The sequence below is a fragment of the Amycolatopsis sp. MJM2582 genome, assembly GCF_000754115.1.
In the GTDB taxonomy this organism is placed as follows: domain Bacteria; phylum Actinomycetota; class Actinomycetes; order Mycobacteriales; family Pseudonocardiaceae; genus Amycolatopsis; species Amycolatopsis japonica.
Map to the genome: position 1 here is coordinate 224464 of NZ_JPLW01000006.1, position 49558 is coordinate 274021.

52 protein-coding genes and 1 tRNA gene (1 of these 53 cut by a window edge) are annotated in these 49558 nt (G+C 68.0%); 28 read left to right on the plus strand and 25 right to left on the minus strand.

Features of this window, described 5'->3' with window-relative positions; translation table 11 throughout:
* The 3 genes from ED92_RS32300 to ED92_RS32310 form a co-directional block, all read right to left on the minus strand.
* A protein-coding gene (locus ED92_RS32300; protein WP_235213411.1) for a polyprenyl synthetase family protein crosses the window boundary here: on the minus strand, nt 1-832 show its 5' portion. It extends 197 nt beyond the left edge of the window; 832 of the gene's 1029 nt are visible here — the first part of the coding sequence; its start codon is at nt 830-832; the stop codon falls past the left edge of the window.
* A gap of 84 nt (nt 833-916) precedes the next feature.
* Complete coding sequence (locus tag ED92_RS32305) at nt 917-1360, minus strand: single-stranded DNA-binding protein (RefSeq protein WP_037344974.1); 444 nt, start codon at nt 1358-1360, stop codon at nt 917-919.
* A gap of 155 nt (nt 1361-1515) precedes the next feature.
* A complete protein-coding gene (locus ED92_RS32310; RefSeq protein ID WP_037344976.1) occupies nt 1516-2937 on the minus strand; it encodes a PLP-dependent aminotransferase family protein in 1422 nt (473 codons plus the stop codon).
* Between the two features lie 80 nt (nt 2938-3017).
* On the opposite strand from ED92_RS32310, the gene ED92_RS32315 reads away from it, so the two are divergent.
* Nucleotides 3018-4223 carry an MFS transporter gene (locus ED92_RS32315; protein WP_037344978.1) on the plus strand — a complete coding sequence of 402 codons (1206 nt, stop codon included), beginning with the start codon at nt 3018-3020 and terminating at the stop codon, nt 4221-4223.
* On the opposite strand, the gene ED92_RS32320 is transcribed toward ED92_RS32315, so the two are convergent.
* The gene (locus tag ED92_RS32320) at nt 4201-4593 is read right to left on the minus strand and encodes an NUDIX hydrolase (protein ID WP_037344980.1); all 393 of its coding nucleotides are present in this window, start codon (nt 4591-4593) and stop codon (nt 4201-4203) included. The genes ED92_RS32315 and ED92_RS32320 overlap by 23 nt on opposite strands.
* Nucleotides 4594-4671: 78 nt before the next feature.
* Between ED92_RS32320 and ED92_RS32325 the strand changes: the two genes are divergently transcribed.
* Entirely contained in the window at nt 4672-5829 is a 1158-nt protein-coding gene (locus ED92_RS32325; protein WP_037344981.1) for an epoxide hydrolase family protein, read from the plus strand.
* Here ED92_RS32325 and ED92_RS32330 read toward each other — a convergent pair.
* Nucleotides 5822-6868, minus strand: coding sequence for a winged helix DNA-binding domain-containing protein (locus ED92_RS32330; protein ID WP_037344982.1), 1047 nt, complete (start codon nt 6866-6868; stop codon nt 5822-5824). The two genes, ED92_RS32325 and ED92_RS32330, sit on opposite strands and share 8 nt — an antisense overlap.
* Nucleotides 6865-7851, minus strand: coding sequence for a cation diffusion facilitator family transporter (locus tag ED92_RS32335; protein ID WP_037344984.1), 987 nt, complete (start codon nt 7849-7851; stop codon nt 6865-6867). The genes ED92_RS32330 and ED92_RS32335 overlap by 4 nt, the downstream gene beginning before the upstream one ends.
* Before the next feature lie 75 nt (nt 7852-7926).
* Here ED92_RS32335 and ED92_RS32340 point away from each other — a divergent pair, with 75 nt between their 5' ends.
* From ED92_RS32340 to ED92_RS32355, 4 genes are all read left to right on the plus strand, one after another.
* On the plus strand, nt 7927-8298 hold the full coding sequence (locus ED92_RS32340) for a metalloregulator ArsR/SmtB family transcription factor (protein WP_037344985.1): 372 nt from the start codon (nt 7927-7929) through the stop codon (nt 8296-8298).
* A 19-nt stretch (nt 8299-8317) separates the two neighbouring features.
* Nucleotides 8318-8689, plus strand: a complete 372-nt coding sequence (locus ED92_RS32345; protein ID WP_037344987.1) for a DUF6153 family protein — start codon at nt 8318-8320, stop codon at nt 8687-8689.
* Between the two features lie 47 nt (nt 8690-8736).
* Nucleotides 8737-9324, plus strand: coding sequence for a DUF305 domain-containing protein (locus ED92_RS32350; protein WP_037344989.1), 588 nt, complete (start codon nt 8737-8739; stop codon nt 9322-9324).
* A 164-nt stretch (nt 9325-9488) separates the two neighbouring features.
* Nucleotides 9489-10724, plus strand: coding sequence for an HNH endonuclease signature motif containing protein (locus ED92_RS32355; protein ID WP_235213412.1), 1236 nt, complete (start codon nt 9489-9491; stop codon nt 10722-10724).
* Between the two features lie 363 nt (nt 10725-11087).
* Here the strand turns inward: ED92_RS32355 and ED92_RS32360 are convergent, their stop codons facing one another.
* From ED92_RS32360 to ED92_RS32365, 3 genes are all read right to left on the minus strand, one after another.
* Nucleotides 11088-12161 carry a SagB/ThcOx family dehydrogenase gene (locus ED92_RS32360; RefSeq protein ID WP_037344990.1) on the minus strand — a complete coding sequence of 358 codons (1074 nt, stop codon included), beginning with the start codon at nt 12159-12161 and terminating at the stop codon, nt 11088-11090.
* Nucleotides 12162-12215: 54 nt separating this feature from the next.
* On the minus strand, nt 12216-12338 hold the full coding sequence (locus ED92_RS43695; RefSeq protein ID WP_005155025.1) for a hypothetical protein: 123 nt from the start codon (nt 12336-12338) through the stop codon (nt 12216-12218).
* An 81-nt stretch (nt 12339-12419) separates the two neighbouring features.
* Nucleotides 12420-15332 (minus strand): BTAD domain-containing putative transcriptional regulator, encoded by a 2913-nt coding sequence (locus ED92_RS32365; protein WP_037344991.1) that lies wholly within the window; start codon nt 15330-15332, stop codon nt 12420-12422.
* Between the two features lie 440 nt (nt 15333-15772).
* Here ED92_RS32365 and ED92_RS32370 point away from each other — a divergent pair, with 440 nt between their 5' ends.
* Nucleotides 15773-16702, plus strand: coding sequence for a Ku protein (locus ED92_RS32370; RefSeq protein WP_037344992.1), 930 nt, complete (start codon nt 15773-15775; stop codon nt 16700-16702).
* On the opposite strand, the gene ED92_RS32375 is transcribed toward ED92_RS32370, so the two are convergent.
* Nucleotides 16689-17336, minus strand: a complete 648-nt coding sequence (locus tag ED92_RS32375) for a B3/4 domain-containing protein (protein WP_037344994.1) — start codon at nt 17334-17336, stop codon at nt 16689-16691. The two genes, ED92_RS32370 and ED92_RS32375, sit on opposite strands and share 14 nt — an antisense overlap.
* 11 nt (nt 17337-17347) lie before the next feature.
* Nucleotides 17348-17959, minus strand: coding sequence for a LysE family translocator (locus tag ED92_RS32380; protein WP_037344995.1), 612 nt, complete (start codon nt 17957-17959; stop codon nt 17348-17350).
* Between the two features lie 138 nt (nt 17960-18097).
* On the opposite strand from ED92_RS32380, the gene ED92_RS32385 reads away from it, so the two are divergent.
* The 4 genes from ED92_RS32385 (at nt 18098) to ED92_RS32400 (ending at nt 20229) form a co-directional block, all read left to right on the plus strand.
* Nucleotides 18098-18598, plus strand: coding sequence for a hypothetical protein (locus ED92_RS32385; protein ID WP_037344996.1), 501 nt, complete (start codon nt 18098-18100; stop codon nt 18596-18598).
* The gene (locus ED92_RS32390) at nt 18598-19479 is read left to right on the plus strand and encodes an alpha/beta fold hydrolase (RefSeq protein ID WP_037344997.1); all 882 of its coding nucleotides are present in this window, start codon (nt 18598-18600) and stop codon (nt 19477-19479) included. The genes ED92_RS32385 and ED92_RS32390 overlap by 1 nt, the downstream gene beginning before the upstream one ends.
* Nucleotides 19480-19507: 28 nt before the next feature.
* Complete coding sequence (locus ED92_RS32395; protein ID WP_037344999.1) at nt 19508-19924, plus strand: VOC family protein; 417 nt, start codon at nt 19508-19510, stop codon at nt 19922-19924.
* Between the two features lie 98 nt (nt 19925-20022).
* Entirely contained in the window at nt 20023-20229 is a 207-nt protein-coding gene (locus ED92_RS32400; protein WP_037345000.1) for a CsbD family protein, read from the plus strand.
* A 45-nt stretch (nt 20230-20274) separates the two neighbouring features.
* On the opposite strand, the gene ED92_RS32405 is transcribed toward ED92_RS32400, so the two are convergent.
* A complete protein-coding gene (locus ED92_RS32405) occupies nt 20275-21381 on the minus strand; it encodes a cytochrome P450 (protein ID WP_037345003.1) in 1107 nt (368 codons plus the stop codon).
* A gap of 86 nt (nt 21382-21467) precedes the next feature.
* On the opposite strand from ED92_RS32405, the gene ED92_RS32410 reads away from it, so the two are divergent.
* From ED92_RS32410 to ED92_RS32420, 3 genes are all read left to right on the plus strand, one after another.
* A complete protein-coding gene (locus tag ED92_RS32410) occupies nt 21468-21935 on the plus strand; it encodes a MarR family winged helix-turn-helix transcriptional regulator (RefSeq protein ID WP_037345005.1) in 468 nt (155 codons plus the stop codon).
* Nucleotides 21936-22030: 95 nt separating this feature from the next.
* Complete coding sequence (gene sigK / locus ED92_RS32415) at nt 22031-22627, plus strand: ECF RNA polymerase sigma factor SigK (RefSeq protein WP_016335855.1); 597 nt, start codon at nt 22031-22033, stop codon at nt 22625-22627.
* Nucleotides 22624-23331: an anti-sigma factor domain-containing protein gene (locus ED92_RS32420; RefSeq protein WP_037345008.1), complete on the plus strand. Its 708-nt coding sequence runs from the start codon at nt 22624-22626 to the stop codon at nt 23329-23331. Before sigK ends, ED92_RS32420 begins: the two co-directional genes overlap by 4 nt.
* On the opposite strand, the gene ED92_RS32425 is transcribed toward ED92_RS32420, so the two are convergent.
* From ED92_RS32425 to ED92_RS32450, 6 genes are read right to left on the minus strand one after another with little or no spacing between them, the layout of a single operon-like run.
* Nucleotides 23318-24262 (minus strand): SDR family NAD(P)-dependent oxidoreductase, encoded by a 945-nt coding sequence (locus ED92_RS32425; RefSeq protein ID WP_037345009.1) that lies wholly within the window; start codon nt 24260-24262, stop codon nt 23318-23320. The genes ED92_RS32420 and ED92_RS32425 overlap by 14 nt on opposite strands.
* Before the next feature lie 60 nt (nt 24263-24322).
* Nucleotides 24323-24889: a hypothetical protein gene (locus tag ED92_RS32430; protein ID WP_037345011.1), complete on the minus strand. Its 567-nt coding sequence runs from the start codon at nt 24887-24889 to the stop codon at nt 24323-24325.
* Nucleotides 24886-25413 carry a DUF6286 domain-containing protein gene (locus ED92_RS32435; RefSeq protein WP_037345012.1) on the minus strand — a complete coding sequence of 176 codons (528 nt, stop codon included), beginning with the start codon at nt 25411-25413 and terminating at the stop codon, nt 24886-24888. Before ED92_RS32435 ends, ED92_RS32430 begins: the two co-directional genes overlap by 4 nt.
* Nucleotides 25410-25796: an Asp23/Gls24 family envelope stress response protein gene (locus ED92_RS32440; RefSeq protein WP_016335850.1), complete on the minus strand. Its 387-nt coding sequence runs from the start codon at nt 25794-25796 to the stop codon at nt 25410-25412. The genes ED92_RS32435 and ED92_RS32440 overlap by 4 nt, the downstream gene beginning before the upstream one ends.
* 5 nt (nt 25797-25801) lie before the next feature.
* Nucleotides 25802-25978 carry a hypothetical protein gene (locus tag ED92_RS43070; protein ID WP_016335849.1) on the minus strand — a complete coding sequence of 59 codons (177 nt, stop codon included), beginning with the start codon at nt 25976-25978 and terminating at the stop codon, nt 25802-25804.
* Nucleotides 25979-26019: 41 nt separating this feature from the next.
* Entirely contained in the window at nt 26020-26484 is a 465-nt protein-coding gene (locus ED92_RS32450) for an Asp23/Gls24 family envelope stress response protein (protein ID WP_037345013.1), read from the minus strand.
* Between the two features lie 245 nt (nt 26485-26729).
* Between ED92_RS32450 and ED92_RS32455 the strand changes: the two genes are divergently transcribed.
* Genes ED92_RS32455 through ED92_RS32470 form a run of 4 tightly spaced genes read left to right on the plus strand, consistent with a single transcriptional unit; the run spans nt 26730 to nt 31624 of the window.
* Nucleotides 26730-28175, plus strand: a complete 1446-nt coding sequence (locus ED92_RS32455; protein WP_037345014.1) for an alpha/beta hydrolase — start codon at nt 26730-26732, stop codon at nt 28173-28175.
* Nucleotides 28176-28191: 16 nt separating this feature from the next.
* Nucleotides 28192-29706, plus strand: a complete 1515-nt coding sequence (locus ED92_RS32460; protein ID WP_063777639.1) for a sensor histidine kinase — start codon at nt 28192-28194, stop codon at nt 29704-29706.
* Nucleotides 29703-30356 carry a response regulator transcription factor gene (locus ED92_RS32465; RefSeq protein ID WP_037345015.1) on the plus strand — a complete coding sequence of 218 codons (654 nt, stop codon included), beginning with the start codon at nt 29703-29705 and terminating at the stop codon, nt 30354-30356. Before ED92_RS32460 ends, ED92_RS32465 begins: the two co-directional genes overlap by 4 nt.
* A gap of 50 nt (nt 30357-30406) precedes the next feature.
* Nucleotides 30407-31624: an alkaline phosphatase gene (locus ED92_RS32470; protein WP_037345725.1), complete on the plus strand. Its 1218-nt coding sequence runs from the start codon at nt 30407-30409 to the stop codon at nt 31622-31624.
* Between the two features lie 51 nt (nt 31625-31675).
* On the opposite strand, the gene ED92_RS32475 is transcribed toward ED92_RS32470, so the two are convergent.
* Nucleotides 31676-32287: an ANTAR domain-containing response regulator gene (locus ED92_RS32475; protein WP_005157321.1), complete on the minus strand. Its 612-nt coding sequence runs from the start codon at nt 32285-32287 to the stop codon at nt 31676-31678.
* A 173-nt stretch (nt 32288-32460) separates the two neighbouring features.
* Between ED92_RS32475 and ED92_RS32480 the strand changes: the two genes are divergently transcribed.
* A tRNA-Leu gene (locus ED92_RS32480) sits at nt 32461-32534 on the plus strand.
* A 209-nt stretch (nt 32535-32743) separates the two neighbouring features.
* Nucleotides 32744-33271, plus strand: a complete 528-nt coding sequence (locus ED92_RS32485) for a hypothetical protein (RefSeq protein WP_037345016.1) — start codon at nt 32744-32746, stop codon at nt 33269-33271.
* Nucleotides 33272-33751: 480 nt separating this feature from the next.
* On the opposite strand, the gene ED92_RS32490 is transcribed toward ED92_RS32485, so the two are convergent.
* The gene (locus tag ED92_RS32490; protein WP_063777633.1) at nt 33752-34993 is read right to left on the minus strand and encodes an MFS transporter; all 1242 of its coding nucleotides are present in this window, start codon (nt 34991-34993) and stop codon (nt 33752-33754) included.
* 262 nt (nt 34994-35255) lie between these two features.
* Between ED92_RS32490 and ED92_RS42130 the strand changes: the two genes are divergently transcribed.
* From ED92_RS42130 to ED92_RS32510, 4 genes are all read left to right on the plus strand, one after another.
* Nucleotides 35256-36524 carry a cytochrome P450 gene (locus ED92_RS42130; RefSeq protein ID WP_235213441.1) on the plus strand — a complete coding sequence of 423 codons (1269 nt, stop codon included), beginning with the start codon at nt 35256-35258 and terminating at the stop codon, nt 36522-36524.
* Between the two features lie 51 nt (nt 36525-36575).
* A complete protein-coding gene (locus tag ED92_RS32500) occupies nt 36576-37793 on the plus strand; it encodes an ATP-grasp domain-containing protein (RefSeq protein WP_081975971.1) in 1218 nt (405 codons plus the stop codon).
* 139 nt (nt 37794-37932) lie between these two features.
* Entirely contained in the window at nt 37933-39366 is a 1434-nt protein-coding gene (locus ED92_RS32505) for an FAD-binding oxidoreductase (RefSeq protein WP_037345730.1), read from the plus strand.
* A 2-nt stretch (nt 39367-39368) separates the two neighbouring features.
* Entirely contained in the window at nt 39369-40700 is a 1332-nt protein-coding gene (locus ED92_RS32510) for a hypothetical protein (RefSeq protein WP_152611072.1), read from the plus strand.
* A gap of 352 nt (nt 40701-41052) precedes the next feature.
* Here the strand turns inward: ED92_RS32510 and ED92_RS42590 are convergent, their stop codons facing one another.
* Complete coding sequence (locus ED92_RS42590; RefSeq protein WP_152611073.1) at nt 41053-41244, minus strand: hypothetical protein; 192 nt, start codon at nt 41242-41244, stop codon at nt 41053-41055.
* A gap of 175 nt (nt 41245-41419) precedes the next feature.
* Between ED92_RS42590 and ED92_RS32515 the strand changes: the two genes are divergently transcribed.
* Genes ED92_RS32515 through ED92_RS32525 form a run of 3 tightly spaced genes read left to right on the plus strand, consistent with a single transcriptional unit; the run spans nt 41420 to nt 45042 of the window.
* Nucleotides 41420-42610, plus strand: a complete 1191-nt coding sequence (locus tag ED92_RS32515) for an NAD(P)/FAD-dependent oxidoreductase (protein ID WP_037345733.1) — start codon at nt 41420-41422, stop codon at nt 42608-42610.
* Entirely contained in the window at nt 42607-43503 is an 897-nt protein-coding gene (gene sigJ, locus ED92_RS32520; protein ID WP_037345024.1) for an RNA polymerase sigma factor SigJ, read from the plus strand. Before ED92_RS32515 ends, sigJ begins: the two co-directional genes overlap by 4 nt.
* Nucleotides 43504-43524: 21 nt before the next feature.
* Nucleotides 43525-45042, plus strand: a complete 1518-nt coding sequence (locus ED92_RS32525; RefSeq protein WP_235213413.1) for an FAD-dependent monooxygenase — start codon at nt 43525-43527, stop codon at nt 45040-45042.
* 57 nt (nt 45043-45099) lie between these two features.
* On the opposite strand, the gene ED92_RS32530 is transcribed toward ED92_RS32525, so the two are convergent.
* A complete protein-coding gene (locus tag ED92_RS32530) occupies nt 45100-45867 on the minus strand; it encodes an SDR family NAD(P)-dependent oxidoreductase (RefSeq protein ID WP_037345026.1) in 768 nt (255 codons plus the stop codon).
* A 60-nt stretch (nt 45868-45927) separates the two neighbouring features.
* Here ED92_RS32530 and ED92_RS32535 point away from each other — a divergent pair, with 60 nt between their 5' ends.
* On the plus strand, nt 45928-46875 hold the full coding sequence (locus ED92_RS32535) for a LysR family transcriptional regulator (RefSeq protein ID WP_063777635.1): 948 nt from the start codon (nt 45928-45930) through the stop codon (nt 46873-46875).
* Between the two features lie 67 nt (nt 46876-46942).
* Here ED92_RS32535 and ED92_RS32540 read toward each other — a convergent pair whose 3' ends face one another.
* The 3 genes from ED92_RS32540 to ED92_RS32550 all read right to left on the minus strand — a co-directional run bounded on the left by ED92_RS32540 (nt 46943) and on the right by ED92_RS32550 (nt 49258).
* Nucleotides 46943-47653: a type 1 glutamine amidotransferase domain-containing protein gene (locus tag ED92_RS32540; RefSeq protein WP_037345027.1), complete on the minus strand. Its 711-nt coding sequence runs from the start codon at nt 47651-47653 to the stop codon at nt 46943-46945.
* Between the two features lie 60 nt (nt 47654-47713).
* On the minus strand, nt 47714-48643 hold the full coding sequence (locus ED92_RS32545; protein ID WP_037345029.1) for an acetoacetate decarboxylase family protein: 930 nt from the start codon (nt 48641-48643) through the stop codon (nt 47714-47716).
* Between the two features lie 105 nt (nt 48644-48748).
* Nucleotides 48749-49258, minus strand: a complete 510-nt coding sequence (locus ED92_RS32550) for a TetR/AcrR family transcriptional regulator (RefSeq protein ID WP_233629775.1) — start codon at nt 49256-49258, stop codon at nt 48749-48751.
* Nucleotides 49259-49558: the final 300 nt, after the last annotated feature.

Genomic DNA, 49558 nt, shown 5'->3' on the forward strand with positions numbered 1-49558 from the left:
GCCCGATGATCTCGCGCAGACGAGCCGCACCGGGCCCGTCGTCGTCGAGCGCGTGGAGCATCGGCAAGGTGACGATGCCTTCGCGGAGATCCGTGCCCGCGGACTTCCCGAGGTCGTTGGTGGACGCCGAGATGTCGAGGACGTCGTCGGAGATCTGGAACGCCACACCGATCAGTTCGCCGTACTGGCCCAACGTTTCGATGGTCCGCTCATCCGCGCCCGACACCTGCGCGCCGAGCCTGCCCGCCATCGCGATCAGCGACGCGGACTTGTCGGCCATCACCTGGATGTGGTGTTCGTACGGCGCGTGACGGCCGCAGTCTTCGAACGGCCCCGTCGTCTCCAGGAACTGGCCGCGCACGAGCCTGCCGAACGTCTCCGCCTGCGAGCGCAACGCGTAGTCACCGAGCCCGGCCCCGACCCGCGCCGCGCAGGCGAGCACGTAGTCTCCGAGCAAGACGGCCTTCTTGTTGCCCCACAAGGAGTTCGCGCTGGTGACCCCGTGCCGCATCGGCGCTTCGTCCATGACGTCGTCGTGGTAAAGCGTCGCCACGTGGACGAGCTCGACGAGTACGGCCGCCGAGATCGCTTCGTCCCGGCTGTCGCCGAACGCGGCTCCGGCCAACGCCATCAACGGGCGCAACCGCTTCCCGCCCGCGCGGACGAGATGAGTGGCGGCTTCGGTGAGTTCCGGATGACCTGGGCTGCGCAACACCTCCTGAAGTCTTTCCTCGACCAGGGCGAGCCCGGTGCGGAGTTCGGCGGCGAACCGCATATGCCGCTCGAGGGCCGGGTCCAGCCCGAGTTCCGTGACGATCGTGGTCGTGTTCACGCCCTCCAGCATCCGAGCCGGAGGCGCGCGACCGCCTGACGCGCGGGAGGGAGATCGCTCCCTCCCGAGAGGGAAACCGCCCGGTCAGAAGGGCGGCTCCGGATTTCCGGCGGCCACCGGCGTTCGCTCCCAGGCGCCGTCCGAGGGCGTGCCCGCCGAACTCCGGCCCGCCTTGTTGACCTTCGCCGTGGCATACCGCAGCGACGGGCCGATCTCGTCGACGTCGAGCTCCACCACCGTGCGTTTCTCGCCGTCCTTGGTTTCGAACGATCGCTGTTTCAGCCTGCCCTGCACGATCACCCTGGTCCCCCTGGTGAGCGATTCGGCCAGGTTCTCCGCTGCCTGCTTCCAGAGCGCGCAGCGCAGGAACAGCGGGTCTCCGTCACGCCATTCCCCGCTCGCGCGGTCCAGGACGCGTGGCGTCGACGCGACCGTGAAGTTCGCTACCGCGGCTCCCGACGGGGTGAACTTCAGCTCCGGGTCGGTCGTCAGGTTGCCGATCACCGTGAGCACCGTTTCTCCGGCCATGGGACTTTCCTCCTCCGCTTCGGCGCGCGGCCCCGGACGGGCCCGCTGTCGCCTGGGAACAGGAGACCACCGGGGTACGACAGTTTTCGGCGTCCCGTGGCGAACGGATGTCAGGAAAGGGCCGTTCAAGACGGAAAGTGTCCTGAACGGCCCTTTCATGACATCCTGGCGGCCGAAACGCACTCGCCGAGCCGGGCGAGCCCTTCGTCGATACGGTCGGAACCGACCAGGCCGTAACCGATCACCAGACCGCCGCGCGTTCCTCCGTATGTGGACAGGCTTTCGACGGACACCCCGGCCCGAGCCGCTTCGGCGACCGCACTGTCCACAGTGACCGTCGCTTGTGGAGAGACCGGCGCGCACAGATGGAGTCCGGCGCTGGACGGGACGATGTCCAGCACGTCACGTAATTCGTCGCGCACGAAGGCCAGGATCCGGTCCCGTCGCACCGAATACTCCCGGGTGGCCTTGCGTACGTGGCGAGCGAGCAGGCCCTCGTCGATGAAACTCGCCAACGCCGATTGCGTGACGAGGTCGCCGTGCCAGTCCATGAGCTGCTTCGCCTGCCGCAGCGCCGGTCGCAGCGAGGCCGGCGCGACGAGGAAACCCAATCGCAGCAAGGGAAGCAGTGTCTTCGAGAAGGATCCGACGTAGAGCACCCTGCCGTCGTGGTCCAGGCTTTGGAGCGGTTCGAGCGGCCGATCCGAGAAGCGGTACTCGCTGTCGTAGTCGTCCTCGATGATCACCGCGTCGTTCCGTTCCGCCCACGCCAGCAACGCGGTCCGCCTGGCGAGTGACATCGGCGTGCCGAGCGGGAACTGGTGCGAGGGCGTCGTATAGATCAACCGAGTGCCCTTCGCGAGCGCGGTGACGTCGAGGCCCTCGGCATCCACCGGCACCCTCACGATCCGGGCGCCGTGGGCGGTGAAAAGCCGTTCGGCCGGGGGATAGCCGGGATCTTCGACGGCGACCCGCGTACCGGGTTCGATCAGGACCCGGCCGATCAGGTCGAGGGCCTGTTGCGCGCCCTGGGTGACCAGGACGTCCTCGACGCCGGCTCGCACGGATCGGGCGGCGCCGATATGCCGGGCGATCGCCACTCGCAGTGCTTCGAGCCCGGCGGGATCGGCGTACCCCGTTGGCGGCAGCAGCGACGGCCGGAGCGCCTGGCTGACCAGCCGTCGCCAGGTCCGCAACGGGAACAGGGCCGGATCCGGGGTGCCGACCCGGAAGTCGAACGCGGGCCGGTCGTCGCCGGGAGGGTCCGGCAGCGAACTCCACCGCGCGACGGGCCGCACCCCGGTGCCCGCGGGCGCGGCGCGCTTCGAACGCGCCACGAAGCCGGGGCTGACGAAGGTCCCGCGTCCGACGTGGCTGTCGAGGAAGCCTTCGGCGGTGAGCTGTTCGTAGGCGACCGCGACGGTATTGCGCGAGACGTCGAGCTCGCGGGCCAGTTCCCTGGTCGGGGGCAGGCGCTCCCCAGCGCGGAGGCGTCCGTCGAGGATGCCGTCACGGAGCTGACGGTAAATACGGGCGGCCAGGTCGGTGTGGCCGTCGAGGCTGATGTGGAACGGCACGTCCCGAGGCTATATTGGCCCAACCGGAATGACGGATATTGGAACTGGGATGTGGCCAATCCGGTGCTTAGTTTGAGCATATGAAGCGACTGACCTCGGCCCAGCTGATCAGCTCTGTCGGCGACGGCGCCTACTACGTCACCTCGGCCCTGTACTTCACGCTGATCGTCGGGCTTTCGCCCGCGCAGGTGGGGCTCGGCCTCACCGTGGGCTGGGCGGTCGGCTCGGTGGCCGGGGTCGCGCTGGGGCAGCTGGCCGACCGTCGCGGACCGAAGGGCACGGCCGTCCTGCTGGCATTGGGCACCGCCGCGTCGGTCACGGCGTTCCTCTTCGTGGACTCGGTCTTCGCGTTCGTGATCGCGGCCTGCGTCTACGCCTGTTTCCAATGCGGTCTCGGCGCGGCACGGCAGGCGCTGCTCGCCGGCCTGATCGACCCCGCCGGGCGCACGACGTTCCGCGCCCGGCTGCAGGCGATGTCCAACGCGGGGATCGCGATCGGCGCGGCGCTCGGCGGGATCGCGCTGGCGATCGGGACGCGGGAAGCGTTCCTGACGGTGTTCGCCGTCGACGCGCTGGCCTTCGTCGCCGCGGCGCTCGTGCTCCGCAAGGTGCCTTCGGTGGCTCCGGTGCCGATGCGGGCGGGTGAGCCGTCCGTGGCCGTCCTCCGCGACCGCCCGTACGCCCTTCTGGCGCTGCTCAACATGATCATGCTGCTCTACATGCCGCTGTTCAGCCTGGTCCTCCCGCTGTGGATCTCGACCCGGACCGCGGCGCCGAGCTGGCTGGTCTCGGCGATGCTGGTGCTCAACACGGCGAGCGTGGTGGTGTTCCAGGTGCGGGTGGCGCGCGGTGTGACCGGCCTGCGTGGCGCCTCCCGCTACGTCCGGCACGCGGGGCTGCTGCTTTTCGTCTCCTGCCTGATCTTCTCGTTCTCCGCCATGGGCGATTCCGCGTGGGCGGCGGCACTGGTGCTGCTCGCCGGGGCCGCGTTGCAGGTGGTCGGGGAGATGGCGCAGGCGGCGGGCTCCTGGGAGATCGGCTTCGGTCTCGCGCCCGACGGCAAACAGGGGCAGTACCAAGGACTCTTCGGTGCGGGGACGGCCATCGCCCGGATGCTCGGCCCGGTACTGCTGACCGGTCTGATCCTGGTCGGCGGGACGGCCGGCTGGATCGTGCTGGGCGGCTTGTTCCTGCTGGCGGGGACGCTCACCGCGCCCGCCGTCCGCTGGGCGGAGCGGACCAGGCCGGAGACCGCCCTCGAAGTCAGTCCTCCAGTGCCCGCCTGAAGTGCACCGCGAGATCGAGCCCCGCGGCTTCCTCCGGGCCGCACCAGACGAAGGCGTCGTGTTCCTCGGGATCGAGCACGACTTCGCCCGGGACCTCCTCGGCGAGCGCGTACACCGCGGCGTGGATCCGCATCGGCCTGCCCGCGACGTCGTCCCAGCTGTGGGTGCCGCGTTCGCCGGTGACGTGGACGGTCAGCCCGGTCTCCTCGGCGAACTCGCGGACCACGGTCTCGGCCGGTCGCTCGCCGGGCTCGACGGTCCCGCCCGGCAGTTCCCAGCGGCCGCCCAGGAACGACGACGGCTGCCGCCGGATGAACAGGATCTTCCCGTCGCGGATGAGCCTGCCGTATGCCAAGTACTTGTCCGTCACGAGCGAATCTTCCCGTACTCGGAATACCTTCCCGATCGAGGACCGAACCTGTCCGCAATGGCTCGTAACGTGGGCTTTATGGAAAACACCGAGCTCCGCCCCTTCCGCCTCGACGTCCCTCAGGAACAGCTGGACGAGCTGCACGCGAAGCTCGACGGCACGCGCTGGCCCGCGCCGCTCCCCGGCGACGGCTGGGACACCGGAGTGCCGGTGGCCTGGCTGCGCGGACTCGCCGAATACTGGCGCGACGGCTACGACTGGCGCGCCGCCGAACGCGAGATCAACCGTCATCCGCAGTTCACCACGGTCATCGACGGGCAGCGGATCCACTTCCTGCACGTCCGCTCGCCCGAAGCCGGCGCGACGCCGCTGATCCTCACGCACGGCTGGCCGGGTTCGGTGGTGGAGTTCCTCGACGTCATCGGTCCGCTCACGGACCCGAAAGCGTACGGCGGCGACCCGGCGGACGCGTTCCACCTCGTGATCCCGTCGCTTCCGGGCTTCGGTTTTTCGGGCCCCGTCTCGGATTCCGGGTGGACGATGCCGCGGATCGGCCGGGCATGGGCGGAACTGATGCGCCGGCTCGGCTACGAACGCTACGGCGTGCAGGGCGGCGACCTCGGCGCCTCGGTGTCGCCGGAGGTGGCGAGGTTCGCGCCGGACAAGGTGATCGGCGTGCACGTCAACGGCGGGCTGACCCCAATGCCCCCGATGTCGCTGTCGGACGAGGAACTCGCTTCGCTGACCGACATCGAACGCGATCGCATCGAGCGGATCAGGGCATTCATGCGGGAGGAGTTCGGGTACATCGCGATCCAGTCGACGCGGCCGCAGACCCTCGGCTACGGGCTCATCGACTCCCCGGTCGCGCAGTTGGCCTGGATCATGGACAAATTCCGCGAGTGGACGCATCCGCGCCCCACGCTGCCGGAGGAGATCATCGGCAGGGACCGGCTGCTGACCAACGTCATGTTCACCTGGTTGACCGGAACGGCGGCTTCGTCCGCGTACGTCGGCTACGCGCAGGCTGAAACCTGGGGAGCCGTCGAAAAGAACTCCGGCGTGCCGACGGCGGCGCTGATCTTCGCGCACGACGTCGGGATCCGGCGGTACTCCGAGCACGCCCACACGATCGTGCGGTGGACCGACGTCGATCGCGGCGGGCATTTCGCGGCGTTGGAAGAGCCCGAGATCCTGGTCTCGGACGTTCGCGAGTTCTTCCGGTCCCTCAAATGACGAGGACGGCCGTCTCGCCGAGGAAGCGGCCGTAATCGTCCACTTCGGACTCCAGGCCGGTGATGGCGGATCGCGATAGCACGCCGAAGGGCTCCACGACGACCTTCGTCTGCTTCGCGGTCCGCTTGGTGTGCCAGGTTCCGGCGATGCTGCCGTCGACCAGTACGGTCGGCGCGATCATCCCGCCGCCGGCGTTGACGCGTTTCGACTCGGCCGGTTCGAGGAGCAGAGCGCGGTCGCGGTAGCCCAGGAGGTACGTGTCGAAGGCGCCGAGCAGACGCGGAGGGCATGGGGGAGCGGACAACTCGGTCTGCGACAGGGCGAAGCCGCCGCCGGTGGGCACGAGGTCCAGTGCGGCGAAAGCCTTGCGGCAGAGGCCGAGTGGGAGCCCGGACCAAGCGACGAAGTCTTCGACGGTCGCGATGCCGTACGCGGTCAGGTACCGGTGGGCGAGTTCCGTATGCGGTTCCGCCGGATCGTGGCCTTCTGGGGCCCATTCGTCGAGGAGCACGTACGTCGGCTCCGTTCCGGCGTCGTGCCCTCGGCACAGCAGCCCGCGATTGGCCGCGTACGCCAGAAGATGGGCCGGGGCCTGGGACTTCGCATCGAGCGCGATGCCGTCGGCGGCCAAGCCGTCGAGGATCTCTTGCCGGGTGAGTGCCTTGCCGGGCAAGAGATCCTGGAGCTTCGTGAGCGCGCGTTCGCAGAGTTCGTCGGTGAGACCCAGCTGACGGCGGCGTCCCTGCCCCGCCTGGACGTTACGCGGACCGAACAACCGGTTCAGCCACCGGAGATCCGCTGTCGGCACCAAGTGGAGCGTCTTGCGCATCAGCCAGGTGCGCGTGACCTCGCGGGACGTGTCGATGTCCTTGGCGGTCAGGCCCCGGCTACGGGCCCGGAACGCGAGCCGCGCGGCGGGCGTCGACTGCGCCTGGACGGCGGTGATGGATCGGGCGACGGCGAGCACGTCCGTCGCCGGAACGGTCAGCAGTTGCGCGTGGGCACGGACGGCGCGGATGTCGTTGTCGGACGGCGTCACCCGTTGACGATCTCATGGGCGTTCACCGGTTCGGTGTGCACGACCGCTTCCGCGAGCCGCGGGAGGACCTCGCGCAGCCTTGCCTCGACACGATGGGCGAGGCGGTGCGCCTCGGTGACGGTGAGCCCGGCCTCGACCGACACCGCGAGTTCCGCGCGCAGGCTGTGCCCGATCCAGCGCATCCGCAGGTCCCGCGTGCCGAGCACGCCGGGGACCTCGGCGGCCGCGCGTTCGGCGCGATCGACGTCGGCCGGGTCGACGGCGTCCATCAGGCGGCGGAAGACCTCCGTGGCCGCGTCGCGCAGGACGAACAGGATCGCGACGGTGATGGCGAGACCGACGATCGGGTCGGCCATCGGGAAGCCGAACGCGACACCGGCGGCGCCGAGCACGACCGCGAGCGACGTGAATCCATCGGTGCGGGCATGCAGGCCGTCCGCGACCAGTGCGGCCGACCCGATCTCGCGGCCGACGGTGATCCGGTACCTGGCCACGAGTTCGTTGCCCGCGAAGCCGATGACACCTGCCGCCGCGACCACCCACAGATGCTGGACCGGACGCGGATCGAGCAGCCGCTGGACGGATTCGTACCCGGCGAGGAAGGCCGATGCGGCGATGAGCAGGACGACGAGCACGCCGGCCAGGTCTTCGGCGCGGCCGAGCCCGTAGGTGTAGCGGCGGGTGGCGGCGCGGCGGCCGAGCACGAAGGCGATGCCGAGGGGGAGCGCGGTGAGCGCGTCGGCGAAGTTGTGGATCGTGTCGCCGAGCAGGGCCACGGAGCCGGTGATCAGCACGAGCACGAGCTGGGCGACGGCGGTGACGAACAGGGCGGCGAACGACCAGATCAGCGTCCGGACGCCGCGTTTGCTGGTCTCCAGCGCGCTGTCGACACGGTCGGCGCTGTCGTGGCTGTGGGGAGTCAGGAGGTGCCGGAGACGGCTCTTCGCCGTCCGGTGGCCATGACTGTGTCCATGCCCTGGCATCTTTCACCTCACTGTCATGCTACCTGCGCAGTCATGCAGGTACGCAGGCAGAAGGATAGCGGCTATCCTCCTGGCATGCACGAGTCGGTTCCGGATTTCGAGATGCCCACCGAGGAGCAGGTCCACCTGGCCGCGGAGACGTTCCGGCTGCTCGCGGATCCGACGAGGGTGAAGGTCCTCTGGGCGCTCCTGCAGGGCGAGTCTTCGGTCGCCTGCCTCGCAGAGCTGGCGGGCGCGGCGCCGACGGCGGTCAGTCAGCACCTCGCGAAACTGCGGCTCGCGGGCCTGGTGAAGGGGCGGCGTGAGGGGACGTTCGTCTATTACTCGGCGGCCAACGATCACGTCCGCGGTCTGCTCGCGCAGGCGCTGTTCCACGCCGACCACATCGATCGCGACATCCCGGCACTGCATTCGGCGGCGAAACCCCACCGTCCGGCGGCGCACTGAATCCGGCTACGGTGGAGCCGTGACCCAGTCCTCGTGCCCGGCGGCCCTGCGGTGGCTGCTGCTGTGCGTGGTGGCGCTGGGGCTGGTCGGCATGCACCACGTCGTCGCCGAGTTCGGCCACGGCACGGGGCACTCCGCCGTCGCGATGGCGGATCCGTGTTGCGCGGACACACCTTCCCATGACGACGGTGGACACAGTGGACTGCACCTGTGTCTCGCGGTGCTCGCCGCGGGAGTGCTGCTGATCGTGACCTGGCTGCTCGTCCGCAATGGACGGACGGTGGCGACGTGGAAGTCGCGGCGGGCAGGCGGTTCGGCCGCGGGCCGTGATCCGCCGCGCTGGAGACCGGTACCGGAGAAGTTGTCCTTCCTTTGCGTGTTGCGGGTGTGACAGGCGGGTTCGTCCCGCCCTACCCGAAACCGATTTGAGGAAGAACCATGACCAGCAGGAAACTGGTCGGAGCGGCGCTCGCCGCTCTGGCCTCCTTCGCCGTGCTCACCGGATGCGCCAGTTCCGACACCGCTTCCACCGGGCACGACATGTCCACGGTGAAGGCGCCGGACCCTCAGCAGGCCGGCCACAACCAGGCCGACGTCACGTTCGCGCAAGGGATGATCCCGCACCACGAACAGGCGCTCGCGATGGCGAAACTCGTCGACGGCCGCACTCGCAACGCGAAGGTCGTCGACCTCGCCGCCCGGATTCAGAAGGCGCAGGATCCGGAGATCCAGCAGCTGAACGGATTGTTGAAGGGCTGGGGAGTGGCGCCGTCGGGTGAGCACTCCGGGCACGGTCCGGCGGCCGGCATGATGACCGAGGACGACCTCGCGAAACTCGGCAAGGCCAAGGACGCCGCCTTCGACAAGCAGTGGCTGGAGATGATGGTCAAACATCACGAAGGCGCGCTTGAGATGGCGAAGACCGCGCTGCAGCAGGGGAGTAACGCCGAGGTGAAGGCCTTGGCGCAGAAGGTGGTCGACGGTCAGCAGGCCGAGATCACCGAGATGCGCGCACTGCTCGGCTGAGTTGGGTGGTGGCACGGGTTCGGATCGGCCCGTGCCACCTCCTTCGCGCGCAGGATGATCGCGATCCGGTAGAAGTTGTTTTTGTGTCGCAGTTTCTGATTTCAGGGGCGGTTTGATCGTCTCGTGTTTCGGAAACTGTCGGTGGTCGGTTGTACGTTCTGCGTGTGGACACTCTCAACGCCACTGTGGCGCGTTTGAAGGAAATCACGTCGTCGGAAGTTTTGCGGGAGGTTAATACTTCGCTGGATACGTTGGGGGATCAGGATGCCGTGGATGCCGCCGTCGCTGCGTCGGAGGGCATCGCTCGACTGGAGGCAATTCGGTTCCGTGCTTTGGGGCGGTTGAGCCGTCATCGCGATGGAGCTTCCAGCGTGGTGCAGGAAGTCGCGTTCGCTCTGTCCGTTGTGGACGGACATGCTGCCGGGCTGGTCTCGACGGCTGAGGCGTTGACGACTCGGCTGCCGCGCACGTTGGGGTTGCTCGATCAGGGGAAGGTAGGTGGCTATGGGGCGATGAAAGTCGCGACGGCCACCGCTTGGCTCTCGGACGAGGACGCCTGCGCGGTGGACGCGGTCCTGGAGGGTCGGATCCCGGACCGCAACTCCGATCAGATCCGGAAAGCGGCGAATCATGCGGCGATGATGGCCGACCGTGACGGCGCCTCCCGCCGTGCCGAACGCAACCGCGGCGGACGTCGCTTGACGGTGCGACAGGGCGACACCGGGGTGGCGTCCATTGAAGTCGAAGACGGGCCGGTGGAGAAGGTGGCCGCCGCCTACACGCGGATCGATCGTGAGGCCCGCGCCCTGCGAGCCGGTGGGGAGACCCGCACTCTGGACCAGTTGCGTGCTGATGTCGCCCTTGATCTTCTGTTGGGTGGTCAGGGTGGGAAGAGTGAACGGTCTGAGGTGTTCCTCTATATGGACCTTCAGACGTATTTGGGGTCGAACGATGATCCCGCGGAGATGGCCGGGCATGGGCATATCCCCGCCTCGCTGGCCCGGGAGATCGCGTCCGGTCCGAACACGGTGCTGCGGCGGATCATCACCGACCCACTCTCAGGACAAGTTCTCGACCTCGGCCGGAACCGCTACCGACCCACCGCCGGGCTCGACGAGTTCGTCCGAGTCCGGGACCGTGAGTGCCGAAGACCCGGCTGCCACCGTGTGGCCCAAGCCTGCGACCTCGACCATTCGCTGCCGTGGCAACACGGCGGCCATACGTCGGATACCGAGCTGATCGACCTGTGCCGCCGCGACCATCGGTTGAAGGACGAGCCTGGGTGGAACTACCGGCTGGGTTCCGACGGGACTCTCACGATCACCACACCCACCGGGCAGCGCTACGACAGCACTTCACCCCCACTGCACGAACCCCGCGACGAAGCACCACCGTTCTGAGCCCTCGCCGGAAAACGGCAACGGCGCCTGACATCAGGCCTCACCGTGACTGGTCGTCAGAAAATGGCCACGGCTCGCGAGCGTGAGCCACCCGAGGCCCCGATTGCGTGGCTAGACCCGACCAGGCGGGACTGCCTTGGGAACCACTTCTGGCTTCGTCGCCGAAATCCGGCCACGGCTTGAGTGAAGATCACCAGCAGGCCTTCGGCGCCGTGCCTGGCGGTGCCGCAGATCCGCTACGTCGCCGGGAATCGGCGATCGCTCAACGATGCTCGCGCGGGGACCTCGTCACGCGTCCCCGGCCGGCTGGCTGCCGCAGTGAAGCCGTCGCCGAAATCCGGCCACACCCCATCACCGAAGCCATCACAGGCGATTGCCCACCACCGACATACCGAGCACCAGCTCGTTCGCCGGATCACACCCGAGGAGGTCTTCGACCAGTTCGTCGCGGAGCGCGGCGGTGAACGTGACGTTCAGGCCCAGCGCGGTCGCCAGCAGGTACACGGTTTGGCTGAGGTGGCCGACGTCCATCAGCAGCACGCGATACGTGCGGCTCACCGGGTACTTCCACTGGTTCCGCTCGATGACGCTCGTGTAGATCAGCAGCGCGCCGGCGTTCCCGGTCCACTGCTGGTCGCCGGCGAGCGCGATCAGCTGGTCGTCGTCGATCTTGCCGTCCAGCGGCGTGAGGCCGTGGCGGAAGCCGTCGTAGTGGTAGACACCCCGGGGCAGATCCTCGACGTTCCTCGCGTAGACGTACACCTCTGTCGGATGCCGCGCCCCGCCCGATGGGCTCGTCTTGAAGATGTTCCCGGTGGTGGGGATGTCGGGATGAGTTTCCGGCCTCGTCGGCCTGGCCGCGGTGAGAAGCGCGCTCAAATCGCGCAGCCGCAAGGGTTCTTCGCCGAACTCGCGGACGCTTCTGCGCCGGTTCAGCGCCTCGCCGAGTCCGATCGTGTTCAGTGGCTCCGGTGACGGTTCGGGCAACGCGATCGTGTCGTGCTCACCCGTCGGCCTCACCGGAGAAGGCGGAGGGCTGACCTTCGCCTTCTCCAGCAAGGTTTTCGCCGTCGTTTCGCTGGTGGTGAACTCGGTCTCGCGCAACGAACGCGTGCCGAAGTGAAACGCCCGCGCGGACGTTCCCCAAGGGCCCCAATCCCGAAGGATCTCTTCTTCGCGTTGTTGCCGGTGAGAACCTTTGACCACCAGTACTTCGTGCCGGATCATCGCTCGCGCGATACGGACGAGCCTTTCCCCGATCTCGGGATTCTCATCCGCTTCGCGGACCGATTCCGGTTCTCGCCAAGAACTGAACCAGCGCAGGACGCGTTCGGTTCCATCGGCGAGTTTGAGCTGGCGATGTCCGAGGTGATCGTCCCAGACGACGTCACCATCGGCCCAATAGAGCGTTCCGCAAGAGGAAACCCTGACCAGCATCGAATGTCTTGTGCCCCAGTCCCCAGTAAATACTTTCCGAATACTTCAGGTGATTCAGTGTCGCGAGCGGAAAGGAGGCCCGCCGTTCGGCGGCGGCTCGAACCCGCCCCAGGTGCTCTGCGCCTTGTACTCCGCTTCGAGCTCGTACAAGAACTCGTCGTCGTCCTCATCGTGCATGCCGTCGATCCTCTCCGTGAACGGTTACTCCGGTCAAGCGAATATACCTACGCCAACAGAGTACCGGAGCAGAACGGCTAATTACGCCGAGTAATCGTTCAGGCGCTGTTTGAGTTCGCGAACCTCTGGCGACTCCGAAATGCCGAGATCGGTGTAGAGGCGCAATGCGAACCGGCGATGACGGTCCGCATTCAGTCGCTCACCGAGAATGTCGAACGCGAACGCCATCTCCTTGTGGGCGATGGGCAGCATGCTGCGATTCCCGGTCGATTCCAGCACTTCCACCGCGGTCGTCAACTGACTGACCGCGAGCGCGCCGTCACCGAGTCCGCGCGAATTGATGCCGAGGGCGAGAAAGCATTCCGCCTCGAGATCGGGCGATTCGTTCTCCTGCGCCAGCCGCAGTGCCTGGTCGAGTTCCTCGGCGGCTTCGGGATAGCGCCTGCTCTCGGTGTGGATCAGCCCGATCCGGTGCCTGGCGCGGGCTTCGATGAGCACGCTGCCGTGCGCATGGGCGGTCTCCCGGACCCAGCCGAGGTGCTCGATCGCCTCGTCCGATTCGCCCTTGAGCCAGTGGGTGACCCCCGAATTACCCCTGGCCCGGCACTGCATCCGGATGTCGCCGGTGGTCGCGGCCAGTTCGAACACCTCGTTGAACAGCCGGTTCGCCTCGGTGAACTCGTTGAGCCGCCACAGGGTCAGCGCGTACATGTGCAGGGCCTGGTACTCGAGGACCACGTTCCCGGTGACCCGCGCGGCGGACAGGGCGAGGGTCTCCAGCTCCCTGGCCTGCCGGTAGTAGCCGCGGTTGTCGAAGTAGCGCCACACCGCCGAACAGAAGGGCACGAGGTCGGAGTACTGCTGATGGTTGTTCATCGCGACGGCCACCGGCAGCACGTTCTGCCATTGCGCGTCCATCCAGTGCGCGGCCTGGTCGTAGTCGGCGAAGGACTGTCCGAACTCGCTCTTCGGCACCTCGAGGCCGCCCGGTTCCTCCTCGGAATCCGGGTCGATGAACTCCATCGCGGCCGCGACGGTGCTGCGGTAGTAGTCGAACAGCCGCCGCATCATCGCCTCGCGCTGGTGCTCGGGCTCCTCGGCGAGCAGGAGTTCGCGACCGTAGCTGCGGAGGAGGTCGTGCATCTCGTAGCGGTCCATCGACGGCTGACGCAGGAGGTTCACGTCGACGAGACGTTCGGCGAGCCGTCGGGCCTCGGCGAGGTCGACTTCCGCCAAGGCCGCCGTCGAGTGCAGATCGAACGCCGCACCGGGATGGTGGCTCAACCGGCGGAACACCCGTCGTTCGGTCTCGGTCAAGTTCAGATAGGACACTCGGAACGCGCCCGCGACGTCGCGTTCGCCGGCGGTGAGCTCGCCGAACCGGTTCCGCTCGTCGCGCAACTGCCTGGCGACGAAGTCGAGCGTCCACGACGCCCGCGCGCGCAGCCTGCTCGCCGTGACGGCCAGCGCGAGCGGGAGATCACCGCACAGGCTCGCGACCTGATCGGCCGCGTCGGGGGATTCCCGCTTCAACCGGGAGGGCCCGACGATCCGGCCGAGCAGGTCCACCGCGTCGGCCCGGCTGAACGGTTCCAGCGAGAGCAGTTCGGCGCCGTCGAGGTCGATGAGCCGGGTACGGCTGGTGATCAGCACGCAGCAGCTCGCCGCACCGGGCAGCAGCGGGTTCACCTGCGCCGCCCCGATGGCGTTGTCCAGCACCAGGAGCACCCGTTTGCCGGCGAGGCAGCTGCGGAACAGCGCCGCGCGCTGCTCGGTCCCGGCGGGGATGTCCGAACCCTGGATGCCGAGCGACCGCAGCAGCGCCTCGAGCGCGGTCCCCGGGTCGACGGGGTCTCCGGCTGGCGAGAACCCTTCGAGGTTCACGAACAGCTGCCCGTCCGGGAACAACGGGGCGAGCCGGTGCGCGGCGTGGACGGCCAGCGCGGTCTTCCCGACCCCGGGCATGCCGTCGATCGCGATCAGCCGCGGCCCCGCCGAGGAGTCGTCCTGGCCGATTTCGAGGACGGTCCGCAGTTCCGCGGCGCGGCCGCCGAACGCGGGGAGGTCCGCGGGAAGCTGCGCGGGACGGGGGAAGAGCGCCTTCTGCGCGTCCGCGTCCTCGCGTCGCCCGCCGGTGTCCATCCCGGCCCGGAGCCCGCCGACGCCGTACCGGACGAGGGCGCCGTCCTCCATCAGTTCGGCGTCGGCGCGCAGGATCTGCTGGTGGAGCGCGCTCAGCTCGGCGCTCGGGTCGACGCCGAGTTCCTCGACGAGCGCGATCCTGGTCCGGTCGAACGTCCGGAGCGCGTCGGCGGCGCGGCCTGCCCGGTAGAGCGCCAGCATGGTGAGGCATTGCAGGGTCTCGCGGGTGGGATGCCAGGCGGCGAGGTCGAAGGCCTCGCGAGCCGCCGCCTCGGTCTCGCCGAGCCGGAGCCTGGCGCCGATGAGGAGCTCACTGGCGGCGAGGCGTTCTTCGTCGAGGCGTCGCGCCGTCTGCTCGATCGCGTCGCCTTCGAGACCGTCGAACGCGGGGCCGCGCCAGAGCGCGAGCGCGTCGGCCAGTTTGGCGGCCGCCTGGGAGATCAGCCCGGCCGCGAGGAGTTCGGCGCCCTGGTTGTAGTCGGCTTCGAAGCGGACCGAGTCGAGCGAGGCGCTGCTGATGACGACGCGGTACGCCGATCCGGTGGTGACCACGGCGGACCGGGCCACCCCGAGGTCGTGCCGGAGCCGCGCGATCGCGTTGCTGACCTGGCGGACCGCGGTCTTCGGCGGATTCTCGGGCCACATCGTGCCGATCAGGTACGACACCGGGACCAGCCGGCCCGCGTTGATCAGCAAAGCGGCGAGGAGACGCTGTTCGCGGCGCCCGCCCAGCCGGACGGGGACGCCGTCGACTTCGGCTTCGAGCGGGCCGAGAACGGAGAAGCCGAGCTGGGAATTCTGGACGGCGGTTCGAGGCGATCCCGCCGAATCGGGTAGACGATCAGCGGTCATATGCGACTATGTCGTCCGAGGCCGTGAGCGTGCTCACGCACTACCTCCAGTCCGTTCGCCGGCTGATCGGCACCCTAGCCCACCGCTTCGGCCTCCAGCCAGGTCGGCGCGGGGCACGCCGTACTGCATTCGGCCTAACAGGCGTGCGCGGGCCCGCCCTGAAACCTTTCCGATTCTACGCCCCGCGGCCCCTGAACTGCGCGGATGTCCGGCGGTGGAGAGCCGATGTAATTCCGATGCAGGCCCTTGGAAAGCTGAAGGCACAGCTGCGGCTCGGCCCGACGGGGCAGCGCGCCGAACCGCGGGTAGGGGCTCCGCGGCGGTTGGCCTTCGTACTGGGGGTGGCCAACCGCCCTGGTAGCCCCCTTCTCCGCGTCCATGACCAGGTGTGATCCTCCGCGATCACGGGTACCAGGTCGGTGGAGGAGAGGAGTGTGCCCATGCGCCCGGTCTGGAGCGGTTCGCTTTCGCTCGGTCTGGTGACCGTCCCGGTCCGCCTGTACAGCGCGGTCGAAGACCATACGGTGCACTTCCGCCAGTTCCAGCGCGGCACCGAAGACCGCATCCGGTACCGGCGGGTGAACGAGCGCACCGGCAAGGAAGTCGGCTACGAAGACATCGTCAAGGGCTACGAGCTCGACAGCGGCGAGTACGTCGTCGTCGAGCAGGAGGAACTGGACGAGATCGCGCCGGGCCGGTCGAAGTCGCTCGACATCGAGAGCTTCGTCGAGCTGGACGCCATCGACCCGATGTTCTTCGACAAGACCTATTGGCTCGCGCCCGCGAAGGACGAGTTCGAGCGTCCGTACGCGCTGCTGCTCGAGGCGATGGACTCGTCGGGCAAGGCGGGGATCGCCAAATTCGTCATGCGCGGCCGCGAATACCTGGCGCTGGTGCGCTCCGGTGACGGCGTGATGGTGCTCAACACCCTCCATTTCGCGGCCGACCTGCGGGATCCCGCCGAGCAGCTGCCGGACCTCCCCGGCAAGGCGAAGGCGCGCGGCAAGGAACTCGACATGGCCGTCAACCTGATCGACGCGATGAGCGACGACTGGCGGCCCGAGGAGTACCGCGACACCTACACCGACCGTGTCCGGGAGCTGATCAAGGCCAAGAAGAAGGGCGACACCATCACGCCCGCCACCGAACCCGGGGAGCCGACGAAGGTCGTCGACCTGTTCGAGGCGCTTTCGAAGAGCGTGGAGAGCGGAAAGGCCAAGAAAAAGTCCGGGGCGAAGAAGCCGGCAGCGAAGAAGGATCTCTCTTCGCTGTCGAAGGCGGAACTGGACAAGCTGGCCAGGGAGCGGGACATCAAGGGGCGGTCGAAGATGAACCGCGCGAGCCTGGAGAAGGCGCTCAAAGCCTCGTGACGACGCCTGCCGCCGAGAGTTCGCCCGCGATCGCCTCGATCAGCAGCCGGACGTCCTCCGCCGCCGTCGCGTGCAGCCCTTCGGACACGATCAGCACGTCGGACGTCGTGGCGGAGACCGCGGAGTGCCCGCTCTGCCGGTTCGTCCATCGCCGCGCGTGGGCCTGACCGTCCTCGTCGGCGAAGATCACCTCACCGGGGTTCGGCTGTTCCACCGTGCCGGTGAAGGTCACGTACTTCTCGTCGCCGCGCGCGTGCCGGACTTCCAGCGAGCCGCTGATCTTCGCGATGTCGAGCACCGCGACCGGGATGGCGTAGGCGACCGAAACCGCGTTGCAGAGATCGATCACCGGATGGATGCGGGGGAGCGTGCCTTCCTTCCGCAGCCTGCGCAGCAAAGACTCCGACGCGCAGCGGTACTGCGTCGGCTTCAGGCCCATTTTGGCGAACGCCCGCCGCCACGCCTGGATCTCGGGGAACTCCGATTCCGGGCCGTCGGCGAGCCGCCGCGTCGCCCGCGCGACGAACTTTTCGAGATCGACCGGCAGTTCCGGGGTGATCCCGGTGGCTTGGAGCGTGCCGACGGCGAGGCCGGGGTGGGCGGAGCGGATGTCCGGGTGGTGCTGGAGTCGCATGCTGGACCTGTCTACTGGGTGGTGAACGCGAGTTTGGCGCCGAGCGCGGCGAAGGAACCGGCGAAGATCCGCCGGAGCCAGGCGAGCACGCGCGGCCGGGACAGAACGTGGTGCCGCACGCCGGCGGCGAGGACGCCGTACACGCTGAACACCACGAACGTCGCCAGCATGAACACCCCGCTCAGCAGCAGCATCCGGAGGAGCGAACCGGGCTCGCCCGCGGGGACGAACTGGGGCAGGAACGCGAAGAAGAACAGTGTCAGCTTCGGGTTCAGGACGTTGATCAGCACGCCGGAGGTGATCGTCCGCAGCGCCGAGGTTGGTTCGGGATCGCCCTCCACGACGATGGCTTCCCGGTCCTTCAGCGTCGCCCACGCCATGTAGAGCAGGTACGCCACACCGAGGTACTTGAGGATCTCGAACGCCACCGCGCTGGCGTGCAGCAGTGCGGCGAGGCCGGTGATCGCGGCGATCATGTGGGGGACGATGCCGAGGGTGCAGGCGGTCGCGGCGAGGACGCTCGCGCGTCTTCCCCTGGCCAGCCCGGCGGAAAGGGTGTAGACCACGCCGGTGCCGGGCGTGGCGACCACGACCAGAGTGGTGATCAGGAAGGCGATGCTCACGAGGTCACTGTGCGCGTTGTTTGGCCTCGTGGACAGAGCCAAACCCATGGCGCTTCACTGGACCAAAGGGTTGATCGACGGGTTCACCGGATGGAGTGGCATGATGCACGCTCGCACGTCGACGAGGAAGGCCTTGGTTTGAGCGCGCGCACTTCCCAGGTGGACGACCTCCGGCTGGTGGCACAACCGAACGCCGTGTTGTGTTCCGAGCTCTTCGTCCGTCTCATCTTGTCGGATTGGTCCTTGCGGCCGTTGCTCGATCAGGCGAAGACCGCCGCCGCCAGACTGGTGGGCACGCTGGTCGACGCGGCCGATCCGAAGGAGCCGCCGTTCCTGACGCTCAGACTGCGCCTGCGGTCGGACGTGCTGGTCATCGAGGTCGACCACGAACTGGACGGCCTTCCGGTGCCGACGCCCGCGCCGGGCGAGCGGACCGGGGTGGCGCCGAGTGCGACCGGCGGCGTGACCGTCTGGTGCGAGCTGCCGCTGCCCGGCGGCCTGTCGGCCGGACAGGTCCGGCTGCCGAGGCGAGGCGACCGGCGCACGCTGGTGGACGAACCGGTCTCCGGTGAGCCCGTCGGCGCCGATCCCGAAGTCCTGGAACGGCTTTTGACGAGGTTGAGCGGCTGGTCCGGCTGATGGCCACGAACCGCGTCGCCACCCCGGTCCTGGAGATCGAATACGAACACCTCGGCGAGGCGAGCGGGCCGCCTGTGGTCCTGTTGCACGGGTTCCCGTACGACATCCGCGCTTACGACGAGGTCGCGGCGGTCCTCGCGGCGGGCGGTGCCTCGGTGTACGTCCCGTATCTCCGCGGGTTCGGGGGGACGCGGTTCCTCGACGACGCCACGCCCCGCTCCGGGCAGCAGGCCGCGCTCGCGCAGGATCTGCTCGACTTCATGGACGCGCTGGGCCTGGAAAACGCCGTCGTCGCCGGATACGACTGGGGCGGCCGCGCGGCGTGCATCGTGGCGGCGCTCCGGCCCGAACGCGTGCGCGGACTGGTGTCGGTGGACGGCTACAACGTCCAGAACCTCGCCTACGCCGGGGAACCGGCGCCGCCGGAATGGGAACGCACGTACTGGTACCAGTATTACTTCCATTCCGAGCGCGGCCGCCGAGGGCTGACGGAGAACCGCGATGAGCTGTGCGCGTTGTTGTGGCGCACCTGGTCGCCGACCTGGGCCGGCGCCGACGCGGCGTTCCCGGCGAGCGCGCGGAGCCTCCACAATCCGGATTTCGTCGACGTCGTCATCCATTCGTACCGGCACCGGTTCGGTCTGGCGGAGGGTGATCCGCGGTATCAGGCGCTCGAAGACCTGATCGCGCGGGAGCCCGCCATCACAGTGCCGTCAGTGGTGCTGGAAAGCGGGGACGACGGCGTCGGCGGGCCCAGCGCGGCGGGCGACCGCGAGCACTTCACCGGGCCGTACACGCATCGGGTGCTCCCGGGGGTGGGCCACAACGTTCCTCAGGAGGCACCTGAAGCGTTCGCCGCCGCGGTGACGTCTCTGCTTTAGTGAGACCCCTCCCGCGAAAGGAACGACCGTGACCGACCCCCAGCCCGCGCCCCCGGTCCCGCCGGGAACGTTCCTGCTCGAACTCGTCCCGGTGCCGGTCAGCGACATCGACCGGGCGAAAGAGTTCTACACGGAAAAGCTCGGTTTCCACCTCGACGTCGACGTGCGTCCGGCCGACGGGGTCCGGATCGTCCAGCTCACTCCGCCGGGTTCGGCCTGCTCGATCACCTTGGCCACCGGCATCGCGTCGCTGGACATGCCGGCCGGATCCCTGCGCGGGTTGCATCTGGTGGTCGCCGACATCGAGGAGGCGCGCGCCGCGCTCATCGCCAAGGGGGCCGAGGTCGGCCCGGTCGAGGACATGGGCGGCGTCTTCTACGCGGCGTTCAGCGATCCGGACGGCAACACCTGGACGCTCCAGCACATGCCGTGGCGCGTGGGGTGAGGGCGATCACCCGTCCGTGTGCGTGACGAATCCCGATCTTCGTCTGTCCTTCGGACGTAGGGCGCACGATCCGGGCGCCACGGACGGAGGAGGACCCGATGTCGTTGGGCGACAAGATCAGCAACAAGGCCGAAGAGTTCGGCGGTAAGGCCAAGGAGGCCGCCGGCGACTCCACCGGTAACGACGAACTGCGCGCGGAAGGTCAGGCGGACCAGGCGAAGGCCGGCCTCAAGGGTGCCGTCGAGAACGTGAAGGACGCCGTCGGCGACGCGGCGGACAAGATCCGTGACACCTTCAAGAAGTAGCGGTCCTTTCGGGCCGGGGCGGCGGTTTCCGCGCCCCGGCCCGGTTCAGCCGCGCAGCCGCACCGGCAGGCTCGTGAGCCGTGTGCCTTGGATGCCGCCGAGGAACGTCTGCCGGAGTTCGCCGTACGGCACGGCGAGCCGGGCTTCGGGGAAGTCCGTGCGCAGCACCGTCGCCACCGCGCGCAATTCGAGCTGTGCGAGCTGGGCACCGACGCAGAAGTGTGGCCCCGCGCCGAAAGTCAGATCCGGGCCCGGTTTCCTCGCCGGGTCCGTGTTGATGCCCTGGATATCGACGAGCACCGGCGCCCCGGCGGGGAGCCGGATCCCGGCGAGGTCGAGCTCCACGGTGGTGAACCGCCACAGCGTGAACGGCGCGGGCGGATGGTCCTTGAGCGTTTCGCGGACGAGGTCGTTCACGGATGCCTTGTCCCCGTTCAGAAGCCGCGAGATCAGGAAGCCGATCGAGGCGTCGGTGGTCAGCTGCCCGGCGAAGATCAACGCGAACAGGTGATACCGCAGGTCCTTTTCGGACGTTCCGGTAGGGAGACTGTCGCGTAGTTCGGTCGCGAGCCCGTTCCGGTTCGGCGTCAGCCCCGCGGCGGCGAGATCCGCGATCGCGGCGATGGCCTTGCCCTGTGCACCCGGTTCGGGATCCGACATGCGGCGGCAGGCGTTCACGGCCGCGTCGAGCAGCTGGAGCGGGACGCCGAGCAGGTCGAGCAACACCGTCAACGGGAAACGGGTGGAGAACCCGTCCATGAGATCGACGGTCCCGTTACCGAGGTCCGCCAGCAGGGCGCGCGCGATCCGGTGAATCCGGTCCGCCTGCGCCTGGATTCGTTTGGCGCTCAGCAGCGGGGCGTGCGCTCGCCGCAGACGGGTGTGTTCGGGTCCGTCCAGCGTGGTGAGGGACGGCTGTTCGGCGGCGGTCTGTTCGAGCGCCGTCCAGCCCGCGGGGGCCAGCGCCGGATCCTTGGCGATGCGGGGATCGGAGAGGACTTCGCGGGCCAGCTTCTCCTCGGTGACGATCCACGCGCTTCCGCCCTCGGGGGCGGCCACTTCCACGAGCGGGCCGGCGGCTCTCAGCGCGGGACGGACGGGGTCGGGTTCGGTGATGCCGCGGGTCGACGCGGCGAACGGATCGGGGAGCAAAAAAACTCCTTCATGAGAAAGTGGCTTCACGGTGAAGGTATATTCGTGGCCGGTAGGTTGTCAAAGCACGGAACCGAGGAGGGGTGATGGCGGACGATGTCGCGGCGCGGAGCGCGTCGCTCCTGGACGGCCTCCGGAGTTTCGGGGCGAACTACACCGAGTTCACCCGGCGGTTCGCGGACTGGCTCGGCCTGCACGCCACCGACGCCGCCGCACTGGTGGAGATCCTCTACGCCGAAGACACCGGCTCGCCGCTGTCCCCGGCCCGGCTCGGCGAACGCATCGCCCTGACCTCCGGCGCGACCACGAACCTGCTCAACCGGCTGGAGAACCTCGGCTATGTGGTGCGGACCAGGGAGAACACCGACCGCCGGGTGGTGACGCTGCGCAGCGGCGCCGACATCCAGGCGCCCGCGCGGGAGTTCTTCGGCCCGTTCAGCGCCGGGCTCGCGGCCCTGGTGGCGCAGTACCCGCCGGAAGAGGTCGAACGCTTCGAGGGCTTCCTCCGCCAGCTGAAGTCCACAATGGACAACGTGCTGGAAGAACAGGCTTGACTGGCGGACCAGTCCGATCCGCTCTCGGCACCGAATCCCTCCCGGACGCCCTGGTAACCGCGTAGCCGGGCGTCGGGTGAGGTGGAGGCAGCTTGATGGTCGAGGGTGTGCGGACGAGTCCGCGCGGAAGCGGCGGCACCGGAACGGAGCCCGCCGAGACGAGTTTGATGCAACGGGTCGCGGCCGGCGACGAACAGGCGTTCGCCGACCTGTACGACGTCGTGGCCGGACCGGTGTGGGGTGTGGTGAACAGGGTCGTGCGCAACGGCACGTTCGCCGAGGAGGTCACCCAAGAGGTCCTGGTGGAGGTGTGGCGGACGGCCGCGCGATTCAAACCGGGCAAGGGGAGCACGCTGGCCTGGGTGCTCACCATCGCGCACCGGCGGGCGGTGGACAGGGTGCGATCGCATCAGGCCGCGCTCGACCGGGACGACCGTGCGGGCCGGCTCGATTTCCGGCGCCCCTTCGACGAGGTCGCCGAGTCGACGATCAGCAACCTGGAGCAGCAGCGGGTGCGCCAGTGCCTGTCCGCGCTGACCGACCTGCAACGCGAATCGGTGGTGCTGGCCTACTACAACGGCTACACGTACCCGGAGGTCGCGGAGGTCCTCGACACCGCGCCCGGCACGGTGAAGACCCGCATCCGCGACGGCCTCATCCGGCTGCGCGACTGCCTGGGGGTGGGGCAATGACCGCCGAGCTGCACACGTTGACCGGGGCTTACGCCCTGGACGCCGTCCCGGCGGAAGAGGCCGCGGCGTTCGAACGGCACCTGCGGGGTTGTCCCGCGTGCGGCCAAGAGGTCCGAGAACTCCGGGAGACCGCCGCGCGGTTGGGAAGGGGGCTGGCCACCGCGCCACCGCCGAGTCTGAGGGAAGCGACACTCACGCGGGTCGCCCACACCCGTCAGTGGCCGCCCTCGCTCGCGCGTCGCAGCGGGGTCGTGAAGACCCGCGTCGCTCTTTGGGGTGCCGCGGCGGCCGCCGTCGGAGCGCTGGTGTTCGGTCTGGTCACCACGACCACCGATCCAGGGGCCGACCCCGCGCAACAGCAGCTGGCCTCCGTCAACGCCGTGCTCACCGCGCCCGACGCCTCGACGGTCAAGGGTGCCGAACGCGGGACGACCACGGTCGTGACGTCGCGGAGCCAGGGCAAGATCGTCGTACTGCCCGGTGAGCTCCCGCCCCTCGCGGCGGGCAAGGCGTATCAGGTGTGGCTCATCGGGGCGAGCGGGGTGCATTCCGCCGGTCTGCTGGCGCCGGACGGTCCACATCGGACTCAGCCGGTGCTCGCGGAGCTGCCGGGCGGGATCGACCGGGTCGGCATCACCGCGGAACCGGCCGGAGGTTCGCCCGCGCCGACGGTTCCGGCGGTCGTCATGGTCAATCTGTCCTAGCGCCGGTCAGCCGCTCGCAGGCCTGCCAGAGTTCCTGGCGCTGCGCGGCGGTTTCCCGGGTCTTGCCGAGGTAGTGCGTCGGGCGCTGGACGCGGTCGTGCCAGAACATGCCGTTGTACCGGCCCGGTTCCGCGGCGGCGGCGAGCCAGACGAACGTGTCCGCGCCCTGCTCCGGGTTCCGCAGGAGCGGGCCGGTCAGCTTCCGGAACGTCGGCAGGGAGGTCGCGACCCCGGGCGTGTCGGCCCAGCCGGGGTGGGCGCTGTGCACGGTGACCCCGGAGCCGTCCAGCCGGTCCGCCCAGAGTTCGGCGAGCACCACCTGCATCCGTTTGGTGCGCGCGTAGCCGGCGGCCGGTTTGTACTCGTCACGGCGGTACTGCAGGTCGTCGGCACGCAGCGGCTGGCCGTACATGCCACCGGAACTGACCCAGATCACCCTCGCGCCGTCGGCGAACTTCGGCCGGAGCGACGCGGTCAGCAGATGAGGGCCGAGCACATGCGTGGCCAGCATGAGTTCGTTGCCCTCGGCCGTTTCCGTGCGTTCGGCGGGCATGACCCCGGCGTTGTGCACGAGGACGTCGACCTCGCCGTCGAGGTTCTTGACGTAGTCGCGGACGGACGAGATCAGGCTGACGTCGCAGTGGTCGGCGATGATCCGCGAACCGGGGACGGCGCGCTCGATCTCGGCGCGGGCGGCGTCACCGTCGCCGCGGATCGCGATGCGGACGGTCGCGCCCAGCTTCGCCAGGCCGATGGCCGTGGCCTTGCCCAGGCCCGCCTTCGCGCCGGTCACCACGGCGACCTTGCCCGCGAGCGCGTCCGGCGCGGGATCCTCCGGCCACCAGGCTCGGCGCAGGAGGTATCCGATGTTGCCGTACCCGAGCAGGGTCCGGTCGAGCACGGTGTCGGCGGCGCGGGTCACGATGGACATGCGGATGCTCCTCCTCGGTCGTGGTAGGCGACTTCCCGGCGAGGCCGCCGCGGAAACCTCTTACCGGATGCGGGGCCCGGCCTTCGCGGAGAAACGGAACTCGATGGTCATCGGAAGCTCGTCGAGATCCAGTGCCTGACGCAGCCTCGGCAAGCCCTCCTCGGTGATCCGCTCGCGGATCGCGGCCAGATCGCCGTCCTGTTCGGCGCTCAGCACCACGGCCAGCACCGGCGCGTCCTGGGTGCCGCCGAGCGTGGCGTGCGCCGCGTGGACGCCGGGGTAGGTCGCGACCTCCGCCGTGAAGGGTTCCACCGCGGTGCTCGCGGCCAGCGCGGTCCGGCCGGTGTCCTGCTCGAAACGCCAGGTGTGGGATTTGGGTTTGCGGACGGGCTGCGCGATGAGCCAGCGCAGGGCCAGCAGCCCGAGGAGCACCGCGCCCCCGGCGACGGCGTACCAGACCCACGCGGGCGGCATGGCGGTGCCGGGGACGAGCGTGGTGCCGGGATCCAGCAGCGGGATCCGGCCGAAATGGGTGCCGACGGCGAATCCGCCACCGGCGATCAGCACGAGCCCGGTCAGCACCAGCAGGGTGCGGTTCAGCCGGGCGGGACGGTTGAGGTCGGTCATGACGCGCTCCTGGTGGCCTTGACCCGGACCCGCACGGCGGGAACGGTGGCGGGGCCGATCTGGGCTAGGCGGTGCTCGATGGCGGAGCGGACGGCGTCGGCGAGCCCCGCGGTGTTCGTCCGCCCGGTGGTCACCACCGAGACGATCGCGCGCCGCTTCACCTTGAGCTTCGCCGCCGAGACACCGTCCACAGTGGATGCGGCGGTGCGCAGGGTCGATCGGTAGCTGCGGCGGGAGGCACCCGAATCCGTGCCGCCTTCGAGCGGCAGCACGGTCGGCTTCCCCGGGACGACCGCGCTCACGAGGAGCAGCAGACCGAGCAGCGCGACCACGCCGCCGGCGATCGCCGGAAGAGGATCACTCCACCGGAGATCGTGCAGTGCGGACGCGATGGCGTCGTAGCTGATCCACGGTTTCTCCCCGATGATCGTCTGGATCGCGACGGCGGCGGCCAGGACACAGCCGGCGAGCACCACGAGGGCGACCAGCACGGCCGGGACGCTGCGGCGTGGGCGCCGTTTCATCGGACCCTCCTCGTCTCGGTCTCCCCGGAATGCAGGGCGGTGACGGTGATGTCGACCCGCGTGACGGTCAGGCCCGAGAGCCCGCCGACGCGGCGGATCAGATGCTCGCGCACGGCCTCGGTGGTGGCGCGCACCGAAAGCGGGTACTTCACCGAAAGCCGGACGTCCAAAGTGGTCGTCGAACCGGTGACGTGCGCGCTCACCTTGGCACCCTGGTCGAGGTCTTCGCCGCCGACCGCGATCCCGAGCACCCGGGAGGCCGCGCCGCCGACGCCGTCGACCTCGGTGATCGCCCGCGCGGCGATCCGTTCGACGGCGCCGTCGGCCACGGTCAGCCCGCCGCGCCCGTCCGTTCCGGGCGCGGCGGCGGTCATGGTCGTCATGGCGATCAGCCCCTGTCGCGGCCCGCCAGGGCCGAAAGGTCGAGCTTGCCGTCGAGGAACCTGCCGACCAGCAGGCCGAGCGCGGCGAGCACGAGCACGACGAGGAAGGCGCCGAAGCCGCCGAACGCGCCGGCCACGCCGAGCACGAGACCGGTCAACAGGCCGAGTTGGGTGGCGTTCATGAACGTTCTCCTTGCTGTCTGGCGCGGACCGGCGCCGATGGTCACTGGACGCGGCCGGACTCGGCGTTGTCGTCGGCGTCGTCGTCGCCCGGGATGTGCACGTCGGACACGTTGATGTTGACCTCGACGACCTCGAGTCCGGTCATCTGCTCGACCGCGCCGATCACGTTGCGGCGCACCGATTTCGCGAGATCCGCGATCGCGACGCCGTATTCGACGACGATCTGCAGGTCGACCGCGGCCTGGCGCTCGCCGACCTCGACGGAGACGCCCTGCCCGGCGGACGCGGTGGCGCCCGGGATGCGCTCGCGCAGCGCGTTGAACGCCCGCACGGCGCCGCCGCCCAGCGCGTGGACACCGGTGATCTCCCTGGTCGCGAGGCCCGCGACCTTCTGCACGACGGTGTCGGCGATCGTGGTCACGCCCTGGGTGGAGACGAGCGCGCTGTTCTCGGCGGGGGCGGTGGAGTTCGAGTTCGGCTTGGCGGTGGTGGCGGTGTTCGTCATCGCGATCTCCTCAATTCGGATTCCGTTGCCTGCGGTGGAAGTTCTTCGCTTCCACACTCAATAGACCCAGCCGCGCGAAGATCGTCACGACCCGATCGTGTGGTCTGGATCTCATCGCCGGCGGGTATGTCTTTCGGCCTAGTCCCCGCGGCCGACACCGCCGCCCCTTTTCATCCCGTCGAGGGTCGTGCGCACGGCGGGCCGCGGGGTTGGATCGTCCGGTGTCCCGAAGGCAGGAGTTACGAGTGAGCTGGAAATGCGTGATGCTGTCGATCGCGCTCGTCGCCGGATGTACCACATCGCAAGGAACTCCGGCGCCGGTGACCAAAGTGGACGAACCGGAGCGCGAGGCGGCGCTGACGTCGTTCTACCGGCAGACCCTGGACTGGCGCCCCTGCGAAGCCCTGCAGTGCGCGAAGCTGACCGTGCCCGTGGACTACCGGCGGCCGGACGGGCCGAAGTTCACGCTGCCGGTGATCAAGGCCGCGGCGACCCGGCCGGGGGAGCGGATCGGCACGCTCGTCGCCGGTGCGGGCGGCCCCGGGCAGTCCGGTGTCGCCATGGTGAAGGACATCGCGGGCACCTGGCCCGCCCCGGTCCGTGCCAGGTTCGACCTGGTCGGCTTCGATCCGCGGGGGATCGGCGGCAGCGAACCGCGGCTCCGCTGCGACACCGAGGGAGAACCCGTTTCGAAGGCGCCCGAGGGCCTGCCGCTGATCGGCGCCGAGGTCCCGAGCACCCGGCAGTACGCCGAGGCGTGCCTGAAGAACACCGGGGAGAACGTGCTGCGGCACCTGGGCACCGACGACGTCGTCAGCGACCTCGACGTCCTGCGGGTGGTCACCGGCCAGGAGAAACTGACCTACCTCGGCTACTCCTACGGCACGCGGATCGGCCAGCTGTACGCCGACCGGTTCCCGAAGAAGATTCGCGCCATGGTGCTCGACGGTGTCGACAACACCTATCTCGATTGGCGGGCCGACACCGTCGAGCAGGCGAAAGGCGTGGAAGACACCCTGCTGACCTACGCGAAGCAATGTGCCACGAGGACCGGCAAACCGTGCCCCGGCCAGGACGAGACCGAAATCCTCGCCACCGTGGACCGAGTGCTGGCCAAAGCGGACAAAGCGGGTGAAGGGAGCGCTCTTCGTTCGGAGATCTCCGCGAAGCTCACTTTTCCGGCGGACTGGGCGGAGCTGTCGGAAATCATCCTCGGCGCCGACGCTCCCTCGGACGGCTCGTCGGACGAGCCCGCCGACGAGCCGGAGACCTCGACCGACACGACCGACGCGCTCACCGTCGTCAACTGCCTCGACCGGACCCATCCCACCGATCTGGCGGCCTACGAGGACGCCGCGCGAGAGCTTCGCCGCGTTTCCCGGCTCTCGTCCGGCACGGAAGCGCTCGGCTGCGCCTTCCTGCCCACCGGCGCCGCTCCGTCCAGGACGATCCGGGCGGACGGCGCGCCGCCCATCCTGCTCGTCGGGACCACGAAGGACGCCGCGACGCCGTATGGCTGGGCGCGGCGGCTGCCGGAGAGCCTCAAATCCGCGGTGCTTCTGTCCAATGAGGACGTCGGGCACGCCGTCTTCGGCGGCGGATCGTCCTGTGTGGACGATGCGGTGAGCCGGTATCTGGTCGATTCGACGATTCCCGCCGCCCCGGCCCGCTGTACCGGCGGTCCCGTGTGATGCTGGCAGCGTGAAGATGCTCGACCGGCGGCTCGGCACGGTGCTCGCCGAGATACTCCTGGCCGGATTCGTCGCGGGCGTGACCGTCTTCCTCGCCGATCTGCTGCCCGCGTGGGGCTGGCCGGAGGTGTTCCCGCCGTCGGCGCCGGCGCTGGCCGCCGTGATCGCCTGCGCCGTCGTGCTGGTGCTGCTGCGCCGCCGGTTCACGGTGTCCGCGCTGCTCGCCGCGACCGTGCTGTTCGGGCTGTTCCCCGCGACCGGTGTCGCACTCGCGGTCGTCGCGCATACGGCGGGAGCCCGGGGGCGGCGGTGGCCGCTGTTCGGTCTCACCGCGCTGCTGCCTGCCGCGGTCGTGCTGCTCACCCAGCCGGCCTTCCGCTGGCAGTACGTCCTCGTGGTGATCGCCGTTTCGACGGTCTCGTGCCTCGTCCTGCCCGCGCTGGCCGGCGCGATGCAGGCGCAGCAGGCGAGGCTGGTGGTGGCGTTGCGCGACCGCGCCCGCCTGGAGGAACGGTCGCGGCTCGCCGAGGAGATGCACGACCAGCTCGGGCACCGGCTCAGCCTCATCACGATGTTCTCCGGCGCGCTGGAGGTCGCCGCCGAGGGCAAGGATCCCGAGTTGCGGCAGGCGGCCGGGCACGTCCGGTCGACGGCCAAGATCGCGCTCGAAGAACTGCGGGAGTCACTTGGCATCCTGCGGCCGGGCGGGGAACCGGCCGAACCCGCCGAAGCCACGGACGCCGCCGGTACGAAGTCCGATATCGAGGGTCTGGTGGCGTCGTCGCGCGATGCCGGCCTCGAAGTGGCGTTCGACTGGCGGGGCTCCGACCTCGACGGCGTCCGGCCACCGGTCCGCCGGGCCGTGCACCGCTTGGTGCGCGAGGCACTGACCAACGTGCACAAGCACGCCGCCGGCGCGTCGGTGACCGTCGTCGTCGATCATGGCGACGACCTGGTGCAGGTCGTGGTGCGCAACAGCGCCGAGCAGGTGGCGGCGGAGCGGCTGCCCGGCACCGGACGCGGGCTGGGCGGCCTGCGTGAACGGGTCCGTCTCCTCGGCGGGACGTTCACCGCCGGGCCGGATCCCGAAGGCGGCTTCGCCGTCACGGCCGGCCTGCCGAAACGGGCGAACGCGCCCCTCGCGGAAGAGACGGGCGAAGAGCGGCCGGGCCGGATCCAGTCGGGTCTGCTCCTGACGACCGGTCTGGCCGCCGTCGCCGCGCTGCTGCTGACCACGCTCGCCTTCGTACCGCCGCTCACGCCCGCCGACCACGAGGATCCGCTGGCCAGCGTGAAGATCGGGATGACACCCGAAGAGGTTGAGGCGTGGTTCGGCCCGAACGAACCCGCCGCGCACGCCGCCGCGGAGGGTCACGAGCCGCCGATACCCGGCGACAGCTACTGCGTCTACGTCGCGGCCGCCGACCCGCCCGACGCGGAAACCGCCGCTATCTTCCGGTTCTGCTTCGGCGACCGGGGGTTGGTGGAGAAGACCTGGTTCGAGGTCCCCGTACCGGAGGAGGCGCCATGATCCGGGTCCTGCTCGCCGACGACGAACCGCTGCTCCGTGCGGGCGCGCGGCTCCTGCTGAAGCAGGCGGGCGACATCGACGTCGTGGCCGAGGCCTCGGACGGCGCGGAGGCGATCGACGTCGTCCGGCGGATACCCGTGGACGTCGCGTTGATGGACATCCGGATGCCCGGGACGGACGGGCTCGCCGCGGTCGAGGAGATCGCGCGTGAAGTGCGGGTCATCATGCTCACCACGTTCGGGGACGAGGCCTACGTGGCCCGCGCCCTGCGCGCGGGGGCGGCCGGGTTCCTGCTCAAGGACACCGATCCGGCGCAGCTCATCCAGGCCGTGCGGTCCGCGGCCGCCGGCGAGGCGGTGCTGTCGCCCCGGATCGCGAAGCAGGTCATCGACCGGTTCCGCGACGCCGACGCGGCGGACGCCGACAACGCCGCACGGGCCAGGCGGCGGATCGAAGCGCTGACCGCGAGGGAGCTCGACGTCCTGGTGCGGGTGGGTCGCGGCCTGGGCAACGCGGAGATCGCGGAGGAGCTGCGGCTGTCGAACGGCACGGTGAAGATCCACGTCAGCCGCATCCTCGCCAAGCTGGGCTGCGCGAACCGCGTCCAGGCCGCGATCCTCGCGCACGATGCGGGCATTCTGCGTGGTTGAACGAGCCTCTCATCTCTGTTAGGAAAGGTTCCTAACTAATGGGAGGCGATGTGCGCGGACGTGGTCTTGCGGCGGCGACGGTTCTGGTGGTCCTGTGCGGTGGCTCGGCCGCCGTCGCGGACACGACGATGGCGGGGTCCGGCGCGCGGTCGGCGCGCAACATCATCTACATCCAGGGCGACGGCCTCGGCCTCGGTCAGCGGGACCTGCTCCGGCTGGCGCTCAAGGGCAAGAACGGCAGGCTCGCGATGGACGGGCTCGCGGCCACCGGGCTCGTACGGACGGCTTCGGACGATCCCGACGAGATCGTCACCGACTCCGCCGCGGCGGCCACCGCCCTCGCGACCGGGCACAAGACACGCAACGGCGCGGTCGGGGTGGACGGCCACGGGCGCCCGCTGGAGACGATTCTCGAACGGGCGAAGCGGGCGGGGAAGTCGACCGGCCTGGTCACCACCGCGCAGGTGACGGGTGCGTCGCCGGCCGCGTTCGCGGCGCACGTGCCCAGCCGGGACTCGCAGAGCGACATCGCGAAGCAGTACATCGAGAACAGCCGTCCGGATGTCCTGCTCGGCGGCGGCGAGGACTGGTGGTATCCCAAGGGGAATCCCGGGCTCTGGCCGGACAAGCCGGGGGAGGAGAGCCGCAGTCCCTACGGCAACCTGGTCGAACGCGCGCAGCGGACGGGCTACACCTACGTGCGCGACGGCGACGAACTGCGGACCACGCGGGCGAACCGGATCCTCGGCCTGTTCGCGAACGAGGACATGGTCGACTACGGCCCCGACGGCGTCGGGAAATACGCGCCGCGGGTGCCGCTCCAGCAGATGGCGCGCAAGGCGCTGGACACCCTTTCGAAGAACCCGCGCGGTTTCTTCCTGTTCCTGGAGGAAGAGGGGACCGACGGCATGTCGCACGAGAACAACGCGCACGGCGTGATCGACGCCGGCCGGTCGCTCGACGCCACCGTCGCCGAGGTCCTGCGCTTCGTCCGCACGCACCCCGACACGCTGGTGATCATCGGCGGCGACCACGAGACGGGCGGGTTGAGCATCGAGAACCACGACGCGTCCGACACCGACCCTGACCAGGACGGTCCTTTCGACGTACCGGGTTCGAAGCTCCAGTTCACTGTGGACTGGACGACGCACGACCACACCGGCGCCGACACCCCGGTCACCGCCGAAGGCCCCGGCTCCACCCGTCTGGGTGGCACCGTCGAGAACACCGACGTCTACTGGGTGATGCGGCTGGCGAGCGGCCTCTGAACATGAAAAAGGCCACCTCCGACAATGGAGGTGGCCTTTTCGCGGGTTTCGTCAGCCGATGCTCTCGACGACGGCCTCGGCGACCGCCTTCATCGTGGTCCGGCGGTCCATCGCGGTGCGCTGTATCCACCGGAACGCGTCCGGCTCGGTGAGCCCCTGACGGCTCATCAGCAGCCCCTTGGCACGGTCGATGACCTTGCGCGTCTCGAGCCGGTCCGTGAGGCCCGCGACCTCGGATTCCAGCGCCTGCAGCTCGGCGAACCGGCTCACGGCCAGCTCGATGGCGGGCACCAGGTCGCGTTTGGCGAACGGCTTGACCAGATACGCCATCGTGCCCGCGTCCCTGGCCCGCTCGACGAGGTCGCGCTGGCTGAACGCGGTCAGGATGACGACCGGCGCGATCCGGTCGCCGGTGATCTTGGAAGCGGCCTCGATACCGTCGAGCTTCGGCATCTTGACGTCGAGGATCACCAGGTCGGGCTTCAACTCGGTGGCCAGGTTGATGGCCTGCTCGCCGTCTCCGGCCTCGCCGACGACCTCGTAGCCCTCTTCGCGGAGCATCTCGACGAGGTCCAAACGGATGAGGGCCTCGTCTTCGGCCACGAGCACCCGCCGCTGGGGTGCGGCGACGGCACCATTGGCCTCGGCAGCCTGCTCGGTCACCGGGGTCCTCCTGAAGGTCGTCGGGCAGTTCGGCTCGCGGGCTGTCCGCGAACCTGAAGCCTACCGGGAACGATCCAGACGGCTAGATGGCGTTCACCACGTCAGACGGTCGTCACACTCCCGGGCCCGGCGTACGGCGCGCTCCCGTGATCCCGTAAAGTTCACCGCGCGCCGCCCCCGTAGCCCAACTGGCAGAGGCAACGGATTCAAAACCCGTCCAGTGTGAGTTCGAATCTCACCGGGGGCACGTAGAACGACCAGCGAAAACCGGCCCCTCACCAGGCAAAATCAGGTGAGGGGCCGGTGTCGTGTTGTCCGGCTGTGACCGGCTAAAACCGGTGTCCTACGGGTGGCCACCCCCAATACGCCCCCAAATTTCGCGGCACGCGGCATCAGGCGGCCTCACTGGCTCTCGTCCATGCCCTCCGTCCAGCCCAGGGCTTCCTCGATCCGCTGATGGTCCGGCGGCTGGCGCTGGTGGGGTTGCTCGCGCAGGCGGTGGCCGCGCTGGTCGGTATCGGGGCGTGGCTGGGGTCTCCCTCGGTGACGAATCCGATCGCGGCCGACGTGCAGGCCCTGCTCGGCTTGGTCTGGGTGGCGGCTTATCTGTGCCTGGTGACCGGCCGGTGGCGTGCGGCGCGGTGGCTCGCGGTGACGGCGCTGGCTCAAGCCTCGGTCTTCTTCGGCGTGGATCTCGTGGCCGTCGAGGGTGCGTACGGGCTGTCCGGGACCGTCGGACTCCTGCTGGAGGCGCTGCCGGTGGTGGCACTGGTCGCGTTCCATCGGCAGGCCCCACCGGTGAAAGCGCGGCCGTGGCTCGTCGCGCTGCTTGCCGGCGTCGGCCTCCTGACGGTCGCGATGGCGGTCACCTATGTCAGCGTTCCGGCGCTCGTCGACTGGCCGGGCGTGGTCTGTGTGGCGGTTTTCGTCGCCGCGGTCGTCTACTTGAGTGTGCCTCGCAGACCGTGGCGGTTCTGGCGGTAGCGGCACCGCTCACGATTCTCGCCGGGAAGGCCGGGCGGTGCGGGCTGGGCCCCAGTGGCCAGCGGGCAGTTGGGGGCGTGGGCACTGAAATACATGACGTCCGATTCATGTATTGGAACGGGTTTCAAAACTCGTTCGGCGAAAGCCCCTACGGCCAACAGTTTCCGGTCTTCGCCAACCAGTCCGTCGAGTGCCCACCCGGCGGGAGTCCGTCGTGTGCGCGCCCCATCGGGCGGTCGGCCAGGGGAATCCGGCGATGCTGCCGAGCTGGCAGTAGTGGAGGAAGGCGGGGAAGGTCGGGACCTCGCGCCCGCAGAGCACGAACCTCTCCACGGACGAGAAAGTCCCGGGCCGTCGCCGCTGTGGTGGGGAAGGGCCGCCTCATAGACGGCGGGCTCGACGCCCGGGCACGACCGCCTCGGCGGAGATCGCCCGGACGTCGGCACGGCGATCTCGCGAACGAGGCGTTCGAACGAGACATCAGCTGGCGTCGGTCGCGGTGAGACTTCGGACAGAGTGCAGGGTCAGTGGCAGGAGCGCGATAACGAAGTAGGCGATCCCGCCCAGTATCGCGACCTGTGGCATGCCTGCTGCTGACGCGATGGGTACTACTGCAAGTTGCCCGACAGGTATGGCCACGTAGGAGCCGAAGTCGTCGTACGAAGTCACTCTCGAGATCATGGTGTTCGGGATGTTCCGTTGACGCACTGTGTCCCAGACGATGCCGAAGAGCGCGGAACCCAACCCGGAGACGAAGGTCGCGGTGGCCAGCAGGATGAGGTTCGAGCCGGTGCCGAGCAGTACGAGCGGGATCGCCGTCGCCGACATGGCGATCAGGCCGATCAGGAGGGGCCGCCGCACCGCGATTTTGATCATCGCCAAGCTGGCGATGACCAGCCCTGCTGCCTTGACGCTGGCCACCAGACCCCAGCCTGTCGCGCCGATTGTCGTCGAGGCTATGGAGGGGCCGAGTACCTGCCAGACGCCCATCTGAATCGCGTTCAGAAACATAAAAGCGAGGGTGATCGACCAGATCCACGGCGTCGAGCTGAAGTAGGTCCATCCTTCACGGAGGTCTCGCAGCAGGTTGGCGGAGGTCGAATTCGCCCTTGCTGGCAGGGCAACGCGGGTCAGGCACGCCGCTGCGGCGAGGAACGATGCGGCGTCCAGTGCGATCGCCCACCCGCCGCCCGCGACCGCGACGAGGACACCGGCCGCTGAAGGGCCCAGGATGCGGGCCGCGTTCCGGGAGGCGCTGAGCATCGAGTTTGCTTTTTGAATGTTCGCGCTGTCGACGAGCTGCGGAACGATGCCTTGCATTGCCGGGCTGATGAAGGCCTGCAGCGTGCCGTTGACCAGTGCCAGGATTATGAGGAACAGCGGATCCTGTTTCGTAAGCACGCAGAACGCGACACAAGCCTGGGAAAGCCCGGCGCCGACGTTGGTGATCCGCAGCAATACGTCACGTCGCCAACGATCGGCCACGCTGCCGCCGATGATGACGAACACGATCTCAGGCAGCATCGCAGCGGCCAGGACGAAGCCGAGATATGCCGGACTGGATGTTGCTTCCAGTACAGCGAAAGCGAGTGCTACCGGAGTCATCGAGCTTCCGAGCACCGACACGACGCGACCGATGAAGAACCACCGAAACGGACGTGCGCTCAGCGGCCCGTCGACCTGATCTCGGAGCCCTGGATCAGTGCCGGAGGTGTTTGCCATCGCCGCCCCTTCTTCGATGCCGCCATTCGGGGACCCCGTCTTGACTTCCAGGTTTGAGGCCCAACAAGATAAATACCATGATCATGGTCGCGGGGATGACCTGGTCAACCGAATCACCAATTTGGCCGTTCCGAGAGTGAGACAACATGCCTGGACGAGGGTAAAACGGACAACCTGACCGCAGTAGAAATAGGCTGCGAGGTTCGCCTGTCTTCGAGTAATTGGATGTTAAAGCCGGGGCAATGTCCAGATTGTGCAACTGATGCACTGCTCTGCGTTCGGTCTTGAGAATCCGAAGAATCCGATTTGCGGCAGGCGCCCCGGCAGGCTGATGAATCGCGTCAATCGACAAAGCATGGGGGATCAAACCATGACGCGTACGCTTCGGTACGAACCCTTGGACCTGAGGACACTGACCGACCCTTACCCGGTCTATCGGCAGCTGCGGGACGAAGCGCCCGTCTTCTGGCATGAGCAGATGCAATCGTGGGTGCTGACACGCTATCGCGATTGCCGGGAAGTCCTGCGAAATCACGAACTCTTCGCCCGGGATCGTCGGAGGATCGGAGAAGAAGTCCCGGAGTTCCGGCAAAGCGTCCAGACGCTGGACCCGCCAGAGCAAGGGGCCCTGCGCAGCTTGTTCGTGAACACACTACATGCGCAAGACTTCGACGAGATCGGCAGGCGGGCGCGCAATCGGATCGCGGAGCTGTTCGGGCACCTTGCCGATCGCGACGGATTCGACTGGATGAAAGAGATCGCGGCTCCGATATCACTGGCGATCAGCGCCGATCTGCTCGGCGTCCAAGAGCCTGACTTGCCGTCCTATATCAGTATCTCGGACGCATTGGCCAGGCGGATGGACTCCGGCCTGCTCCCGGCCAATGCCGAGGCGGGCGACCGAGCGCGCGGCCTGCTAAATACCATGGTCAAGGCATGGTTTGACGCTGAAGATTGCTCGGGAGCACTTGGAGATATCCGCCAGGATGCAGACAAGGCGCGAGTGCCCGATCATTATGTCCGCAACACCACCAGCGTACTGTTCAACGCGAGCTTCGGAACTCTTTACGCAACCGCAGGTAACGTGGCATTGACACTGCTCCAACATCCTGAGGCATTAGAACGTCTACGCGACGAGCGTCTACTCAGCACGGGAGTGGACGAACTCGTTCGTTTTGACGGTCCAGCGCAGGGTACGAGTCGTGTGGCCACACGACGAACGATGATCGGCACCACAGTAGTCGATCCAGGTCAGATCGTTTTGCCGCTTCTCGCCGCGGCGAACCGCGATCCAGAGGAGTTTCCTCAACCGGATGAACTCGTGCTTGACCGGTCGCCGAACCGCCATCTCGGGTTCGGCTGGGGGCCGCATGCTTGCCTTGGCGCATCGTTCGGTCAGGTGGCGGTCAAAGAAATAATCCGTGGCCTGTTGGCCGCGCCTGGCCCGTTGCGACTAGCAGGTGTCCCGACTCGTCGGCGAACGGCCACCGTGCGAAGTCTCGACGTTCTGCCGGTGACGTTTCGCCCGTAGCCGGTTGGCGCGACACGGCATGCGGCAGCTGCGCCAGGCGAAGGGGCAGGTATGCGCAGATTACTGGTCGTAGATCCAGACAATCCAGCTTGTAGAGCACTCACCTTCGCCGCGAAGGCAGCTGGCATCGAGGTCTGTTCGGTCGGCCATCACGAAGCCGGTTCAAGTGGCGGGGACCTACTCACCGACTTCGCGGATGAGGGGATGTTCGTGTCCGACGTGACGCGGTTCTGTAAGGAGACCTGCGTTGACGCAGTTGTCACCGGGAATGAGTTCCTGACTCCACTGGTGACCTTGGTGTGCGATCAGTTGTCGCTTCCGTCGAACGTCGCCGAGCAAGCGTACGCGGCGCGCAACAAGGTGGCGATGAGCCATCGCCTGGCCTGTTCCGGTGTCTTGACGCCACGAACGTTCGTGATCACGAACGCGGCCGAGTTGGAACGCCTGCTCACCAGTGGCCGGGTCGGGCTGCCATTCGTCATCAAGCCTGCCGACAACGCCGGATCGAACGGAGTGACGGTAGTGCTCAACGCTGACGATCGCGCCGAGGCTTACCGCTACGCCGCAGGACCGGAGACAGTGGTCCCGTTCGGCATGACAAAAGACCGCCGGATCCTGGTACAGGAGTACATCGAGGGTGCGGAGTTCAGTGTCGAGTCCATTACCCAGCACGGGATACCGCATCATGTCTGTATCACCAGGAAGCTCACGTCGACAGGTGCGCATCGCGTCGAACTGGGGCATGCGGTGCCGGCCGGGGTTGACGAGGCTGCCGAGAGATTGATCCTCCACACTGCGGGCCAGGCGATCAAGGCGGTCGGCATCGAGAACGGGCCTTCTCACACGGAGGTGAAGCTGGACTCGCAGGGACGATGTGTGGTGATCGAGATCGCCGGCAGGGTTGGTGGTGCGCCCATTGCCGACCTCGTCCAGTTGGCACACGGTGTCGATATGTTCAGAGCCTGTGTCGACGTGGCGCTCGGCATACCTGCCGCTGTTAAGCGTTCTCGGAACGACTATGCGACAGCACGCTTCTTCACCGCGCCGTCACAGGGAAAAATTGCTTCAGTCACGGGTCTTCCACTGCAAGACGTCACCGTCCCAGTCGTTCGGTTGAGACGACAGGTTGGTGATGCGGTCGGCGACAACCGGGGCAACGGCTGCAGGGTGGGGCACTTCATCGTCACCGGTTCGGATCGGTCCGTCATCGAACGGCGTGCGGAATCTCTGTCCTCACAGATCCTCGTCGAGATCACCGAGGCGGGATAGGGCCGGTGATTAGTTGCTGGATCGATATGGAGGGAGAGGTTCCATGACCTACGACCACTGAGCATAAGTGGCGTCCGGGCCCACAGTCCGTGGGCCCGGACGCAGCAATCGCCGGTAACCGACCTAAGGAGAACGTGTGATGGCCGCAGCCGAAGCGGACATAATTGTGGTGGGAAACGGCGTGATCGGTTCGTCCATCGCGTTCGAACTGCGTCGTCGAGGTCATCAGGTCCTTCTCGTCGGTGAGCGTTCCCGTCCCTATGCGGCGTCGATGGCCGCCGGCGCGATGTTGGGTTGCTTTGGGGAGGTCACGACATCATTGCTGGCCAGCCCGAGCGGGCGAGCTAAGCTCGCGACCGACTACCGAGCGCGAGGTGAATGGCCTCAGTGGGACGTCGACCTCAGCGTGGCATCGGGGATGGGCGACAAACTCGTCACCACAGACGGCACGGTCGTCTTGTTGAACACTATCGGTACGGCCGCGGTGGACTCCGAGAATTTCAAGGCGATAGAAAGTGCCTTGCTTGAGTACGCCGAGCACTTCGAGTTCGTCGATCCGGAGGACCTTGACTGGTTTTCTCCCGACGAGCTAGCGCGCTCGCTGCGAGCGATCTTCATCCCTGGCGAACGAGCGGTGGACGCACATCGCTTGCTCGAAAAGCTTCGCAAGGGATTTCAGAACATCGGCGGCCAAACTGTCGATGACGCGGTTCGCGACATCGAAGTCCGGAACGGGCGGGCCGTGGGCGTGCGATTGGCGAACAACGAAGTTTTACGCAGCTCTCATGTCGTCGTTGCTGCAGGCGCACAGTCACTTACTCTTTTCAATCAGATCGAGGATGTCCGCAAGAGGATTCCGCCGATGGTCAGCGGCTATGGCGTCTCCGCGCTACTCGAAGTCAACGACCGGACCACCCCCAGGTCGGTGTTGCGCACCCCTAACCGCGCCTTCGCGTGCGGGATCCACTGTGTACCAAGGTCCGCAGAAGTCCTCTATGTAGGCGGCACCAACGTGCTGACCGAGCACCCGCGCAAGTTCGCCACTGTTCGCGACCTCCAATTCCTGCTCGAATGCGCAGTGGATCAGCTCCACTCGAGGCTACCCGAAGCTGGCGTCCGGGCCGTGCAGGTCGGCAACAGGCCGGTCCCTGCGGACGGCTTTCCCCTCATCGGCGCCACCGGGGTCGACGGCTTGACTCTTGCCACGGGGACCTACCGGGACGGCTTGCATCAATCACCGCTGATCGCACGCCACATCGCGACCCTGATCGACGGAACCGGTGCTGTAGTTGACGAACTGTCAACTTTCACTCCGCAGCGCAGACCGCTCTCGGCCGGCAGTCGGAAGGAAATCATCGACACCGTCGTCGAACACCTGATGGCGTCCGGGTATGAGCAAAGGTGGCGGGTTGCGCCCGAGTGGCCGCAGCGCCTTCGGGGGTTCATTCGTCGTCACTACTCGGACCTGGTAGAGCACTTGCACCCTGACTTCACTCCGCCTGCGGAGTTTATTCCGAAGATTAACGACAGCATTCGCGACAGTATCACTACCTATTACAAATCCTGGCAGTAGCCATGCGTATTATTGTGGCCAACTCAAGTGACACCGTCAACGAACACAGTGCTAGTGATACTCGACTGTGGAGCCAGCGTGCACTATGGCTAGCGGGCGAAGGTGACCTCGTCATACTCTCCGATCGACCTGATCCACATTTCGTGCAGCACGTCGCCGCGGTTCGGAAGATGGAAATGTCGGAGGTGCGGATCGTCGTCGCGCCACCCGGTAGGTACGGACGGCGGATGATCGACCCGGAGGCACTCCTGGATCCACGGTTCGTTGCGTCGATCGCCGAAGACCTCGAAGCCGTGTCAGAACTATGCGGGCTGTACCCGTCGGCACGGTTGGTCGAGTTGGCCTCCGCTCTCGGATATCGAGATCGGGTAGCCGGTGCCGAGTTCTTCGCCCAAGGAGGCGGTGAAATGGTGGACAGCAAAGCTACCTTCAGAGCCATCGCCACAAGTGCGGGTCTGCGCGTCCCAGCGGGGTTCGTTTGCCGCACAAAGTCCCACGCCGCGCGTGGCTTGCGTGACTTGATCGACGCAGGGCACTCGGCCATGGTGAAGATGGCGCACGGGGCAGGGGGCGCCGGCAACGAGCTAGTCTCGGCGCCCGGCAGGCCAGCGCCAGTAGCCGCAGGCGCCCGTTTCGCCCACCAGTTGAGCAGCGAGCCTGGTGCGGTGGATGCCTACTGGGATGAACGCTGGGCGTGGGCGTCCCAGAATGACCAGCACCCTGTCATCGTTGAACAACTACTCGACGTTCGCGAATCATGGTATGTCGAGCTGGTCGTCGATCAAAACGGCTGGGATCTGTACGGCATGGGCACGCTGTCCTACGACAACGGACGAATCCAGTGCGAAACAGTTGGAATCTCTGACCGTCGCGCACAGGGATGTGTCAGAGAAGCTGAGAAGCTAGCCAAAATCTACCAAACACTCGGATATAGAGGAAATTTCTGCGTCGACGCGGTGGTCACCGCACAAGGCGCGGTCGTGTACACGGAGGTGAACGCTAGGGCCACGACCGGTACGCACCTCCACAAGCTCGCGGCCGACGGGATTCTCGGCGACTCGTCGCAGCTCATTCGGCAAGTTAGCGCCTCTCCAAACTGGGGTGCACTGTCAACCGAAGAGTTTCTCGCCGGCGTAGAGAAAGCAGGGTTATCCTTCAGTGCCGGGTACGATCCTGGGGTTCTGATGGTGATGCCCGCCGACCCCGAACGAAAACCAGGTGCGTTCCTCTACGCAACCATCGGCGAGGCCGGCGCTCAGGACGATGTGTGCCGCGCGTTGGATGCCTCCTTTCGCTCCCTCGAGCTCGCGGACACGGAGAGCGCGATGTTCTAGTCCGCAAGGAACTTGGTGTGGAGTGGGTAGGTCATCGTCGTAGTGGTCGATTCAAGTGTTTGTCGCTGGCTTTCCCCCACGGCAGAGCGTGTGGCGTGGAGCTGGTGTGGCGTTCCACAATCCTGCTGTCCCGTGGCGTGAGATCTAGCGGGTCGCGTCCGGTCGTCCTCGTGTGGCCAGGTGGCGGCGGTGGTGTGGTCCGCTTCGAACTGCAGAGCAAAGTCTCGTCCGTGTCGGTAAGACGCGTAGGCGGCGCCGATGGCCACGAGGGCGGTGCAGGCGCACTGTACGACCAGCGCGAAGTCGCGTCGGCCCGTGGGCAGTGTTGCTTCGTTCGGGTTGTTCAAGGCGGTCACCGGGCTTTCCGGCGGTGCCGCTCGATCACGGTCGTTGCGGAGATCCGCAGCTCACGAGAGAATTTCGATTCGTGGGTTGTTGTTGGAACCGCACCGGGGGCACCAACAGGAATCTCGTAAATCTCCGGCAGCTTGTCTGCCGGGAGCTTGATCGTGACGGTCGGAACAAACCCTTTACCGATACGCACGATGTCGATGAATCCGAAACGGTTCTGTTGGCCTTGCGTGGAAAACTGTCGCCGTCGGTCTGGTCACCGGCGACCCGGCAGGGGCACGCGGACACCGCGCCCGTGCTATCGCGCGGTGACGCGGGTCACGGCGGGTCGTGTCACGTTTTCGGTGGTCCGCGGTGTCTTGGGAGGCATGCCTGAACACAAGACACGTCACAAGGTCGTGGTCATCGGTGGTGGTTACGCCGGAACGCTCGCGGCCAACCGTCTGCGGATGCGCGCCGACGTCGACATCACGCTGGTCAATCCCCGCCCGGAGTTCGTCGAGCGGATCCGGCTGCACCAGTTCGCGGCACGCAGCGGCGATGCGACGATCGACTACGGCACGCTGCTCGGCGAGAACATCGAGTTGGTCGTCGACAGCGTCGCACGCATCGACACCGCCACGCGCACCGTGGAGTTGGCCTCGGGTGGCGGATTGGCCTACGACTACGTCATCTACGCGGTCGGCAGCACCGCGGCGACACCGTCGGCCGTGCCCGGCGCCGTCGAGTTCGGTGTGCCCGTCGCCGAGTTCGAGGACGCGCAGCGGCTGCGCGCCAGGCTGGACGAATTGCCGCCCGCCGCGCCGATCACGGTGGTCGGCGGTGGATTGACCGGCATCGAGACGGCCGCGGAACTGGCCGAGCGAGGACGCCCGGTCACGCTGGTGTGTGGCCGAGCCCTGGCGCCTTATCTGAGCGCGCCGGGTCGCCGGTCGGTCGCCAGGTGGATGAGCCGGCACGGTGTCACCGTGCTCGAGGCCGACGTGGTGACCGAGGTCCGGCCGGACGCGGTCGTCCTGGCCGGCGGTGCGGTCCGTGCGAGCGCGTTGACCGTCTGGACGGCAGGGTTCGGTGTGCCCGAGCTGGCCCGTGTGAGCGGGCTACGCACCGACGATCTAGGGCGGCTGCTCACCGACGAAACGCTGACCAGCGTCGACGACGACCGCGTCGTCGCGGCGGGCGACGCCGCCGCACCGTCGGGCCGGCCGTTGCGGATGAGCGGTTATGCCGCCGGGCCGCTCGGGGCACAGGCCGCCGACACCGTGCTGAGCCGTATCGCGGGCACCGAACCGGCGTTGATCGACCTGGCCTTCACTGGCGCGTGCGTCAGCCTCGGCCGCCACGCCGGCATCCGGCAGCTCGCCCGGAAGGACGACAGTACGGTGGACCTCTACATCGGCGGCCGCATTGGCGCGTTGATCAAGGAAGTGACCTGCAGGTTCGTGGTGTCGAAAAGGATTCGCCGGGAGGCTCGCGAGCCGGGTGCCATGGGCTGGCCCAGGGGCGGCCCTCGCCCCGGCAGGCAGATCCCCACCGCACAGGGAGTCGCGTCGCTGTGACCACCGACGAACACGCCGAGCGGTTCACCCACCTTCGCCCGCTGCTGTTCACGATCGTCTACGAGATACTCGGTTCGGCGACCGAGTCCGACGACGTGCTGCAGGACGGCTATCTGCGGTGGGCCGAGGTGGATCTGGCGACGGTGCGGGACACCAAGTCGTATCTGGCCCGGTTGGTGACCCGGCAGGCGCTCAACACGGTGCGGGCGAACACGCGCCGTCGCGAGGACTACATCGGCCCATGGCTGCCCGAGCCGCTGCTGCTCGACGACACCGACCCGTCGGCCGACGCGGTGCTCGCCGAGTCGGTGTCGATGGCGATGCTCGTGCTGCTGGAAACCCTTACTCCGGACGAGCGCGCGGTGTTCGTGCTGCGTGAGGTGTTCGGCTTCAACCACGACGACATCGCCGCGGCGGTGGGCAAATCGGTGGCGGCGGTGCGCCAGGTGGCGCACCGGGCCCGCGAGCACGTACAGGCGCGGCGCAAGCGCTTCGCACCCGCCGACGCCGTGACCACCGCGCGGATCACCGAGAAGTTCATGACCGCCGCGGCCACCGGAAACCTGGAAGAGCTGCTCTCACTGCTCGCACCGGAAGCCACCTGGACCGCTGACAGCGGCGGCAAAACCATCGCGGCGCGCCGGCCGATCGTGGGTGCGGAGAAGGTCGCCGCACTCGTCATGGACCTCTTCCGCCCCGAGCGGCGGACGGCGGACCTGCGGATCGAGATGGTCAACTGCAACAACACACCCGCGTTGATCTCCTACCGCGGCGACCAGCCCGAAGGTGTCTTCCTGGTCGAAACCACCGACGGGAAGATCACCCACTTCTACGCCATTCGCAACCCGGACAAACTCCTCGCGGTGACGGATCCGCGTCAGATCAGCCGGTAAATGATGACCAAGGAGTTGACCGTGACCGACACGCAGGTAGTGATCGCCGGGGCGGGGCCGACGGGGCTGATGCTCGCGTGCGAGCTGCGGCTCGCCGGGGTCGAGGTGCTCGTGCTCGAGCGTCTCCCGGAGCGTCGGACGGTGGAATCGCGGGCCGGCGGGCTGCACATCCGCACGATGGAGACGCTCGATCAGCGGGGCCTCCTCGACCGGTTTCTCGAGCGCGGACAGCGGAGGCAGGCCGTGCGCTTCGCCGCCGATCCGCTCGACGTGTCCGATGCGGCGACGCGGTATCCGTACGTTCTCGTCATCGCGCAGTCCGAAGTGGAACGGCTGCTGGCGGAGCGCGCGGTGGAGGCCGGGGTACGGCTGCGCCGCGGCGCCGAGGTCGCGGGGTTCATCCAGGACGACACAGGTGTCACCGTGGAGCTCGCGGACGAATCACGCGTCCGGGCGGACTATCTCGTCGGCTGCGACGGCGGGCGCAGCACCGTGCGCAGGCTCTCGGGCATCGAGTTCCCGGGCACCCCGGCCACGATGACCGCTCTGCTCGGCGACGTCGAGCTTGCCGAGCCGCCGGTGGACGACATCTTCCAGGAACGGCGCGAAAACGGGAGCTTCTCGGTGCTGGCATCAGGCCCGGACCGGTATCGGGTGCTGACCAACGAGTTCGATCACGTCGCGGGCCGGGACGAGCCGGTGACCCTGGAGACCCTCCGCACGGCCTTGGTCAAGATCGCCGGCACGGACTACGGGATGCACTCGCCGCGCTGGCTTTCCCGGTTCGGCGACGCGGCGCGCCAGGCCGACCGTTATCGCGAGGGCCGGGTTCTCCTCGCCGGCGACGCCGCGCACATCCACTTCCCGGCAGGCGGTCAGGGCCTGAACACCGGTGTCCAGGACGCGGTCAACCTCGGCTGGAAGCTCGCCGCCGTCGTCCGCGGCCAGGCCGCGGACCTGTTGCTCGACACCTATCAGGCCGAACGCCACCCGGTCGCCGCCCGGGTCCTGCGGAACACCCGGGCCCAGACCGCACTCCATCGGGTGGACGCGCACACCTCCGCTCTGTGCGAAGTGCTGGGCGATCTCATCGACATCGACGAGGTACGGCTGCGCCTTGCCGGAATGATCACGGCGACCGACATCAAGTATCCGACGGTCGGGACGGACGACCTCCTCGGCAGGCGGATGCCGGATCTCGACCTCGTAGACGGCCGTGTCTACGAGCTTCTGCACCGCGCCCGCGCTGTTCTGCTGGATCTCGGTGGTCTCCGGTCACTCGACGCCGTCGTGACCGGCTGGGCTGGCCGCGCCGATCTCATCCGCACCCGACCAGCCCAGGGCTCCGATCTCGGCGCGGACGCCGTGCTCATCCGCCCCGACGGACACGTCGCCTGGCTCACCCGCACCGGCCAACGGCCAGATCTGAACGGCCTCCGGACCGCCCTCACCACGTGGCTTGGCCCCGCCGATCCGGACTTCCAAGGAGAACGAAAGGCAAACTCGAACGACAACGAAATCCCAGCACGTGACCGGTGAGAAGCCTTCGCTCCAGCATCGACCCCGTCCGCGACCACGACACGTTTGCCTTACCCCTCAAGAGTTCCGGAACTCGCCAGGTCCGAGATACAGGCCGCCGGTGACATCGAGCCACTGGCCGGTGATCCAGCGGGCGTCCTCGGACACGAGAAATGCGATGGCGTCGGCGATGTCCTCCGGCTGCCCGACCCGCCCCAGTGCGGTGATGGCCGTGCTTTGCTCGACCAGGTGCGGGGCGTCCTGAATCCAGGAGTTCATATCGGTTTCGGTGACCCCGGGAGCGACGGTGTTCACGGTGATGCGCCTCGGGCCGAGTCGCTGCGCCAGGTTCCGGCCGAGCACGTCCACCGCTCCTTTCGTCATCGCGTACGCGGTCTCGGGCATGGCGATCCTGGTGGCGGCGGAGGAGACGTTGACGATCCGGCCGCCGTCCCGCAACAGCGGCAGCGCCCGTTTGATCGCGAAGTACGGGGTCTTCACGTTGATCGCGAAGAGCCGGTCGAACTCCTCGGGCGTCACCTGGTCGAGCGTGCCGGCGAAGGCGGCCGCGTTGTTGACCAGTATGTCCAGCGGCCGGCCGGTCAACCCCTGCTCCACTCCGGCGAACAAAGTGTCCACATCGCCGTCCACGCCGAACTCGGCGCGGACGGCGAAGGCCACCCCGCCGACGCGTTCGATCGCGGCCATGGTCTCCCTCGCCGCGGCGTCATCATGTCCGTAGTGCACGGCGACCAGCGCTCCATCGGCGGCCAGCCGGGTGGCGATCGCCCTTCCGATTCCTCGGGACGCACCCGTCACCAGCGCCGTCTTTCCGGTCAGTTCCATACATTGATCTTGTGGCCGATCGGCACGCGCGTCCAATACCTGTCGTTATAACCTGCGGCTATGGATGTTCGGGTCCAGGATCTGCGGTACTTCATCGCGGTCGCCGAGGAGTTGAGCTTCACTCGGGCGGCGAACGATCGGCTGTTCATCTCGCAGCCCGCGCTGAGCAAACAGATCCGCCAGCTGGAGGCCTGCCTGCGGGTGACGCTGTTCGACCGGGACCGCCGCGCCGTCGCGCTGACCGCCGCGGGTAAGGCATTGCTGCCCCGTGCCCAGCAGATCGTGCAGCTATGGGAGCGGGCACGCCGGGAAACGGCCGAGGCATCCTCGACGCAGCTGGCCACGCTGACAGTCGGCTTCCAGACCCGAATCGGCCGGGGGCTCATTCCTGGTGTCACGGCGAGAATGAGCGAGTCGCTGCCGAGCTGGCGACTGCGGTTCCGTCAAGTCCCCTGGAGCGATCCGTCGATCGGGTTGGCCGCCGGCGATGTGGATGTGGCCATCGCCTGGCTGCCCATTCCCGATGACACCGGGCTTTCCTGGCGGGTGGTCGCCTCCGAGCAGCGATGGGTGGCGGTACCGCCGGGCCATCGCCTGGCCCGCCGCGAGGTGATCCCGTTCGCCGAACTCATCGACGAGCCGTTCATCGCGCTCCCCTCGTCGGCTGGGCCGCTGCGCGAGTTCTGGCTGGCGACCGCAAGCCGTCCGCGCCCGGCCGACGTCGCGGCCGAAGCGGAGACCGTCGAGGAGTCCTATGAGGCGGTCGCCTCCGGGCTCGGTGTCGCGCTCCTCGCCGCCGGGAATGTCGAGATCTACCAACGAAACGACGTGGTCTGTCGTCCGGTCGCCGGGCTCTCACCAGGCGAACTCGCGGTCGTCTGGCGCAGCCCGGATCGCCGGGACGCGGTGCGTGTCTTCGTGAACGCCTGCATCGGCTGCTTCTGTGGCGACAGTTCCCGTCGGGAACAGGGGGGCACCGAGCCGCTCGCGGAGTCAGCAGATCGTTGAGCCAGGGCCGCGGACCGTGGATCGATCGTCCCGGGCGTCGGCCTGCGTTCCACGGAACGGGCGCGCCTCAGGGGTGGGTCTGCGACGTGTTGCCCGCGAGGGCTTCGACGACCTTTCGTGCGGTGGCCTTGGCCGAGCCCGGGTTCTGGCCGGTGACGAGGTTGCCGTCGGTCAAGGTGTAGGAGACGAAGGGGAGTGTGGCTTTCTCGTAGAGCGCGCCGCGCTCTTTCGCGCGTTCTTCGGCGTTGTAGGGCACCAGTTTGTCGACGCGGGCGAGCACCTCTTCCTGCCAGGCGAAGCCGGTCATGTGCTTGCCGTCGATGAGGTAGGTGCCGTCGGAGAGACGGGTGTCGAGCAGTCCGCAGTAGCCGTGGCAGACCGAGGAGACGATGCCGCCGCGCTCGTAGATCTCGCGGGTGATGCGCTGCAGGCCTTCGGAGCCGGGGAAGTCGTACATCACGGCGTGGCCGCCGGTGAAGTAGATGGCGTCGAAGTCGGCGGAGTCGATCTCCTCGGGGCTCTTCGTGGTCGCGAGGAGTTCCATTTTCGCGGGGTCGGCGCGCCATGCCTTGGCGGTCTTGTCGTAGGTGGGGAACTTCAGCGACCGCGGCTCGAGCGGCGAGGCGCCGCCCGCTGGGCTCACCAGGGTCTGCTCGAAGCCCGCCTCGTCGAACACGTGCCAGGCGTGCGTGAGCTCGGAGAGCCACAGCCCGGTGGCGTGGGACGGGTCGTCGTAGTGACCGACGTTGGTGACGACGTTGAGGATGCGCTTGGTCATGGCTGTTCTTCCTTCCGGCGGGGTGGCGGGCCGGTGCGGCTCGTGGTGGTCATCTCGTCCTCAGCTCCGGTCCTGGACGGAGGTGGGCACCGGCATGTGCAGTGCCAGCTGGCCTTCGGTGGTGACGTCGAGCTGGATCGTCCGGATCGGCTTCAGCGAGCGCAGGTCCTGGCTCATCCGGCCCTCGCCGAGCCGCAGGTCCAGGCCGCGGGGGAACCGCGTGGTGCCGGCGGAGAGCATGTTGATCTGGCTGGTCGTGGAGTGCCAGGCGCCGTCGATCGTGGTGTAGGAGGTCAGGGTGGAGACGTGCTCGCCGGTGGGCCGGGCGGTCTGCTTCGGCGTGGGCGCCGAGAGGGCGAGGTCGAGGCCGCCCTGGTCGTTGGCGACCCTGGCGGAGGTGTGCTCGGTGTCGATGTCGACGTCGAGCCGGGTGACCCACTTGGGGAAGCCGTAGCCGTCGTGGCCGCGGACCTGCGCGATCTCGGTGTTGACCGGGAGCGAGAGCACGTAGGAGTGCAGGGAGTCGTTCTTGAGTCCGGTGACGAGGTCGAGCAGGCCCAGCCCGCGGCTGTGCCGTGCCGGCTTGACGGCGATGCCGACGGCGGCCTCGGTGTAGAAGTCGATGTCGCACACGTCGTACCGGAAGGCCATCACCGAGACGATCCCGAGCCCCGGGGCGACCTCGAGCGGATCCAGCTCCTGTGGCAGGCGGCCCCGGATCGCCTTCGTCGGCGCGAGCATCGTGAGCCGGGTCGTGGAGATGCGGTAGTAGAAGTTCGGCGTCAGCGTGGGTCCGATGCGGGAGTCCACGCGGGTCTTCGGCATCCCGCGGAAGAAGTCGACGCTGCCGACCCTCGGGTCCCGCGCGACCTCGTCGAGGTCGGTGTTCATCCGGAACCGGTCGTAGAGGCCGCCTTCGGGGACGGTGACGAGACGGCCTCCGAGGTCGACCTCGACGGTGCGGTCGGTCAGCTTGCTGGGCGGTGTCATGAGCGCTCTCCTCAATGTAAGCGGCGTCAACACCGAGGGTTGCACGGCATGTGAGCACTGTCAACACCGGAGGGTGTGAGGCCCGCGACGAACGTTCGGCAGGCCTCAGGGGGTGACCGACGCGATCGCGAGGAAGGCTCCGCGCACCCGCTCGGCAACCTCGTCGTCCGAGGCCGCCTGCAGCTTGCCGTCGAGATACAGGCAGGCCAGTCCATGTGCGAGCCCCCAACCGGCGGACGCCAGAGCCGAGGCGTCCGCCTCGGGAAAGACGTGGTGGAGTGCGTCGGCCAGCAGTTCGTGCAAGGCGTCGGCGGCCTTGACCCGCTCGTCATCCGCGTCGTCGCACGGCTTGCCGAACATCACCCGGAAGAGGGCGGGGCGCCGCAACGCGAAGGCGACATAGGTGACCGCGAATTCGGCCAAGTCCGCGAGTGAGGTGGGCGGTGTGCGCCCGTCGCCCAGGTCTGCCAGGAGGTCCCGGAAGCCCTCGACGGCCAGAGCGGACTCCAGTGCGTCGCGATCCTTGAAATGACGGTACGGCGCCGTCTGTGACACGCCGGCCCTGCGCGCGATGGCGCGAAGCGAAAAGGGCTCGCCGGCCTCGAGCATCTCCATGGCGGACGACAGCAGCGCTGCCCGCAGGTCGCCGTGATGGTAGCCACCCTTCCCTGATGTTGACACCGCTTACTTCACCCTCCTACGCTGTTGTGAGCACCGTAAACATACCGTGTCCGGAGGAATCGAGGCCGATGTCCGCACCCACGAACCCGCGTCCCTTCGACGTCGTGCTCTTCGGCGCCACCGGCTTCACCGGCGGCCTGACCGCCGAGTACCTCGCCGCCCGCCTCCCTCGTGAAGGGAGGCTCGCGCTCGCCGGGCGCAACCAGGCCAAGCTGGAGGGCGTCCGCGACCGTC

Bases quoted from the DNA above. Each gene is read 5' to 3' on its own strand.
- ED92_RS32360 (WP_037344990.1), bottom strand. From the start codon at position 12,161: ATGCTGGTCAGGGTTTCCTCTTGCGGAACGCTCTATTGGGCCGATGGT.
- ED92_RS32515 (WP_037345733.1), top strand. From the start codon at position 41,420: ATGCCTGAACACAAGACACGTCACAAGGTCGTGGTCATCGGTGGTGGT.
- ED92_RS32485 (WP_037345016.1), top strand. From the start codon at position 32,744: ATGGTCCGGCGGCTGGCGCTGGTGGGGTTGCTCGCGCAGGCGGTGGCC.
- ED92_RS32420 (WP_037345008.1), top strand. From the start codon at position 22,624: ATGACCGCCGAGCTGCACACGTTGACCGGGGCTTACGCCCTGGACGCC.
- ED92_RS32535 (WP_063777635.1), top strand. From the start codon at position 45,928: ATGGATGTTCGGGTCCAGGATCTGCGGTACTTCATCGCGGTCGCCGAG.
- ED92_RS32490 (WP_063777633.1), bottom strand. From the start codon at position 34,993: ATGGCAAACACCTCCGGCACTGATCCAGGGCTCCGAGATCAGGTCGAC.
- ED92_RS32370 (WP_037344992.1), top strand. From the start codon at position 15,773: ATGCGCCCGGTCTGGAGCGGTTCGCTTTCGCTCGGTCTGGTGACCGTC.
- ED92_RS32410 (WP_037345005.1), top strand. From the start codon at position 21,468: ATGGCGGACGATGTCGCGGCGCGGAGCGCGTCGCTCCTGGACGGCCTC.
- ED92_RS32460 (WP_063777639.1), top strand. From the start codon at position 28,192: ATGCTCGACCGGCGGCTCGGCACGGTGCTCGCCGAGATACTCCTGGCC.
- ED92_RS32530 (WP_037345026.1), bottom strand. From the start codon at position 45,867: ATGGAACTGACCGGAAAGACGGCGCTGGTGACGGGTGCGTCCCGAGGA.
- ED92_RS32440 (WP_016335850.1), bottom strand. From the start codon at position 25,796: ATGACGACCATGACCGCCGCCGCGCCCGGAACGGACGGGCGCGGCGGG.
- ED92_RS32510 (WP_152611072.1), top strand. From the start codon at position 39,369: ATGCGTATTATTGTGGCCAACTCAAGTGACACCGTCAACGAACACAGT.
- ED92_RS32450 (WP_037345013.1), bottom strand. From the start codon at position 26,484: ATGACGAACACCGCCACCACCGCCAAGCCGAACTCGAACTCCACCGCC.
- ED92_RS32430 (WP_037345011.1), bottom strand. From the start codon at position 24,889: ATGACCGACCTCAACCGTCCCGCCCGGCTGAACCGCACCCTGCTGGTG.
- ED92_RS32350 (WP_037344989.1), top strand. From the start codon at position 8,737: ATGACCAGCAGGAAACTGGTCGGAGCGGCGCTCGCCGCTCTGGCCTCC.
- ED92_RS32435 (WP_037345012.1), bottom strand. From the start codon at position 25,413: ATGAAACGGCGCCCACGCCGCAGCGTCCCGGCCGTGCTGGTCGCCCTC.
- ED92_RS32550 (WP_233629775.1), bottom strand. From the start codon at position 49,258: ATGGAGATGCTCGAGGCCGGCGAGCCCTTTTCGCTTCGCGCCATCGCG.
- ED92_RS43695 (WP_005155025.1), bottom strand. From the start codon at position 12,338: ATGCACGATGAGGACGACGACGAGTTCTTGTACGAGCTCGAAGCGGAG.
- ED92_RS42130 (WP_235213441.1), top strand. From the start codon at position 35,256: ATGCACTGCTCTGCGTTCGGTCTTGAGAATCCGAAGAATCCGATTTGC.
- ED92_RS32390 (WP_037344997.1), top strand. From the start codon at position 18,598: ATGGCCACGAACCGCGTCGCCACCCCGGTCCTGGAGATCGAATACGAA.
- ED92_RS32540 (WP_037345027.1), bottom strand. From the start codon at position 47,653: ATGACCAAGCGCATCCTCAACGTCGTCACCAACGTCGGTCACTACGAC.
- ED92_RS32545 (WP_037345029.1), bottom strand. From the start codon at position 48,643: ATGACACCGCCCAGCAAGCTGACCGACCGCACCGTCGAGGTCGACCTC.
- ED92_RS32325 (WP_037344981.1), top strand. From the start codon at position 4,672: ATGGAAAACACCGAGCTCCGCCCCTTCCGCCTCGACGTCCCTCAGGAA.
- ED92_RS32365 (WP_037344991.1), bottom strand. From the start codon at position 15,332: ATGACCGCTGATCGTCTACCCGATTCGGCGGGATCGCCTCGAACCGCC.
- ED92_RS32425 (WP_037345009.1), bottom strand. From the start codon at position 24,262: ATGTCCATCGTGACCCGCGCCGCCGACACCGTGCTCGACCGGACCCTG.
- ED92_RS32375 (WP_037344994.1), bottom strand. From the start codon at position 17,336: ATGCGACTCCAGCACCACCCGGACATCCGCTCCGCCCACCCCGGCCTC.
- ED92_RS32465 (WP_037345015.1), top strand. From the start codon at position 29,703: ATGATCCGGGTCCTGCTCGCCGACGACGAACCGCTGCTCCGTGCGGGC.
- ED92_RS32500 (WP_081975971.1), top strand. From the start codon at position 36,576: ATGCGCAGATTACTGGTCGTAGATCCAGACAATCCAGCTTGTAGAGCA.
- ED92_RS32505 (WP_037345730.1), top strand. From the start codon at position 37,933: ATGGCCGCAGCCGAAGCGGACATAATTGTGGTGGGAAACGGCGTGATC.
- ED92_RS32315 (WP_037344978.1), top strand. From the start codon at position 3,018: ATGAAGCGACTGACCTCGGCCCAGCTGATCAGCTCTGTCGGCGACGGC.
- ED92_RS32305 (WP_037344974.1), bottom strand. From the start codon at position 1,360: ATGGCCGGAGAAACGGTGCTCACGGTGATCGGCAACCTGACGACCGAC.
- ED92_RS32400 (WP_037345000.1), top strand. From the start codon at position 20,023: ATGTCGTTGGGCGACAAGATCAGCAACAAGGCCGAAGAGTTCGGCGGT.
- ED92_RS32340 (WP_037344985.1), top strand. From the start codon at position 7,927: ATGCACGAGTCGGTTCCGGATTTCGAGATGCCCACCGAGGAGCAGGTC.
- sigK (WP_016335855.1), top strand. From the start codon at position 22,031: ATGGTCGAGGGTGTGCGGACGAGTCCGCGCGGAAGCGGCGGCACCGGA.
- ED92_RS43070 (WP_016335849.1), bottom strand. From the start codon at position 25,978: ATGAACGCCACCCAACTCGGCCTGTTGACCGGTCTCGTGCTCGGCGTG.
- ED92_RS32335 (WP_037344984.1), bottom strand. From the start codon at position 7,851: ATGCCAGGGCATGGACACAGTCATGGCCACCGGACGGCGAAGAGCCGT.